Genomic DNA, 44,856 nt, shown 5'->3' on the forward strand with positions numbered 1-44,856 from the left:
GCGCCGACGTACGGCCGCACCTTGCCCGCATGGTTGAAGTGATACTGCAGCAGCAGCGTCGGCGGCAGCACGCCCACGCCGCCGAGATTGCCGAGGCTCGACGTCAGTTGATGCCGCGACGTGCCGAGGATCAGCTCGACGCCGAGGTAGTCGCGGATCATGTACGTGAAGTCGAGCTCGGGCACGATTGCGTTGTTCACGCCCGTGTTGATTGCGCCGAGCGTATCGCTCGCGCGCTCGTTCGGCTGGATGCTGATCGCGCGCAGCCGGACCAGTACGTCGCCCTGGTTGATGCCGTCGCCCGGCGACGCCGCGTGCGACAGCGACGGCATCGCGACGATGCCGCCCAAGACGGCGGCTGCGGTGACACAAGTTCGAATCGTTTTATGCATGGTACGGACCCCCAAAGAATGGTTACCATTCTCCCAATAGGGTCTTTTCGCCATCTTGATATTGGTCAAGCCAGCGTAAACGTGGGACGGTTTGCCGCAGGCTCGGTCGCACTGCCCGTCAGCAGCAGCTCGAGCAGATCGCGCACGCTGCGGATCGCACGGCCGAACGGCAACGCTTCGCGGCCGCGGAAGAACAGTCCGTTCGCGACGTCGCCGCGCAGTGCGGCCGCGAGCCGCGTATCGATGCAGAAGTGGCCGAATTTCTCGATGCCGTCGCGCAGCCCGCATACGCTCAGGCATTCGAGCGCGGTCGGACAGCGCTGCTTCAGCGCGCCGAGCTTGTCGCGAATGCGCGTCTCGTTGCGCAGGTAACGATCGAGCCACGGCGTCTTCACCGCGCGTGCCGGCAGCCCCGTCACGCTGACGAATTCGACGATGTCGTCGGGCGTCGCATCGGCGAGCACGCGCTTGAATTGCGGATGCGCATCGCCCTCTTCCGTCACCGCGAACGGCGTCCCGACCTGCACGCCGTTCGCGCCGGCCGCGAACGCCGCGCGCACCGTGTCGTGACTGTTGATCCCGCCGGCCACGATCAGCGGGATCGTGTCGCGGGCGAGACCGAGCGACGCCATCACCTGTGCGGTTTCGTCGAGCACGCGCGCGAAATCGAAACGGCCGTCATGCATGTCGTCGATCTGCGTGACGCCGAGGTGCCCGCCCGCGTGCGCCGGATGCTCGATCACGATCGCATCGGGCAGGCGCCCCTTCTTCATCCATTTCTTCAGCACCAGCGCGACCCCGCGGCTGTCCGACAGGATCGGAATCAGCGCGATGTCGCACCCTTGCGTGAGGTCGGGCAGATCGAGCGGCAGGCCCGCGCCCATCACGATCGCGTCCGCGCCCTCGTCGCACGCGACCCGCACGTAATCCGCATGCGCGCTCACCGCCTTCATCACGTTGACCGCGATCATCCCGCGCCCTTCGCCGTAGGTCTTCGCGAGACGGATCTCGCGCGCGAGCGCGTCGAGGTTCGCCGCTTCGAGCGTCGCGCGATCGGGTTGCGCGCGGCAACGCGCGAGCAGATCCGCATGATGGTGCCGCAGGTCGATGCTCGCGATCGTGCCGACCGCGCCTTCGCGCGCGACGCTGCCCGCCAGCCGGTGCGCGGAGATGCCGACGCCCATGCCGCCCTGCACGACGGGCAGCAAGGTGCGGCCGCGAATCGTCAGCGGCGGAAAGGAAGTGCGTACGGTCATCTGAAACCTCGTCGGAACATCGGAATCGCGATGATCGACGATCCGCCGCCGCGCACCTTGACGGCCGTCAATAAAAAACGGCACGCGAACGTGCCGTTTCCGGTTCGGGCCGCGAGCGGCGCTCAGGCCGGCTTCGCCGGCTTCAGTTGCATCGACTTGTATTCGAGATACTCTTCGAGCCCGTACACGCCGTTCTCGCGGCCGTGCCCCGACTGCTTGAAGCCGCCGAACGGCGCGGCGCCGTTCCACGTACCGCCGTTGATGTCCACCTGCCCCGTGCGGATGCGGCGCGCGACGCGCATCGCCCGTTCGTCGCTGCCGGCCCACACCGCGCCGCCGAGCCCGTACGGCGAATCGTTCGCGATCCGCACGGCCTCGTCTTCATCGCGATACGTGATGATCGACAGGACCGGCCCGAAGATCTCTTCCTGCGCGATCGTCGATTTCGGATCGACGCGGCCGAACACGGTCGGCTTCACGAAGAAGCCCTTCGCGAGCCCTTCCGGCAAACCGGTGCCGCCCGTCACGAGTTCCGCGCCTTCGTCGATCCCGCGCTGGATGTATGCCTGCACGCGCTGCTGCTGCGCGGCCGACGCCAGCGCGCCGAGGCGCGTCGTCTCCTGCCGCGGGTCGCCCGCGACGTACGTTTCGGCCGCGGCCTTCGCGATCTCGCGCGCTTCGTCGTAGCGGGCTTCCGGCACCAGCATCCGCGTATGCGCCGAGCAGGTCTGGCCGGCGTTCAGGTAGCACGCGTTGACCGTGCCCTTCACCGCCGTCGCGAAATCGGCATCGTCGAGGATCACCGACGCCGACTTGCCGCCCAGCTCCAGCGCGACGCGCTTGACGCCCGCGGCCGCCAGCTCGGCCACGCGCTTGCCCGCACGCGTCGAGCCGGTGAACGACACCATGTCGACGTCCGGATCGGTCGCCAGCACCTCGCCGACGACCGGGCCGTACCCGCACACGAGGTTGAACACGCCGGCCGGCAGCCCGGCCGCGTGGATCGCTTCGGCGAGCATGAACGCGTTGAGCGGCGCGACTTCGGATGGCTTCAGCACGACCGTGCAGCCGGCCGCGAGTGCCGGCGCGACCTTCAGCGTGATCTGGTTGAGCGGGTAGTTCCACGGCGTGATCGCCGCGACGACGCCGACCGGCTCGCGCACCACCAGCGAATTGCCGACCTGCGCCTCGAATTCGAACGATTCGGCGAGCTTCGCGTACGCCTTCCAGTTGTAGATCGGGCCGCCGACCTGGATCGCGCGCGACAGCTTGATCGGCATGCCGACTTCGCCGGTGATCGACTGCGCGAGTTCCTCGCTGCGCGCCTGCAGATGCTCGACGATCTTGCGCAGGTAACCCGCGCGCGTCGCGGCCGGCGTGGCCGCCCATGCGTCGAAGGCCGCGCGCGCCGCGCGGATCGCGTCCTGCGCGTCGGACGCGACGCCCTCGGGAATCCGGCCGATCACGGCTTCGGTGCCCGAATCGATCACGTCGATCGTGCCGGTGCCGGCCGGTTTGCGCCATGCGCCGTCGATGTAGAACTGGTCGTAGATTTTCATCGTGTTCCGCCTCCAGGGAAGCCGACATTCTAGCGAGCGTTCCGGTGACTGGTGTGACGAATGACAGCCGTTCGAAAGGACCGGGCGCCGTCGCGTCGGAGCGCCGTCACGCCGTCACGCCGGTGCTCCGCCGTCCGCTGTCCGCCGCTCGCCGCGCGTGGCCGGCAACGCATTCGTCGGGTCGCCGCCACGTCGGCATCCGCCAGGGTGCGCGGCCGGGCCTGCATCGTGCTATGTTTTTATTATCGGCATCGGCCCGTTGCGGCCGGCGCCGCCCGGAATCGACGCACTTCGTGAGCGCTGCCATGTCCGACGCATCCCATACCCTCGGCTCGCAAGACCGCCTGGAGCTGCTTTGCTGGCTCACCTGCGGCAACCTCGGCGCGTTTTACCTCAACGAATCATGGCCGGACGCCGCGTTCCAGGTCCAGGCCGCCCACCGCTGGCTCGACCGTCATCACCGCCAGGCCGACTGGCTCGCGGTCGCCCGGCTCGCGGCGCTCGCGCAGGACATCGCGAAGCGGCATGCGGGGTTCGTCGACGCGTCGTGGGCGCGCGACGCGGTCGAGGAAATCGTCGATACCGACGATCTCGACTATCGGGCCAAACTCGTGCAATGGGTGTACGAGGACTGCTGCAAGGCGCTCGCGGACAAGCGGCTGGCCGATTGAGCCGCACGAGGGCCGCCCGTGCGACGGGGCGCGGCATCGCCGAGCGCGACGCGCTTTTCGCCGCGACGAACGTCACGGCCGGAATGATCGCCGGGGTTCGGTGCGTGCGCACCGCCCCCGGCGCCGGCACGCGCGATGCGTGCCGATGCGTTTACAGCAGCGACTTGGCCTGCGTCAGCACCTTGTCGCAAACCTGCTTGGTCACCTGCTGCTTCAGGCCGCCGCCGCTCAGGTCGAGCTTGCTGCCGTTGCCTGCGTCGAGGATCCCGCTCGCGCCGCTCGTATAGCCGCTGTCGGACGACGCGTTGCCGCCGAGCTTGCCCATCAGCGCGTCCTTCACCGACGCCGCGCCGCCTGTTGCGCCGCCGAGATAGTTGTTCTGGATGCAGAACTGCAGCAGGCCCGCGACGTTGCCGGTGCTGCCCGGCATCAGCGACGCACCGCCGCCGCCCGTCAGCGCGCCACCGAGTCCGCCGAGGTTGCCCAGCGCCCCGCCCGCGCTGCCGCCCGAATCGCCGCCACCGCCGACCTGCTTCAGGACGTCGCCCAGTTGCGCATGCGCGACCGAAAACGGCGCGAGCAATCCGATCAGCGCGCCGGCAACGGTCGCGCGGTAAAGACGTGCATTCATGTAAAGCCTCCCGGTTGTGACTGCGTGAGTACCGCGATTCGCATCCAAGGATACTCAATCGACCGGGGCATGACAGCCTCCGGAGCCGCATGAAACGTCAGGCATCGTGATATCGCGGCGATTTGACAATGCTTGACGCGCGATTGCGCGCGGCCTCGCCGGCTCGACAGGCGTGCGACCGCCATTCCGTCTCGCCGGCCCGCGCGAAGCGTCATAGAATCGTCGTCGCCGACCGTTCGGCCGCTGCGACCCGACATCAACCTCGCACATGAAGGACACTCGCGTGGCGCTTGCCCATCGACTTCTGCCGATCGCCGGCGCATCGAGCGCGCTGATGGCCGGCGCCGGTACCGCCGGTACCGCATCCGCAGCCACGGCGGCCGCGGCCTGCGCGTCGCCTTCGTTCGACCGCTATCCGGCACCGGCCGCCGCCCGCGCGCCGCGCAAACCGGCCGCGTCGCCCCGGTTCGCCTGCGACGAAGCGCACCTGTATCGCACCGTCATCCATGACGAATTCGCGCAACCGGCCAATTTTGCCGGTCACGATCGCATCGCGATCCGGGATTGCGGAACGGATTGCCGAAATGTCGCGATCGTCGACGAGGACACTAGCGCGACGTACACGACGCCCGGCGTGAAGGCCGTCTCGGGCGTGATGGGCAACGACGAGGAGCGCGTCGACTTCCGTGCCGGCAGCAAGCCGTTGATCGTCGCCGGCTGCTTCGACGACGATTGCGGCGACGGCAACGCGAACGCGGCCCGGTTCTTCCACGAATGGACCGGCACCCGGCTGCGTCCGGTCGGCACGTGCCCGCTGGCCATCGACCCGGCTCGGTAAGCGGCCCCGGCGACCGATGACCTCCATTCACCTCAGTTTCGACGACGGCCCCGGCCCGTCTACGCCCGCGTTGCTCGACGTGCTGCGCGATGCATCGTGCACGGCGACCTTCTTCGTGCTCGGCAAGCACCTGGCGGGCGCGCTCGACGTCGCGACGAGAATCGCGCGCGAAGGCCATCGGCTCGGTAATCACACCCATTCGCATGCGCGGCCGGGAGCGCTCGCGGACGTCGCACTGATCGACGAAATCCACACGACCGATGCGCTGATTCGCGACGTCTACCGCCGCGCCGGCCTCGCCGCGCCGGACGCGATCCCGCTGCGTCTTCCGTACGGATTGCTGCCGCAGGACGAGCGCGCCGCCGTGCTCGCGCGCCTGCAACGCGAACACACCGGCTGGACCGCGATACTGGACGACTGGCAGCGGCCGGCGCCATCGCCGCAGGCGCTGTTCGACGCGATGTGCGCGCACGTCGACGCCTGCGCGGCGCAGCATTGCGACGTGCTGTTCTGCCTGCACGACGGATCGCGGCACGGCGACGCGCGGCCCAACACGGTCGAAGCCGTACGGCTGTTCCTGAACCGGCAGCGCTGACGCGACGGCCGGCTAATCCGTGGGCCGCGCCCCGTCGAGCAACTGACGCCAGCCGCCGAGGAATCCGATGCCCGGCCCCGGCATCCATAGGCCGCGCTGCGCGGCTTCGAGATGGATCAGCGTCTGGTCCGCGCAGAACAGCGCCATCAACGGCTCGCGGTTGTCGCGCAGCCATTCGGGCGCCGCCTCGGCCCGCGTCGCCGCATAAACCTGCAGGCAGGCCGCCCATCGCGCACGGTCGAATACGAAGCAGTCGTCCCGGCCCGCATCGCGCGACAGCGCGAACGACGCAAAGGCCGCCTCGAGCCATTGCGCCCCCTGCCCCACATCGTCGAAATCCAGCACGCCGTTCACCGCGTTGCCGACATATAGCAGGTTGCCCGCGTGATAGTCGCCGTGCAGCCAATGCGCCTGCCCCGTGAGCCACGACGACGCTGCGTCGAGATGCGCGCCGATCCGCCGGATCACCGTGTCGTAAGCGTCGCGCAGGTCGCTCGGCAGCGACGGCATCGCGCGCGCCGCCACACGCGCATGACGTGCGGACAACCACGCCAGCGGCGCCGCTTCGCTCGCGGGGATCGCGGCCAGTGCCGTATGCAGATGCGCGAGCGTGCGCATCGCATCGGTCGCCCCAGCGTGCGGGTCGTCCGGCAAGCCGGGACGGCCGTCGATATGCTCGAACAGATGCAGCCAGCTTCCGTCGCACGTCCGCACGCCTGTTTGCGCATCGACGGTCGGCCGTAGCCGAGGCAGCGCGGGTAGCTTCGACGCCATGCGCGCATCGGCGAGACGGCCGAGTATCGACGCCTCGCGCCGTAACTGCCCGACCGGCTTGCCGGCCCACGACACGCGCAGCACCGTGCGCCCCACATCGCATTCGACGAGATACGTTTTGTTAGTATGGCCCGACGCCAGCGCCCGCAGGCGCGCCGGCCCGATGTTCCAGTACCGCTGTAGCCACGGTTCCAGCGTTTTCACGTCACTCCTACTCGTTGCATTGACCATGTCAGAGCGTCCTTCGGCCCGCATGCGGGACATCAACGTCGAATGGCTGACGCGCGCCGCCGAATTCGGCCATCTGTTCCAGACCCGCTGGCTCGGCGAGCGCTTCTTCCATCTGCCCGGCGACATGCTCGCGCTGCAGGAACTGATCTGGCGCGAGCGCCCCGACTACATCGTCCAGACCGGCATCGCCGCGGGCGGCGGCGTGGTGTTCACCGCGTCGATGCTCGAGCTGGCGGGCAACCCGGGCCGCGTCGTCGCGATCGAACCGCGCCTGCGCGACGAGGTCAGGCAGCGCCTGCACGCGCACCGGCTCGCCCACCGCATGGTGCTGATCGAAGGCGAATCGTGCGCGGCCGACACGCTCGCCTCGGTGCGCGCGCAGATCGGCGACGGCGCACGCGTGATGGCGATCCTCGATCTCACGCATACGCATGCGCACGTGCTGCGCGAACTCGAATGCTATGCGCCGTTCGTGACGCCCGGCAGCTACGCGATCGTGATGGACACCATCATGGAATACCTGCCCGAGTCGATGTTCGACGGCAAGCCGTACGGCCGGGGCAACAACCCGGCCACGGCCACACGCGAATTTCTGGCCCGCGACGACCGGTTCGACGTCGATCACGACATCGAGGACCGCGTACTCATGACGCTGTCGCCAGGCGGCTTCCTGAAGCGAGTGCGCTGATCAGGCGGGCGGCCTGCGCGGAGCCGTCGCGCGCGGCATAGCTGTCGCGGATCCGCGCCGCCTGCTCGCGCAACGATCCCGGGCGCAACAGACGCTCGAGCGCGTCGACGATTTCCACGACGCCGGCCTGCTGCAGATCGAGCACGCAGCCCGCGCCGGCCCGCTCGACGAAGTACGCCGAATGGAACTGGTCGTTGCAGAACGGCGACAGCAGCATCGGCACGCCGCACGCGAGCGACTCCATCACCGAATTCGCGCCGCCGTGGCTGACGAACGCGTGCGTGTGTCGCAGCAGCGCCAGTTGCGGCGCGTAACGTACCGCGATCACGCGTTCGTCGCCGGCCGGCAGCAGATCCGAATCGACCAACTCGCCGACCGACAGCACCAGTTGCGCGGACGTCGCGCGCGTCGCCTCGATCACCTTCGCAAACAGCGCCGGATGGTAGTAAAGCTGGCTGCCGAGCGACATATAGACGAGCGGGCGATCCGCATCGACGCGTTCCCACGGGAACGCCGTCTCGTCGCCGCGCGGGCCCGACGGCATCGCGGGGCCGACCAGTTCGACGCCGGGCGGCGGCGCGCCGACCAGCGCGTCAGTCGTGAACGCGAGCGTCAGGTGCGGCGACAGCACGTCGCAACCGCGAAAGCGCGCGTCGAGGCCGTAGCGCGCGAACAGCCGCGTGCGTTCCGGTTCGAGCCATCGCACCGTGCGCAGCAGTTCGGAATCCAGATCGTCCGGCAGCACCGGATTCAGCGAATTGGACATCGAGACCCACGGCAGCCCTTCCTGTTCGGCGGCAATCGCCGCGGCATAGAGCAGCGGATCGATCACGACCACGTCGGGCTGCCATTCGCGCAGCACCGCGCGGATGCCGTCCACCTGCGCGGGCGCGAGGTCGATCAGCAGTGTGCGGATCCAGTGCCGCAGCCAGTCGGCGTCGCGAATGTTCGCGGCGAAACTCGCGCCGCGCGACAGGTCGTGGCGTTCGGGCGTCTCGCGCGGCCCGACGAACGCGAAGTCGCCAGCGCCGTCGAGCTGTTCGCTGATGTCGGCCGGCGCATAGAACGCGACGTCGCAACCGGCGGCACGCAGATGCTGGGCCGGGCCGATGCAGGGATTGACGTGGCCCTTCTCGGGCACCACGCAGAACAGGATGCGTTTCATGAGCGGCTCAGGTCGGGCGATGCGCAGCATCGGGATGAAGGCGATCGAGATGATCGAGAATCAGTGTCAGCGTCGTCCACAACACGCGCTCTGTATCCGTCTGCAAAGCGGGCACGGCCAAGCCGAGCGTGTCGGCCAACGCGTGCGTGCGGTCGCGATCGAGCAGCGTCGCGAGATCCATTGCCGGCGCGAGCCGTCCGCGCTTGGGGCCGTGCACGAGACGGTCCGGCAGGTTCAGGCGCGCACCGAGATCGCGCAGGCACTGCTTGTTCGGATCAGGCGCGACGCTCGTCAAATGCGCGACGACGGCGGGGTCGACGAACGGCGGATGCAGGTCGACCGACGCGGCGTCGAACAACGCGTGGCACAGCGGCAGATAGTTGGCCGACAGGTCGCGGCGCAATACCTGATCCGCGCCGTCGCCGGTAATCGCCACCTCGACGCCATCCGCCGCCATCGCATCGGCCAGCAGCAGCTTCGCGACCGGATGCAGGTTGAACATCGGCTCCTCGACCGCATGGGTCGTTCTCGGCAGCGCCGCGACGAAATCGGCCTCGTTCGCGCGTACGACCTTCACGTTCGCCTGCATCAGCGCGGCCAGTTCGAGCGCCGCATCGCGTTCGCAGTAATCGGGCATGTCGGTCGCGAGGACGTAGGCCGTCACATGCCCCAACGCGCCGAGTTCGCGCAGCAATGCGAGCAGCAGCGCCGAATCGAGCCCGCCGCTCAGCGCCAGTGCGACGCGCTTGCCGCTGTCGAGCGCGCGCTGCAGCGACGCGCGCAGCACGGTGTCGAGGTCGGCATGCTGCGGCCGCTCGGGCGCCGGCTGCACCGTCAGCCCTTGCGGCGACCGGATCAGTGCATGACCGGGCGGCACCGCGCGCACGTCGCGCAGCACGGTGCGGCCGACGAGGCGCTCGCCGCTCAGGTAGCCCGCGATGGCGGCCGCATCCGGCGCGCCGGCCGGTTGACCCGACGCCCGCAATACGGCGCGGATGCCGGACGCCGACACGCCGCTGCGCGGATGGTAGTGCAGACGATCGAAACCGAACGGGTCGCGCGTGCCGACGATCATGGATAACGAGCCTTCAAGGTGTTCACTTCAATGCGTTTGAGGATGCGATGCGGCGCCACCGGCGCGCTGCCGCCCTGACAATGCAGGCAGGCTTCGAGCGGCGTCTCGCGTTGCAGATAGGCCAGCATCGCGTCGAGCATGCCCGCATCGTCGCGCAACGGCAGGCCGTCGGCCTGGAAATCCTTCTCGCCCTTGTACAGCGTATGGAAATGCGCGGGACGCGTGCACGTGTAGAACATGCCGTCGCGAATCATATGGCAGCGCTCGCGGATCCAGCAATCGTGATAAAGACGCCGGGCTTCGTCGCGATCCGTGCCGGGCTGGGCGCGGTTCATCGTCGTGAACACGTCCTGCACCTTCCAGTTCAGGCGCACGTCGAAGCGCGCGGCCTGGTGCTCGACGTGCGCGACCAGATCGGCGGAGAGCGCCGGCTTCGGATAGCGCGAGATCGTCAGCGCATCCACCGCTCGCCAGAACGCGTCGGGCATCTCGCCGAGCTTCAGGCCGTTCGTCGTGACCGAGATCACGGGCGCGATGCCGGTGCCGCGCACGCGTTCGACCAGTTCGACGAGCGCCGGATGCAGCAACGGTTCGCCGCCGACCAGCTTGAACATCCGCGGGCGCAGCACCTTCGCGGCCTTGCGCAGATCGGCCTCGATCGATTCGGGGCGTGCATACCATTCGGGCAAAAGCGGCGACAGCGAACAGCATTCCGCGCAGGTCAGGTTGCAGTGATCGACGATATGCGCTTCCAGCGAGCGCGTCTGGACGCGCCCGTCCTCGACGCGGTAATCGCGATCCAGCGGCGGTGGAAACACGTGCTGTCGCTCGCCGGCGTGCGGCGGATTCGGGATCTTGTTCGGATTCGCACTCACATCAGCTTCCTGCTTCCACGCAACGGGAAAAGAAATCGACCAGATGGTCACGCGCGTCCACCATCGCCGACGCCATCGTCACTGCACCGTTCAGGTGCGACGCGAAGCGCGACGGATCGTCGAGCCAGCCTTGCACGATCCACAGCTTGAGCGCGTGCTGCAGGCAAGCGGCATCGACCGCCCATGCGATGTGTGCCAGATTCGGCGGCCGCACGCGCCGGTAGGCGCGCACGAACGCTTCCGCGAGGTGCGGCGCTTCCAGCGGCAAATGATTGAGGCATCGCACCAGCTCGTATTCGCGAGGCGCGCCGATCGACGCCTCCCAGTCGAGGATCAGCGGCGGCAGCGTGCCGGTGAACAGATAGTTGAACTGGTTGTAGTCGTTGTGGATCGGGTGCTGCGGATCGTCGGCGGGAAACGCATCGATGCTGCCCGGATAGTAGCGATCGAGCATGCGCAGCGCGAGATCGACATAGCGGCGCAGGTTCGCGGCGGCGGTGGCGTTCGCATCCGCTCGATCGAGTGCATCCAGCAGATTGCGGCGCACCGCGTCCGCATCGATCAAGGTCAACCGCGCGCGGATCGTATCGCGCGACGGCAGATGCAGTGATTCGAGGCTCAGGTGCAACGCGGCCAGACTCGCGCCGAGTGCGTCCCATTCGATTGGAGAGAACGTATCGTAGGTTTTGAATTGCCCGGCTTCCCAGCGCGTCAGCATCGCGTGCGAATGCTGCCCCGACCACAGCAATGCGCCGGACGTCGTGCGCTCGAGCGTCTGCACCTGGAAACGCGCATCGCCATGCGCTTGCAGATGCGCGAGGACAGCGGCTTCCTTGACCGCACGCGCATGGTGTTCGCATGCATAAAGCTTGACCGCCACGGCCGCTCCGCCGTCGGTCGGCAGATGCCACACCCGCTCGCTGACCTGCGTCGGCTCCCCCCCGCGACCGAGCCCATAGGCATCGCGAATCTCGTCGAAGGTGACGGCGAGCGAATCCATTCAGATGTGCTCGGCCGGCCCGTGCCGATACGGATGACCGGTCAGAAACGTGTTGTGTCCGACGTAGCGCAGCTTGTACATCGCCGGCCGGAACAACACCGACGGATCGTTGTTCTCGATGCCGAGCAGCGGATACAGGTCGTGCCGCACGAAGAACGCGTTGTTGCCCATGTCGTCGCAGCAGACGAGTTCATAGCCCTTCTGCCTGCCGAGACGAACGAGCGATTCGAGGCTCGCGCCGTAATAGGTCGAACCGTCCCATTCGTGGTCGGGATTGAAGCACATGACCCAGCGCTCGGGCGGCGTGTAGTACGGGTTGTATTCGATCACGACGATGCGCGGCCGGAACGATTGCAGGCCGCGCCACACCCAGTAATCGTTGCCGTCGATGTCGATCGACAGCAGATCGAAGTCGGTCGGTACGTTCGCATCGGCGAGCAGTGGGTCAACCGTGTCGGGCTGCACGCGATCGTGATGCAGACGAACGCGCTCCACGCCCGCGTAGTGCGCGGCAAGCTTGCCGAACCGGTATGCGCTGCCTTCCACGAGTACGCCGGACCAATCCTGCTCGCGCAGCAAGCGCGCGGTATTGCTGTTGCGCAGGCCGTCGCTCGCGCCGATATCGACGCAGAAGCGGTTGGTCGGCGCAATCCGCTCCATCAGACGCGACAGGATGCCCTCCTCGGTGCCCTGCGCGTAGAGGCTGGGCGCAAGGCCGGACAGGTCGAGCGGGAGAGGATGGTCCTGCATCGAGAGCGGCTCCGGGGCGAAATGGGGAATGATGGGCGGTGTCGGGTGGGTAATTTACCTGAAGTCGATTGAGCAGAGGAAACGGGAATGCGCGGCGTGGCAGGTTTTGCCGCAGCGGATATGAAAAAGCCCGCATCGACATTGCTGTCGATGCGGGCCTGTCGCGCTTCTGGCGGTTCGCCGGGTGCGGCGGCTCCTAACCTGGACCCACGGCCGGACGAAACCTCAGGACACTTACTCCTGCCCCTGACTCGCCAGGAACTCCTCGTAATTCCCGCCGAAGTCGAACAGCGTGCCGTCCGTACGCACTTCGATGATCCGGTTCGCCAGCCCGCTCACGAATTCGCGGTCGTGCGACACGAAAATCAGCGTGCCTTCGAACTGCTCGAGCGCGATCTGCAGCGACTCGATCGATTCCATGTCCATGTGGTTGGTCGGCTCGTCCATCAGCAGCACGTTGTGGCGGCCGAGCATCAGCTTGCCCCAGATCATGCGGCCCTTCTCGCCGCCCGACAGCACCTTCACCGACTTCTTGATGTCGTCCGACGAGAACAGCAGACGGCCCAGCGTGCCGCGCACCATCGTTTCGTCGTCGCCGTCCTTGCGGTACTGGTCGATCCAGTCCATCAGCGTGATGTCGTCCGGGAATTCCTCGTACGTGTCCTGCGGCATGTAGCCGACGTTCGCGTTCTCGGACCACTTCACCGTGCCGTGATCGAGCGGCAGCGCGCCGAGCAGCGAGCGCAGCAGCGTCGTCTTGCCCGCGCCGTTCTCGCCGATGATCGCGATGCGCTCGCCCGGCTGCACCGACAGGTTGAAGTTCTGGAAGATCGTGCGCTCGTACTTCTTCGTGATCTCTTCGGCGACCACCGCGACGTTGTGCAGCTTCTTCTCGAACTCGAAGCGGATGAACGGGTTCTGCCGCGACGACGGCTTGAATTCCTCGATCTTGATCTTGTCGATCTGCTTCGCGCGACTGGTGGCCTGCCGCGCCTTCGACTTGTTCGCCGAGAAGCGGCGCACGAAATCCTGCAGTTCGGCCACGCGCTCCTTCGCACGTGCGTTCGCCGCAGCCTGGCGCTCGCGCGCCTGCGCCGATGCGAGCATGTAGTCGTCGTAGTTGCCCGGCCAGACCTTCAGCGTGCCGTAGTCCATGTCGGCCATGTGCGTGCACACCGAGTTCAGGAAGTGACGATCGTGCGAGATGATGATCATCGTCGAGTTGTACTCGTTGAGCGTGTGCTCGAGCCAACGGATCGAGTTGATGTCAAGGTTGTTGGTCGGTTCGTCGAGCAGCAGCACGTCCGGCTTCGAGAACAGCGCCTGCGCGAGCAGCACGCGCAGCTTCCAGCCCGGCGCGACGTCGGCCATCGTGCCGTTGTGGAACTTCTCCTCGATGCCGATGCCGAGCAGCAGCGCGCCCGCGCGCGCCTCGGCGTCGTAGCCGCCGTATTCGGCGAACTTGCCTTCGAGCTCGGCCGCGTGCATGTAGTCGTCGTCGGTCGCTTCCGGGTTCGCGTAGATCGCGTCGCGCTCGGTCATCGCGGCCCACATCTCGGTGTGGCCCATCATCACGACGTCGAGCACGCGCACGTCTTCGTACGCGAACTGGTCCTGGCGCAGCTTGCCCAGGCGGACGTTCGGCTCCAGCGCGACGTTGCCGGCGCTCGGCTCGAGGTCGCCGCCGAGGATCTTCATGAAGGTCGACTTGCCACAGCCGTTCGCGCCGATCAGACCGTAGCGGTTGCCCTCGCCGAATTTGACCGAGATATTCTCGAACAAGGGCTTCGGCCCGAATTGCATCGTGATGTTGGCAGTAGAAAGCACGGCAGGTCCCGTTAAGAGAGAAATCGACGGAAAACCGTGTATTTTAGCAGGTGTCGGCGAAACTGCCGACCGCACCGCCCCGGCGGCCCTTTCCAGGCCCTCCGCCTCGCCGCCCGGCGGCCCATCCACACGACGGCACGCGCCTCACCGCCGTCTCACCGGAATCCCGCATGCTCGCCAGCCAGCTTCGCGAACGACTCGTAGGCGCATGGCGCCTCGTGTCCTACGAAATCCGCCCGTGCGACGGCAGCCCGTCCGCCTATCCGCTCGGCCGCGACGTGCGCGGCTGGATCCTCTATACGCCGGACGGCTACATGTCGGCCCAGCTCATGGCCGCCGGCCGGCCGCGCTACACAAACGGCGATCTTCAGGGCGGCACCGACGACGAATGCGCGGCCGCCGCGCGCGGCTATATCGCCTACTCCGGCCCCTTTCAGGTCGCCGACGACGGCACGCTGACCCACGAAATGGACGTCAGCCTGTTCCCGAACTGGATCGGCGACGTCCAGCAGCGGGCCGTCATGCTCGACGGCGATCGTCTGCAGCTCGGCACCGTCGCGCCGGTGCGGATCGACGGCCGCGAGGTCGACGCCGTGTTGCTGTGGGCGCGCGCGGGCCGCTGACGCGCGTCACTTGCCGGCCTTGCTGGCCGCCTTCTGCGCCGCCTGCGCCTTCATCTGCCCGAACAGTTCCGAGCACGGCACGTCGCGGTTGTTGCTCGGCGCGATCAGCGGAATCAGCGCCGCGAACGGATTGATCAGCCCGAGCCCGACCATCGCGCCGGCGCGCAGCGCGAGCGCGCCCGCATCGACGCCGACCTTCGGGTTCTTGAACGTGCCCTTCGCATACAACGGCGAGCGCAGCGAGAAGATCCGGAAACCCTTCGTGTGCGGATGGACCTTCAGGTCGAGCGATTCGTCGCGCAGGTTGATCGGGCCGTCGACGTTGATCAGCGCATCGTCGGTATCGAGCGCGAAGACCTTCGGGTCGAGCATGCCGTCGGTCGCCACGAAATCGATCGCCGCGCAATTGATGTTGACGTCGCGGTTGCCGAACAGCTTCTCGTAGACGACGTTCGCGACGTTCAACCCCGCCGCCTCCATCAGCAAGCGGCTGATGCGGCCGTTGGTGATCAGCGCCTTCACTTCGCCGTTCGACGTCGCCGCGAGCGCGGCCGGCGAATTGCCGGTTGCCGACAGCGACGCGTCGCCGTTGATTTCGCCGAACGCCGTCTGCATCACCTTCTGCGTCGGGAACAGCTGCTTGAGCTTCAGATGCCGTGCGACCAGCTTGAAGCGGCCCTTGAGCGGCGTGCGACTGCCGTCGAGATGCGCGTTCGTCTCGAGTGTGCCGCCCGCGACGCCGAACTGCAGCGGCTCGAACGACAGCACGCCGTCCTGCATCAGGATGTGCGTGTACAGATTGGTGATCGGCAACTGCGGGCTCTTGATCAGCTTGCGGCCGGTGAACTTCACGTCCGCATCGATCGCGCTCCAGCGTTCGGTGCGGAACGTCTCCACCGGCAGCACGCGATCGGGCGGCTGGCGCGTCGTGTCGCCGCGCTTCGCCTTGCTCGCGGCCGTATCCGCACCGATCACCGGCGCGAGATCGGAGAACTGCAGCAGGTTCGACACGAGTTCGCCCGACAGCTTCGGCCGCGGCGCGCGCTGCGCCCAGACGAGCGTGCCGCCGAGGTCGCTGCCGCCGACGCGGCCGTTGAAGTTCTCGTAGCGGAAGGTGCTCGCATGCGGCTTGAAGTTGCCGATCAAGCGCCCTTCGGTCGCATAAGGCGGCGTATCGGGCAGCGTGATGCCGGTGAGCTGATAAAGATGCGACATCGACGTGCCCTGCAGCCACAGCCGCAGGTCGAGCGCCGCGAGATGCGTCGGGTCGGTCAGCGTGCCGACGATCGCGAGCCGCGTATCGCCGGCCTTCACGTCGGCCTGCAGCGGGAACGGCCGCGACGCATCCTGGATCGCGAGCACGCCGCCGACCTTGCCGGTCCCGCTGATCGGCACGTTCTTGTAACGGCCGTCGACCTTCAGCCCGAAGGCATAGGTCGGGCCGGACGGCTTCGCGGGCGCCGCCGCCCCGCTGGCGCCGGACGCAGCAGCGGCCGCCGAAGCGGAAGGCGTGGCAGGCACGGACGCAGCGGGCAACCCCGACGAACCGGAAGCGGCCGACGCGCCCGAGGCCGCGGCCGCGCTCGCCCCCGACGCGGCTTGCGCATCGGCCTTCGCGCCCAGTTGCGCCGCGCCATGCTTGCCCACGCGCTGCGCCGACGCCGCACGCGACGTCTGCTCCTGTTCCTTCAGCACGTCGCCGAGCGGGATCGGCTGGCCGAGCGTATCGATCGCGACGGTCAGATCGGCCTTCGTGATCGCGTCGCGATACGTGACGGTGCCCTTCGCGAACCCGAAGCTGTCGAGCCGCACCTTCCACCGCGAAGGCTGCGACGACTGCTTGAACTGGAAGGTCCACGTATTGCTGCCGTCCGCGCGCCGCTCGAGATCGACGGCGGGATTCACGACGTCGATCGACGGGATGACGATTTCATGCGCAAGCAGCGGCAGGATCGCGAGATCGAAGTGCGCGGCATCGAGCGTGACGAACTTGGGCGCCTTCGCCCAGTCGGGATTGCCGATCTCGAGTTGCGTGGCGGAGAAGCTCGGCCAGGGCACCCATGCGCGCCAGCCGGTTTCGCCATCGGGGCGACGCCAGCCGACCTTGAGGTCGCCGTTGATCGCGAACGGGCGGCCGAGTGCGGCACTCACCTGTTCGTTGACCCACGGTTTCGCGCGGTTCCAGTCGAACGTGAAAAGAAAGACGCCGGCCGCCGCGATGAGCACCGCGACGATACCGACGACCCATGCAGCCGATTTGCCGATGGCTCGGGTTAGCGTCATGGCGGTTCCGTTGTTGTTCTGAAGTGTTGCCACACCATGCCGGGCCGCTTGCGTGGACGAACGGCGCACGACAGCTGCGGCTTTTCGATCGGTATTATGACGCACGACATGGCGGCCTTTCGGCGCCATTAACGCTTTTTTTCATTTGTGACATGACCTCCCCCACCGGCCTCATCGACGCGCAGCACATCACGCGGCGCGACGCCAGCAGCGGCAAGACGCTGCTCGCCCCCACCGATCTCAGCCTCGCCGCGGGATCGCGAATTGCTGTCACCGGACCCTCCGGATCGGGCAAGAGCGTGTTGCTGCGCGCCCTCGCGCTACTCGATCCGCTCGACGGCGGCCACCTCCTGTGGCGTGGCCGCCGGATCCGGCGCAGCGCGATTCCGCGCTACCGGCGCAGCGTCGCCTATGTCCGCCAGCGCCCCGCGCAAATGGACGGCACCGTCGAGTCGCAGTTGCGCTACCCGTACTCGCTCGCGATCTATCGCGACGTCGCGTTCGATCGCGCGCGCGCCGAAGCGCTCGCCGCGCAGGCCGGCCGCGGCGCCGGCTTTCTCGACAAACGCGCGAGCGACCTGTCCGGCGGCGAGGCGCAGATCGCCGCGCTGTTGCGCGTGCTGCAGCTCGATCCCGACGTGCTGCTGCTCGACGAGCCGACCTCCGCGCTCGATCCCGAATCGGCACGCGCGATCGAAGCGCTCGTCGGCGCGTGGTTCGACGCGGCGCCCGACGCACGCGCATACATGTGGATCTCGCACGATCCGGCCCAAGCCGCGCGGATCGGCACGACGCGGCTCGTGATGCAGGCCGGCGTATTGCACGCGGCCAACCCGACGGAGATCGCGCGATGAGCCCCGCCCTTCAGGACCTGAGTCTGGTGGACGTCGGCATCGCCGCCGCGCTTGTCGCCGTCAACGGCGCGATCTCGGCGGCGCTGTCGCTCGGCCTCGGCCGCAAGCTCGCGCTCGCGGCGGTGCGCACCGTCGTGCAGTTGCTCGCGATCGGCTACGTGCTCGGCTGGGTGTTCGGCCATCCGCACTGGTACGTCGTGCTGCCGCTCACCGCGCTGATGACGCTGATCGCCGGTTTCGCCGGCGCGGGGCGCGGCAAGCGCACGTACCGCGGCCAACGCATCGACAGCATCGCGTCGATCTGGTTCAGCAGCTGGTTCGTCGCGGCGGTCGGCCTGTTCGTCGTGATCCGCATCCATCCGTGGTTCGCGCCGCAATACGCGATCCCGATCCTCGGGATGATTCTCGGCAATACGCTGACGGGCGTCTCGCTCGGCGTCGAGCGGATGATGGAGGAACTCACCGCGCGCCGCGATCGCGTCGAAACCGCGCTCGCGCTGGGCGCGACGCGCTGGGAAGCCGCGCAGGACGCCGCCCGCCAGGCCGTGCGCGCGGGCATGCTGCCGACGCTGAACCAGATGGCGGTGGTCGGCGTCGTGAGCCTGCCGGGCATGATGACGGGCCAGGTGCTGGCCGGCCAATCGCCGCTGCAGGCCGTGCGCTACCAGATCGTGATCATGTTCCTGATCGCCGCGGCGTCCGCGCTCGGCACCGTCGGCGCGGTGCTGATGACCTATCGCCGGCTGTTCTCGGCCGATCACCGCTTTCTCGCGTCGCGGCTCGAAGAGCGCACGCACTGACGCGCGGCGGCAGCGCGCGCATGCGAAATTTTCACCGGGATGTCATGGCCGGACGGACAGGATGCGCGCGAGCATGACGTGACATCCGCGTGACGCCACGCGTCGCCGTTGCACGGTCGCGGCGCCGCGCCTCGGAGCCGGCAGCGGATGCATTGCAACGGCGGCACGGCGGAGCTGCTCGCGTGCCGCCCTGCTCGTTCCGCCCGTCGAACCGGTTGCGCGCGCACCGGACGAAACGCCGGCCCGCGCGCGCCGCTCAATGCTTGATCGACACCGTCACCTTGGTGCCGTCGCTCATCGTCACGGACTTCGACCCGCCATTGGTCGGAATCGACACCCACTTCACCTGGCTCACCGACGCGACGTCCGGGCACTGCAGCGACTTGCCGCCGGCCGTCACGCTGCGCGTGCCCTTTGGCGCGGCCGCCTGGAAGCTCAACTGCACGTTGGCGACACCCTTTGCGTCGACCGACGGCGCGAGCCGCACCTGGGTCTGCCGCACCATCGCGCCGTTCGCGTCGCGCGGCAGGTTGTCGGCGTTCGGGCAGCCGTCCGGCATCGCAACGGCACCGCTCGGCGGCACCGACTTCCAGTTGAAATCGTCCGTCTCGCCCGAGCGGATCTTGCGGGTCTCCTGCGTATTGCCGAAGGTCTTCGAGTCGACCTTGACGGTGTATTCGAGCTGTCCCGTACCGCCGCCCTTCAGACTGCCCTTGACCGGCGGCGCCGCGAATACGCTCGCGCTGACGCACGCCGCCGCGAACACGACCGACCACGATGCGGCAACCGACAAGCTGCGTTGGCTCATGCTGACCTCCTTGTAATGCGGCGGCACGCGCGTGCCGCGCGGTTTTCGATGCATGATGCGCTGCCAGTCTACCGCCAAGCGGGATGCAATGCGCCGCAAACGCATCGGGTGTTACCCCGCTTGCGTTCGCGGCGCCGCAACCTTACGCGTACCGCCGGCTCAGAACCCGCTCAATACGAGCTTGCCGATCGCGCGCCCGCCCTCGAGCATCCGGTGCGCGCGCCGCACGTTCTCGGCATTGATCGTGCCGAGCTGTTCGCCGAGCGTCGTGCGCAGCGTGCCGCCGTCGACGAGCCGCGCCACCTCGCTCAGGATCTTGTGCTGCTCGATCATGTCCGGCGTCTCGAACATCGCACGCGTGAACATGAATTCCCAGTGAAACGCGGCGCTCTTCGCCTTCAGCAATTCGACCGGCACCGGCTTCGCGTTCTCGACGATCGTGCAAATGCCGCCCTGCGGCCGGATGACTTCCGCGGCGGCCGGGAAATGATGGTCGGTGTCGTTGAAGATCAGCACGTAGTCGACGCTCGGATGGCCGACCTCGCGCAATTGCGCCGGCAGATCGCCGAAATGGTCGACCACCGCGTCCGCACCCAGCGCGCGCACCCATTCGGCCGACGCCGGCCGCGATGCGGTCGCGATCACGTGCAGCTTGCCGAGCGTCTTCGCGAGCTGGATCGCAATCGAGCCCACACCGCCCGCGCCGCCGATGATCAGCACCGACTTGCCCGCGTCCGCGCCCTGCGGCGACACGCGCAACCGGTCGAACAGCGCTTCCCACGCGGTCAGCGCGGTGAGCGGCAGCGCGGCCGCCGCCGCGAAGTCGAGCGTGCGCGGCTTCAGCGCGGCGATCCGCTCGTCGACCGCGTGAAATTCGCTGTTCGCGCCGGGCCGCGTGATGCTGCCCGCGTAGAACACTTCATCGCCGGGCCGGAACAGCGTGACGTCGGCGCCGACCGCGACGACCGTGCCGGCCGCATCCCAGCCGAGCACGCGCGGCGTCTCCTCGATCTGCGGCTTCGGCGCACGCACCTTGGTGTCGACCGGGTTCACGGAAATCGCCTCGACCTTCACGAGCAGATCGCGCGGGCCCGGCACGGGCTGCGGCAGTTCGACGTCGAGCAACGCTTGCGGGTCGTCGATCGGCAGATAACGGGTCAATCCAACGGCTTTCATCTCGATACTCCTTTCAGGGAATCCGGCAGGCTGCGGCGCAACCTCCATGCGTGCCATCGTAGGCAACCCGATCATTCGAGAAAACCGCTATATTTCCTGAAACATTTTCAGGAATTCCAGAATAATGACGTCTGCTCCCATTTCGGCGCCCGACAAGCCGCTCGACCTGCTCGACGTCGCGCTGTTCGTGCGCGCGGCACTGCTCGCGAACGTCAGCGCGGCCGGGCGCGAATTCGGCGTGTCGGCCGCGGTCGCGAGCGCACGCATCGCGCAGCTCGAACGCCAGCTCGGTGCGCGGCTGCTGCACCGCACCACGCGCCGCATCAGCCTCACGCAGGACGGCGAAGTCTTCATGGCGCGCGCCGATGCGCTGCTCGCGGCTGCCGATGCCGCGCGTGCGTCGGTCGGCCGCGGCCGCAGCGAGCCGTATGGGCGGCTGAAGGTGTCGATGTCGTCGTCGTTCGGCCGCCAGCACGTCGCGCCGGTGATTCCGGCGTTCCTGCGCCGCTATCCGTCCGTGTCGCTCGATCTGCGGCTGTCCGACGAGATCGTCGATCTGGTCGACGACGGCTACGACGTCGCGGTCCGCCTCGGCGCGCTGAAGGATTCGACGCTCGTCGCCCGCAAGCTCGCCGCCAACCGCCGCGTGCTGTGCTGCTCGCCCGCCTATCTCGCCGAACGCGGCACGCCGCGCCACCCGACCGACCTGACGCAGCACGAATGCGTGATCCTCGGCGACCAGCGCGACTGGTCGTTCGCGACGCCGCAAGGCCCGCTCACGGTGCGGGTCGGCGGCCGGCTCGCCGCGAGCAACGGCGAAGCGATCCGCGAAGCGCTCGTCGACGGCTTCGGGATCGCGATCAAGTCGACCTGGGACGTCGGCCCGCTGCTCGCGAACGGCGTGCTCGTCACCGTGCTCGACGATTACCCGTTCGCGGAAGACGTCGCGATCTGGGCCGTCTATCCGAGCCGCGCACACGTGCCGCTGAAAACGCTCGCGTTCATCGCATTCCTGGCCGAGCATTTCGGCGATCCGCCGTACTGGGATCGCGCGAGCGGACGATAGTCGGCGGCGTTCGGTTCGCGCTGCGGGCGTGCCGGTTCGAGTCCGGCCTCAGGATTCGTCCCTGCCGCGACCGCCCGTCCGGGCCAACCGGCTACAATGGCGCGTTCGCGACGCAACGGCCTGCAGCCGCACGGGGCCGCGTTCGCAGGCGGCCGCCCGCGGGCCGCGCACGTCATTCATTCGTCTTCCAACCACTCGTCATGACCCACAATCTCGTCATCCAGAGTCTTGCGCCGCTGTCGGACGCCCATCACAAACCGCTGCTCGCGCTGTCGCGCGGCACCCGCATCGTGCAGACCGACGATCACGCGTTGCGCGTCGAAAACGCGAGCCCGGCGCAGCGCCTCGACATCGACGCGTACTGCGGCACGCATGCACTCGACTTCGGGTTCGTCGAGGCCGGCCTCACGCTCGGCGATTTCGGGCTCGCGGTGATGGACATGGATTCGACGCTGATCACGATCGAATGCATCGACGAGATCGCCGATTTCTGCGGGCTGAAAACGCAGGTCGCGGAGATCACCGAAGCGTCGATGCGCGGCGAGATCCGCGATTTCAACGAAAGCCTCACGCGCCGCGTCGCGCTGCTGGCCGGGCTCGACGCGCACGCGCTCGAGCGCGTGTACGAAGAACGGCTGCAACTGTCGCCGGGCGCCGAGACGATGCTGGCCGGCGTGAAGGCCGCCGGCATGAAGACGCTGCTCGTGTCGGGCGGCTTCACGTTCTTCACCGAGCGGCTGAAGGCGCGCCTCGGCATCGACTACGCGCATGCGAACACGCTCGAGATCGTCGACGGCAAGCTCACCGGCAAGGTGCTCGGCGAGATCGTCAACGCCGACGTGAAGGCGCGCCTGCTGCGCGAGACGTGCGCGTCGCTCGGCCTCGAGCCGCGCCGCGCGATCGCGATGGGCGACGGCTCGAACGATCTGAAGATGATGGCCGAAGCCGGGCTGTCGGTCGCGTTCCACGCGAAGCCCGTCGTGCGCGATGCGGCAACGGTCGCGTTCGACCATGTCGGCCTCGACGGGCTGCTGCGACTGTTCTGATCCGGCCGCACCGTCAATGAGAAACGCCGGCGCGACAAGGCATCGCGCCGGCGTTTCGTTTTTGCGCCGGACGTTGCCGGCCGGCGATCAGCCGAGTGCGGCCTGCATCGCGCGCTCGATGTCCGCACGCAAATCGGTTTCGTCTTCCAGACCGACGTAGAAACGCACCAGCGTGCCGCGATGCGGCCAGTCCGGACGCATCGACGCGACGTCGTAAGGCATCGCGAGGCTGCACGCGCCGCCCCAGCTCCAGCCGATCGCGAACAGCTCAAGCGACTCGACGAAACGGTCGACCTGCTCCGCGCTGTAGCGTGCGTCGAACACCACCGAGAACAGCCCGCCCGCGCCGGTGAAATCGCGCATGAACGACGCGTGCCCCGGGCAGTCGGCGATCTGCGGATGCAGCACCGCCGCAATCTCCGGCCGCGCCTTCAGCCATTGCGCGAGCGCGAGCGCACTCTTGCCGTGCGCGTCGAAGCGCACCTGCATGCTCGGCAGGCTGCGCAGCACGAGCGAGCAATCGTCGACCGACACGCCGATCCCGCAGCGCATCCGCGCGAGCTTCAGCTTCGCGTGCAGCTCCGCGTTCGCGGTGATCGTCGCGCCCATCAGCACGTCGCTGCCGCCCGACTGGTACTTGGTCAGCGCCTGCACCGAAATGTCGACGCCGTGCTCGAACGGCTTGAACGCGAGGCCCGCGGAAAAGGTGTTGTCGATCGCGGTGACGATGCCGCGCGCCTTCGCGGCCGCCGTGATCGCCTGCACGTCGGGCACTTCCATCGTCACCGAGCCGGGCGCCTCGATCCAGATCAGCCGCGTGTTCGGCTGGATCAGCTCGGCGATGCCGGCGCCGATCAACGGGTCGTAAAAACGCGCGGTGATGCCGAAATCGTGCGCCAGCCACTTGCCGAAATCGGCGTTCGGGCCGTACACGTTGTGCGGAATCAGCACGTCGTCGCCCGCTTTCACGATCCCGAAGTAGACGTTCATGATCGCCGCGAGGCCCGACGGCTGCAGCAACGCGTGCGTGCCGCCCTCGATCTCGGCGAGCCGCTGCGCGAGCGCGAGCGACGTCGGCGTCGCGTGCAGCCCGTAGCGCCACTGGTTGTCGTCGTGCCAGACCAGCGCGCGCATCGTCGCGAGATCGGGGAACACGACCGTCGACGCGCGCGCGACCGGCGGCACGAACGAACGGAAGCCTTCCGGAATGACGTCGTCGGGTTGAACGATGCGGGTTTGCAGCGCGCGCTTGGGAGTGGATGCGGTCATGACTGGAGGCCGGGCACGAGGCCGTTCGGTTGCGGAATATGTCGCTAGAGTAGCCAAAATCGGCGCGCTTGGCCCGGTACAGTGCGCGCCGCGCACGCCGAGCCAGCGTGCGCTCAGTCGTCGGTGCGCAGATTGACGATGCCGCCCACCGTCTCGATTTCGTGCACGCGGCCGTCGCGCACCTGCAGCGCCGCGCGCTTGCCCGGCGCCAGACGCAGCACGACCGGTTGCGGATCCGATTCGTCCGAATTCATCCGGTCGGCCTTCAGGTCGCCCGCCGCGTCGAAACGGCCGATCCACACGCCGGTGATGTTCGTGCCGTCGTTCGACTCCTCGATCTCGAGCGTATCGCCGTCGCGGTCGCCCGCGAGCAGCACGACCTCGCCCGTGTCGGCGAACTGGTATTCGCCGTGCACGCCTTCCTCGTCCGTCTTGGGGCCGAGATGCACGACGATCGGCCGGTCGCCGAGCGTGCCTTCGTAGCGCGGCAGGCGGGCGAACTCGGGATTCGGTTTCAGCGGCCGCGCCGGCGCCGGTTCATCCTGCTGCACGCCGGGTGCAACCCCCTGCGCTTCGACCGCCGCCGGCATCGCGATGCCCGCTAACAGCGCACCCGCGACGACGAGCGCCCGTTGCCATTCCGAATATCGACCCACCTTGTGTTGCTCCTTGCTTCAGATTCGCCCGACCATCGCGGACCGTGCCAGGTCGAAACCCGGCCCTTGCGTCGCCGCGCAAGCCTGCGCTGCGACTGCGTCGTCGGCGTACGCGTTTCGCGTCAGCCCTGCATCAGGCTTTCCACCGCAGCGCGGTGCGGAATCGGCGCGACCGCGCCGTAACCGGTCGTCGACAGCGCCGCCGCCGCGTTCGCATAACGCGCGGCCGCGAACGGATCGTCGCCGGCGACGATCCGCGCGACGAACGCGCCGCCGAAACAGTCACCGGCGCCGGTCGCGTCGACGGCATCGACCGCGAAGCCCGGCACGACGCGCCGCTCATGCGGCGTCGCGACATACGCGCCTTCCTTGCCGAGCTTCAGCGCGACGACCTGCGGCCCGTGCTCGAGCATCGCGTCGACGATCGCGTCGCGATCGTTCGCGCCCGTGAGCGCCGTGACGTCGTCCCAGCTCGGCAGACAGATGTCCGTCTGGCGCAGCGCCTCGCGCATCACCGCGCGGGCACGCGGCAGCGGCCACAGCTTCAGGCGCAGGTTCGTGTCGAAGCTGACCTTCGCGCCGTGGCGACGCGCGTGGTCGATCGCCGCGAATGCCGCATCGCACGGGGCCGTGCCGATCGCAAGACTGATGCCCGACAAGTGCACGGCCTTCGCGGCCGCGAGCGCGTCGAGCGGCAGGTCGCCCACCGCATAGCGGCTCGCAGCCGAGCCCGCACGCAGATAGTCGAACTGGTGGCCATCGATGCCGTGCGTGACGAAATACACGCCGGTCGGCGCCGTGCGGTCGATGCGTACGTACGTCGTGTCGACCTGCTCCGCCGCCCACATGTCGGCCAGCAGGCGGCCGAACGGATCGTCGCCGATCGCCGACACGAAGCCCGTCGACGCGCCCTGGCGCGCCGCCGCGATGCAGAAGTTCGACGTGTCGCCGCCGAAGCCCTGCAGGAATTCAGGGCGCCCCGGCTGCGACTGGTTGAATTCGATCATCGCCTCGCCGAGCGCGAGGATCTCCGGAAATGCAGCGGCCATCGCTTACACCTCGCCCCACAGATCGTGGCCGTCGGCGCCCGTGATCTTCACGGACACGAAATCGCCGACCTTGTAGCGCTTCGATGCCTTCGCCGCCGGCTCGACATAGACGACACCGTCGATCTCCGGCGCATCGGCTGCCGTACGGCCGATGCCGCCTTCTTCGCCGACTTCGTCGATCAGCACCTTGAGCGTCTTGCCGATCTTGCGCTGCATGCGGTTCGCCGACACTTCCTCGGCCACTTCCATGAAGCGCGCGCGACGTTCCTCGCGGACCTCGTCCGGCAACGCGCCGTCCAGGTCGTTCGCGGTCGCGCCTTCGACCGGCGAATACGCGAAACAGCCGACGCGATCGAGTTCCGCTTCGCGGACGAAGTCGAGCAGCGTCTCGAACTGCGCTTCCGTCTCGCCGGGGAAGCCCGCGATGAACGTGCTGCGGATCGTCAGGTCCGGGCAGATCTCGCGCCACTTCTGCACGCGCTCGAGCACCTTCTCGGCGTTCGCCGGACGCTTCATGCGCTTCAGCACTTCCGGGTGCGCGTGCTGGAACGGCACGTCGAGATACGGCAGCACGTGGCCCTTGAACGGACCTTCGGCCATCAGCGGAATCACTTCGTCGACGCTCGGATACGGATACACGTAGTGCAGCCGCACCCACGCGCCGTACTGCGCGGCGAGTTCGCCGAGCGCGGCGACCAGGTCGGTCATGCGCGTCTTGATCGGCTTGCCGTTCCAGAAGCCCGTGCGGTACTTCACGTCGACGCCGTATGCGCTCGTGTCCTGCGAGATCACGAGCAGTTCCTTCACGCCCGACTTGAACAGGTTCTCGGCTTCCAGCATCACTTCGGCGACCGGGCGCGACACGAGGTCGCCGCGCATCGACGGGATGATGCAGAACGTGCAACGGTGGTTGCAGCCTTCGGAGATCTTCAGGTATGCGTAGTGACGCGGCGTGAGCTTGATGCCGGCCGCGGGCACGAGGTCGACGAACGGGTCGTGCGGCTTCGGCAGGTGCGAATGCACGGCCTGCATCACTTCGCCCACCGCGTGCGGGCCGGTGACGGCGAGCACCTTCGGGTGGACTTCCTCGATCAGGTTCGAGCCGCTGGCACTCGACTTCGCGCCGAGGCAGCCGGTGACGATCACCTTGCCGTTCTCGGTCAGCGCTTCGCCGATCGCGTCGAGGCTTTCCTGCACCGCTTCGTCGATGAAGCCGCAGGTGTTCACGACGACGAGGTCGGCGCCGTCGTAGGTGCCGGAGATTTCATAACCTTCGGCGCGCAGTTGCGTGATGATTTGTTCGGAATCGACGAGCGCTTTTGGGCACCCGAGGGATACCATACCTATACGCGGCGCCGGGGAGTGAGCCGGTGATTTCTGTTGGGACATCTGGAGTGTGGGGCGTGGCAGCAAAAGCGAGAGTTTACAGCTATTTACGGTTCAGCGACCCAAAACAAGCGGCCGGCGGTAGCGTTGATCGGCAGCTCGAGTACGCCGCCCGCTGGGCGGCCGACAACGAGATGGAGCTTGATGCGTCCCTATCACTGAGGGATGAAGGGCTGTCGGCGTACCACCAGCGCCATGTGCGGCAAGGCGCGCTGGGGTATTTCTGCGGGCGGTCGAGGACGGGCAGGTGCCCGCCGGCTCGGTACTGATCGTCGAAGGTCTGGATCGCTTGAGCCGCGCCGAGCCGCTGCAGGCGCAGGCGCAGCTCGCACAGATCGTGAACGCCGGCATTACGGTCGTGACGGCTAGCGACGGCCGCGAGTACAACCGCGAGCGCCTCAAGGCGCAGCCGATGGATCTCGTTTACAGCCTGCTGGTGATGATCCGCGCGCACGAGGAATCGGACACGAAGAGCAAGCGCGTGAAGGCGGCGATCCGCCGGCAATGTCAGGGCTGGATCGCCGGCACGTGGCGCGCGCCGATCCGAGTCGGCAAGGATCCGCACTGGGTGAGGGAAACCGAGGCCGGCGGGTTCGAACTGGCCGACGACCGGGCGGCCGCGGTACGCCTCGTCATCGAAATGTTCAAGCAGGGTCACGGCGCAGTCAGGATCGTGCGGGAGCTCGCCGACCGCGGGCTCAAGATAACGGACAGCGGCCGCTCTGCATCGAGCCACATCTACCGACTGCTGGCGAACCGGATGCTGATCGGCGAGAAGTCGGTCGAGGTCGACGGGGAAACGTTCCGGCTCGAAGGCTACTATCCCGCCCTGCTCACGGATGCCGAGTTCGCCGATCTGCGATACCTGGCCGAGCAACGCGGGCGCCGCAAGGGCAAGGGAGAAATCCCCGGGGTCGTGACGGGGCTCGGGATCACCTACTGCGGATACTGCGGTGCCGCGATCGTCGCGCAGAACATCATGGGCCGCCGGCGGGCTGCCGACGGACGCCCATACCCCGGCCACCGCCGGCTGCACTGCGTCACGTACAGCCAGAGCGCCGGGTGCAAGGTCAGTGGAAGTTGCAGCGTCGTGCCGGTCGAACGGGCCCTGATGCTGTATTGCTCAGACCAGATCAATCTGACGCGCTTGCTGGAGGGCGACTCTGGAACGGTGTCGCTCGCGGCGCAGCTGGCCAGCGCGCGGCAGCGCGTTGCCGAGTTCGAGGCTCAGGTTCAACGTGTCACGGACGCGTTGCTATTCGATGACGGCGAGGCGCCTGCCGCAGTGTTGCGCCGCGTGCGCGAGCTCGAAAATCAGCTTGCGACCGAGCGACGGGACGTCGACTCGCTCGAGCATCAGCTCACCGCATCGGCGTCGAATGTCGCGCCGGCCGCTGCAGATGCGTGGCGCGAACTGATACGCGGGGTGGAATATCTCGATTACAATGCGCGCCTAACCGCACGCCAGCTCGTCGCCGACACATTCTCAAGAATCGTGATTTACCAATCGGGATTCCAACCCGATTCCGGGGAAGACACCATCGGGCTGATTCTCATTGCAAAGCGTGGTAGTACACGCATGCTCCATGTCGATCGAAAGACTGGCGAGTGGCGAGCCGCGCAGGAGCACGATCTTGCGGAAGACACCCTCCCACTTTGCCAAGACAATAACCGACCATGACTCTTGACGACCTTGCATCGCCTGTATGGTGGACGACGGCGGTAATCGGCTCAGTCGCAATTAAAATTGTCGCCGACTACGTACGGACAGGTATCACGAAACTCGCGCTGAAAGGTTACGCCGCATGGTCAAGCAGGTCTGCCTTGGCAAAGGCTGATTACGATAAGCGGATCGAAGAACTACGTGAGAGTTCAGTCCTTCGGGAACTCTATTTCCAACGCGAAGTGCGGGCACGTCACCGAGCCAGCTTCTTTATGACCGGAGCGCTGTTTTCAGGCCTGCTGGTCACGTTGATCCGAATGCAGTACAAGCTCGCTGCGCTCCCTTCAGCACCTTCTCCTTATGTCATTATTCACATGGATGCGAAGTACATGATCCCCATTTTTATGATTGGGGGGATGTATTTGTTCGCGCTGTCAGCATCGGCATACGCCCGAGCCGGTTTTATCGGCGCGATGCTTGAAGAGGCAATTACGCCGACCGAAACGGCCACGCATCAAGGCCTCAAGCAGCAATAGTTTCAGGTCCGTGATGCATGTCAGGAGAGCACTTCATTTGGACGGATTCAACCGCGCTTCTGCCAACATTTCGTCTGCAGGATAGAGCTGCAGCATCGCGCGCGCGGCCTCGACGTTCGACGTCGTTAACCACTCTTCCCAATCGTCGGGTCGCAAAATCACGACCGACCGCTTTTCGTCGGCCGGCCTGTGCATGCGCGACATCAGCGGGTGGCCGTCTGCGTTGACGGTTAGCATCGCCATCGCATGAACGTCCGAACCGTCCGGGCGACGCAGCGTTTGCCAGATACCGGCGACGCACAGCGTCGGGCGGTCGATTACACCGATGCGCTGCCACACGCATGGCCCGAGCACCCATTTGCCATCGTTGCCTTGATAGGCATCCGGATACGACGGCTCGACGACGTACTTGGCCGGGATCAGGCAGCGCCCCCATCTCGCCACGTTGGAGCGAATAGCCGCGGCTTCCCCACGTTATCATCACGCACGTTCATCAGCGTGCGCATGATGTCCGGCTTCTTGCCGGCCGCCTTCGCCGCCTCAATCCGCTCCTTCTGGATCGAGCGCGGCACAAAGCCGAAGTTGGCGATCAGCGGCTTGAACTGCCCGTCGACGTAGCCGACGATCGGCGCGTCGTAGTCCTGATAGATCTCGGGCTTCCACGGCGTCCAGCGGTACAGATCGCGAAAGTTATTGATCTTCAGCTCGCTCAGGCCCGGATCTTCGCCCGGTGCGACGTAGTTCGTGCACATAGACCGTCCCCAATTTTCATTCTTGACGGGACCATCTTACCCCGCGATACACTGTGTTTTTATACAGTGGCTTCGACGTGATCAAGCCGCAGTGGGCGTACATCTGGGAGTTTCGGTTTCTCGACGAGAACGAGTGGAAACGCACGCCCTGCGAATTGACGGAACGCGAGCTTGAATGGTGGCTCGAGACGGTATTTGACCGAATCGAGATGGCTCAGACGAGGCCCCTCGAGCGCACCAAAGTCGACCGAAATCGCGTGCCGCGGAGGGATAGGCGCATCAGGCTGAAGCCGAAGATGCCAGAGTTCGATGCCCCGAGTGATGCCGAACTTAGAGCCCTGTGGCGGGAATACACTGACCTACAGGTGCGATGGCTGATCCTCGAAATCGTCGCCCTTCGGAAATCGCTGGACTACATCCAAGAGTGGTTCGATTACGTCGACAAGAACATCCCGGATCGCGGGCAGCCCAGTGGCTGGAATGGAGACTTTCAGAAGCTGCGCCATCTCCTTCGAAAGGAACGGGCGCGCGCTGGGATGATTTGAGGCGGCTGTGGCATCCTGAAGCCACTCGCACGGGAGGCGACTATGCGCACAATTGCGGAAGAATTCAGCGATTCCGACGACGACTGGTTCGGCTTCGCCTCGGCGCAAGACCGGAAGGACGGCCATTCTCTGCGGGCATACCTGCTGCGCTACGCGGACCGCATTCCGGAGCACCACGTCGTCGTCAACGTCGAGTTCGTCCTCCGCTCGGAGTATCCACCTCGCGGCGTTCGTCCGCCGTACCTAAGCGTCACCCACTTCGATCCGGGGCACTCGACCGACTTACCGCTCATGTGAAAGCGAAACATCGAGGATCTCAATTTCGATTCCACGACCACGTATGTCGAATGCGGATACGACATTTTCGACTCATTCAGCGACGTCACGATGGACCTGACGGCGCGCGGGTTCTACATCAAGCCAATCGAAATTCGAGGAGCTAGCAATTGCGGCCCGGACAGCCTGGATGATGGCCCCGAGAACTGATCAAGCAAACGCGGTGCGCCGAAATACCTCAGACATCAATCTCTAGAGATCGGTTAGACTTGCTGTTCATAAAAGCACAGTACGGGGCGCGAATTGAATCAACACGTCATAAGCCGGTTAATCGGTATTCACAAAATGCTAGTTGGAGCGTATGAATCCAACATTAGCTTGTCTTCCAACACTAAAGGACTTGAGCGCCAGACCTTTATCGATAGCTTTCTGTCTCAGGTATTGCCGTCGCATTTTCGCTTCGGAACTGGTGACGCAACTGATCAAGCGGGGAACAGAAGCGGTCAATTGGACGTAGTCATCGAATACCCGTTCGTGCCAAGCTTGCCGATTGTTGGATCGGAAAGGACTCGCCTCTACTTGGCCGAAGGGATTTCTGCTGTCATCGAAGTAAAGTCAGATTTATCGAGTCAATGGAGTGAGGTTGAAGCAACTGCGAGCAAGCTCTCAGCCCTCAAACGACAGTTTGGCAGTGGTATCGCATTCGGCCCAACAGCCCCGCCGTACATACCGTTTTTCGTCGTTGGATTCAAAGGATGGAAATCACTCGACACGATGAAGTCGAAGTTGAGGTCCGGGGTTATCGACGGAATCCTTGCCGTCGACTCGTTGATGTTCTGCAGCACGGACAATTTTCACGGCATTAGCACCCCGGGCAATCCAGCGGCCCTTTGGGCGTTAATCTATTGCCTGCACTACGCTGGCAGTATGGGCGGATCCCTCGCGGTCGAAGCACCGCTCCAATACGTGCTGGGGCAATGACTCTTGGCTAGGCGTCGGAACTAACATCCTGGTTGCCTGACGCACCGCACACACCCACCCCTGCACCGCCTTCAGTTTGTCGATTTCGCGTTGGTCGTCGCCGGCGACCCCGAAAACGCGTTCTGCAACCGCTGGGTCGAGGTCTGCGAGGGCGGCGGAACCATCGCCCACGCCGGAGGCGCCGGTAGCTCCGGGCAGACCATCGGAACTGGCTGCAGTGCAGTTCCGGACGGCGACGCGCAGCCGGTCAGTGTCAGCAGCAAGAGCAGCGCGCAGGCTGCGACTTTCGGTTTCATGGTCGGTTCGCTCCTTCGTGAGTCGTGCGTCGACGGCCGCCACCTGCGAGGCGGCCGCATCGTGGGCGGCGATCGCGCGCTGTTCTGCGGCGAGTGCCGCATGCGAGATCGAGGTAAGGTCTTCTGCATGCCGCTGCGCGTCCGACGCGCGCGCGACCTGCTCGTCGGCAAGCTTGCGCACGCCGATTAGGTGATCGAGACCGGCGCCGGCCGCCGCTCCAAGAAGCGCAGCCAGCAGGTACGGCCATACGACTTTCAGGACGATCATTTCGGCTCCTTCGCATGCAGTCGCTTCAGCTCGTCCGGCGAGTAGACGAACCCCGGCAGCAGGAACGCCTGCACGCTCCAGACCGGATCGCTTTCCTCATGCCGGCCGTGATCCTTGCCCCGGTGATGGAGCGCGCACAGCAGCAGTTGGTTGTAGGTCGAGTCGACGAACGTCTCCGGCCGGGCCGGATCGAACGCCTCCCAGTCGAAACCCTGGGTCAGCCGGATCACATCCCAGACCGGGTGCTGGCGCGGGATCGGCACGGTGCGCTGCAGCTTGTGGCTGAACATCGTGTCGACCTGGTTGAGCGCAACGCCGCGGATCCACTTCCAGTCGATCGCGTGCGAGAACGCCCACTCGAAGAACCGGTGGTGCGACTCGACAGCCTGGTCATCGCCGCAGACCGCGCAGACGTAGCCGCCGGCCGCCTTCATCGCGCGCTTGCTCGCGCGGAACGTCGACGACTCGGTGCGCGGCTCGTGATCGGGATAGAAGACGTCCTCGGCGAGCGTGCGCCGCGTTTCGTGAGTATTCGTCGTCATAGGCCGCGCTCACAGAGGGCGCGCTCTTCCGCGCGCCGTTTCACCAGGCCCGGCAGCACGCGGCCGCCGGCCGTCACCCACTGCGGCCGGCCGCTGTCGGCCTCATTGATCGCGCGGCACGCGCCCTTCCAGTCGCCGGCGTTGAAGCGCTTCGCCGTCGTGCTGCCGCAGTACGCGCCGGCGCCGACGTTGTAGGCGAAGCTCGTGGCTCGACACGACACGGGAGTATTACGAGCGCGTCAAGAGTGATCCGGCGCTTGCGCGCGTCGTCTACTCCGCCCCGCAGTTGGCCGCGCAGGCAGTCGGCCGCGCATTGTACGAACGCCTACAAGCGCTGATGCCCGAGTGGTACCCGGACGCATGGGAAGACCTGCTGCTGAAGTATCAACGCGCCTATACGGGAGTCGCTCACGCTCCCGCGCAGGCGCCCGCTCGGGACGGGCTGACGGAAGACCTTCTCCAGCGCTGCCGTGAACTGCTCGAACTGAAAGAGAACGGCGAGTCGGAGCAACGGGCTTTGCGGGCGCTCGCGGATACGTATCGTCCCGACATCGCTGGCCACGACCGGCGCGCGATGGCGGTCTCGCAAACTCATATCGAAGCCATGCGTGCCCTTCTCGCTTCCACCCAGCAGCCGAGCAGCGAACCGGCGTCCGCCGGCGTCATCGCGGCTGCACTCGCGCTGATCGAAGCCGACCGTGCGCAGACGCTCACCACGGACCATATCGACGCGCTCGACAACGCGATCAAGATTCAGCGCAGCACGCTCAAACTGCCGCCGCCGAGCGGCGAGGTGACGGACGAAGCAATCGCGGCAGTCGACGAGGTATTGAAGGGGAACGCCGTGTTCTTCGGGCGCGAGAAGTTGCGCCGGATCGTCGAAGCCGCCGGCGCCCAAGGAGGCCGACAGAAATGAGCAAGTACCACAAACTCGACACGCTGATCGTCGCATCGATCGAAGATACCCCGAAGAAATTCTCAGCCGTCAACACCGGTGCAGTGCGTGAAGAAAGCGAGCGACTCGCGCGCGAAGAATGTCGGCCGACCACGTTCGGTGATGTCGTCGGCTGGCGCATCGTTGACCGGCGCCTTCAGGCGGTCCGCAAGAGCGGGAAGATCCGCTCGACGTCGAAAGGATGGGTGCGAGCATGAAGATCACTAAGGACATGCTCAAGGAGATGGAGCCGATCGTGTCGCAGTGAATTCGCGAGCGTGGCACCTGCATGGACGGCGCGAGCTATACGGCTGCGTTGGAACTGGCAGCATACGTTGCCGCCAATAGCACTACGCCCAACGGGAATGCGTGGATCAGCGTCGACGAGAAGCTACCGATCTGTAACCGAAAGGCAGGATCGCTGGGCGTCGAAGTGCTGATTTACCCCGCGATGGAGACTGGCGAGCGCATTGCATTCTTCGGTAGACAGATTAGCCAGAAGCCAACGTTCTATCGCTACGGTGCTCCAGTTCACGACGTCACCCATTGGATGCCACTACCTGACGAACCCACCCGTTCATAAGAGTTCAGCTCACGATGAGCGATGAATCTGCGCGTAGATCTCGCGCATGCCGCGGTGGGTACAGGGGCGACCTGGTGCGGCATTCTCGATCGCAATGTTGATGTCGTGCATCGAGAGGTTGGGATGGCGCAGTCGATCGTACAAGTCGTCAATGTGATCGGCATGGAGGAACTTCTGGCTCTTTTCGTTGAACCAGATTCGCGCCTTACCGTCCCTCATCTCGTCGACACGCAGGCATTTTGCCCGCGCAATTTCGAATACGAGCGTTCGGAACTCCGCCCTAGTCATATTGGATCTCCCGCTCATGCGTCCCGGGTCAACCGCTCTTCGGAAAACCGCTTCGCATAGGCGACCGCTTCAGGCTCTGTGTCGAATTCGCCAAGTTTCCGAAATGCAGCCTCGCGGCTGAATCCCACCTTCGTCACTTTGACCTGCGCGGCGAACTTGCCGTCGTCGGTCGGGCGTGGCGTGCAGTTCATTTCGTAGCCGCGCATCAGGAAAACAGACCGCATTCAGGGTTTCCTGCGGAAATCGAATGTACCGACGACGATGACGCCGCTCGCCGGAATGCCTAGTTTGACGGCAGCCGCCTGGTAGATCTGGTCTTTCCCGCGCTCGAACGCGGCCAGCCGATCCGAAGCGGTCCCGGGCGGATCACCAAAGTGATCATCCAGCGCCTCTCGCGAAATGCAGAAGCGCTGAACGATGCCGTCAATGGTCAGCGAGAAGTGAACGTCGCCGCCTTTTTCAAACGGTTCGGTACCTGGTGTCGGTTCGTACGCCACTGCCATCTCCTCTATTCGTCTTTCATGCACTTCAGCGGTTTGCCTTGGGATGCGAATTCGACGAAGCACATGTCGTGGCTCCATCGGTCCCAGACCATGGCGTTGTTGATCGGCGTGTACCGCAGCATCCACGCGGCGACCACGATCGCGAACACAACGACGATGAGCGCGCAGGTGCCGAGCGAGACCTTCCCCATATTACCCCCGAGTTGTTTTCTTTCGAGGATCGTAGCATGTCGACGTCGAAACCCAACCTGTGGACGACCGCCGAGGCGCGCCTGCTCGGCCGCCTCTATCCGTCCCCCATCACATCAGAGGCGCTCTACGCAGCGTTTCCGAGACGCTCACAGAATTCGGTCCAGACCTTTGCTCGTCGGGTGCTGAAGGTCAAGCGACCGGAGCGCGACCGGAAGGTATGCGCGACGCCCGCGTGGGACCGCATGCGCGCCATTCTCGAGCAGGAGCAGTTCTCGGTTCGCGAGCTGGTAAAGCGCTGCGGCGTCTCACAGCAGCGCGTCAGCGAACTGCTGACCATTCACCGCGCCGAAGTGCATATCGTCGACTGGATTCCGCCCGTCGGGCGCGCTCAATGGCGGCCGGTCTGGGCAGTCGGTACCGAGCCCGATGTGCCCCGCCCGCCGGCTATCAAAACCGGAGCGACGCGCAGTGCCATGAAGCGCAATCCGTTCCTCACCGCGGCGGGACTCGTGACGATCCCGGTCGGCGAGCGCGGCCGCGTCTTTCAGCAGCCCATGGAGATCGACGACGAGGAGCTTGCAGCATGAGCACGCGAACCGTCATCGAGATCAACCACGACTTCCTGCTTCGACTGCTGGTCGATCCTCTCGCCCTAGCCGCGACACTGCGCTCGGCCTGCTGCGACCACCAAGCCGAGCTGAACGACGACAACGGCCGCGGCCGGTCGCTCGACCTCGGTGGCGGCATTCGTATCGTCTATCGCCGGCACCACAGCGAAGAAGCGCGACTTACCACCAAATACGTGGACATCCAGATATGAGCGGGCTTTTATACCTTCAGGACAGCCGTTCATTCGTCGGCAATGACGTGCTGTGGTGGGCGCGTAACGGAAGCGGCTACACAACCGACCTGAGAAACGCCACGTCTATACACAGGACGAAGCGCAGGCACGCCACAACGCGCGCGCGACTGACATCCCGTGGCCGAAGGATTACATCGATTCGAAGTGGCGGCCGGCAGTCGACGCGCAGCACATCAAGCGCGATGAGGCGCTCGCTGGCACCGGAATCACGCTGACCAAGCCTCCTAAGCAGCACGCGGACCGCGTGAACTGCGTCGGATGCGGCCGGTTCCTGCGAGACGCTGACCGATATTCTCTCGACTGCCCACACTGCGGCGCGGACAACAGACCATGAGCGAGAACACAAAAATCGAGTGGTGCGACCACACGTTCAATCCGTGGGAAGGCTGCCAGAAGGTCGGCCCGGGCTGCGATCACTGCTACGCCGAGACGCGCAACGCGCGCTTCGGCGGTGGCACCGCCGTGAACTGGGGACCCGGCGCCCCGCGCCGCCGCACGTCGGCCGCGAACTGGCGGAAGCCGCTGCAGTGGAATCGCGACGGCACGTTCTATGCGATCCACGGCCGGCACCAGCGCGTGTTCTGCGCGTCGCTCGCCGACGTGTTCGACAACGCTGTCGATCCGGCGTGGCGAGCTGACCTGTTCCGGCTGATCGCCAATACCGCGAACCTCGACTGGCTGATTCTGACGAAGCGCATCGGCAACGTGCAGACGATGCTGCAGCATATCGGCGTCGACCGGCTGCCGGATAACGTCTGGCTCGGCGCGACGATCGTCAACCAGGCCGAGGCAGACCGCGACATCCCGAAGCTGCTCGCGGTGCCGGCGCGCGTGCGCTTCCTGTCGATGGAGCCGCTGCTCGGTCCGGTGGATCTGACGTGCGTCATGCGATCTTTGCCCGACAGCGATTGGTCGTACTGCGACGACGTGCTGCGCGGCTTCCGCGCCCACAAGTGTGGCGGCCATATATCGCCAGAGAACCGGGTCGACTGGGTGATCGGCGGCGGCGAAAGCGGCCCCGGAGCTCGTCCTATGCATCCCGACTGGGCCCGCTCGCTGCGCGACCAATGCGCGGACGCTGGCGTGCCGTTCTTGTTCAAGCAGCACGGTGAATGGGCGCCGGGCTGCGGTGACTTCGGTGCCGGCCGCTTCGAAACTGCGGCGATCGCGCTCGACGGCCGGGTCGTCGCTGGCGGCTACCGCGTCGAAGACTATCCCCGCGGCGCCGCGAGCGGCGACGGCTGGTCGATGGTTCACCGCGCAGGCAAGCGCGCGCCGGCCGGCTGCTCGATGGCCGCACGCACGACGAATTCCCTGGAGCACCACGATGACCGTCTACGTCGACGACATGTACCGACACCCGGTCGGCAAGTTCGGCCGCATGAAGATGTCGCATCTCATCGCCGATACAACCGAAGAGCTGCTTTCCATGGTCTGCGAAATCGGCGTCAACCCGAAGTGGATCCAACACGCTGGCACACGCGACGAGCACTTCGACATCTCGATCAGCAAGCGCGCAGCCGCGATCGCCGCGGGTGCAGTACCAATCACCTATCGCGAATGCGGGGCGATGAACAAGCGGCGCCGCGTGACTGGCGCGCTCGGCTCGCCTGGCGGCGCGGTCGAGTGGCTCGAGCAATTCATCGCTGCCAGACGCGAATCGCGCGGCAGCACACCGGCGGCCGCAGCCAGCCTCGCGCACGACGATTTTCCGGAGCCACGATGAAATCCGAATTCAAAATCCAGCGGCCCGACGACGTGCCGATGACGCTCACCATGACGATGACGCTCGGAGAGTGGAAGAAGCTGCGGGAACAGCTCACGACCACGTACCCGTCGTGGAAGCTATCGACCAATATCGGCGAAATGGTGCGCCTCGCGACGACCACGTTCGCCGAAACGAAGGGGCTAGACCTGTGATTGACCACCCTATTTTGTTCAGCGGCCCGATGGTACGAGCCATCCTCGAAGGCCGGAAGACGCAGACACACCGCGTCATCAAGCTACCGCACAACAATCCGCTCGGCGCTTGGGAACCGACAACAGCCGGCGGCGGATCCGTGAAGTATGCAGGCGGAACGCCAGCGCCTGAACTGGCTGCGATCTGGCACACACACACCGGCGATTGCTACGTCTGCCCTCACGGCGACGTCGGCGACCGGCTGTGGGTGCGCGAGACGCACGAAGTGCGTCGCATCGGTACCGAGACGTTCGCGGGCGACCGCCCGACGCGACGCTATGCCGGAATCGCGTACCAGGCCGACGATGGCCGCGCCGAGGTCGACATCGACCTCGACACGTTCCAGGCTCTCGACGCCAAGGAATCGCGCGGCTGGTCACCGTCCATCCACATGCCGCGCTGGGCCTCTCGCATCACGCTCGAGATCACCAGCGTGCGCGCCGAGCGCCTGCAGAGCATCAGCGAGTCGGACGCGCGCGACGAAGGTGTGACGATCGAGGACCATCACATGCGCAGGTACTGCGCCGGCGCCTTCCGGCCACCGAGTATCCGCGCTTTTCACGATCTCTGGGACAGCCTCAACGCCGCACGCGGCTGTGGCTGGGACACGAACCCATGGGTATGGGTCGTCGAATTTAAACGAGTGGGAGGTACGTCGGAATGACGAAGAAACAATCGAAACACGAATGCCCGACTGCCGACACGCAGATTGCAGCAGCGATCGCGAGCACGATCAGCGCCGTCAGCTTTCAAGGGCTCAGCATCGTGACTCCGGATGGTCAGCCTGCGACGCTCGCAGTCCTCGACCAAAACGGCAAGATCATCGAGGCCGGACCGGCCGTGACGCGTGCAGTGCGGGAGATCGCAATCCGATCGTATCGAAACTTCCTGATCGGGAGCGGTCATCTTCGCGTATTGACGAAACCTGCTTCGCTATAACGAACGGCGCTACGGCGCCGTTTGCACCTTTGTAGCAGTCGGAGCTAGTTCGGTTTCAACTTGTTGAGAAGCCTTCAGAATCTTCGCTGCTCGCCCCAGATTGGCTTCATCTTGCGCCGTTCCTTCGACAGTCGCCCGCAGTTCAGCAAGCAACCTATTCTCCAGTTCTCCAAGCAAGTTGTTCGCCGCGATAACGCCATGTTGATCGAGGTACTGCGAGTATTCCGGTAGAGCCTGCTTCACAAGATCGATTACCGAATCAGTCTTCATCAAATTCTGCTTTATCCCTGATTGCAGTGCCTTACTCTGCATGACAGCGAACATCACAACCGATTGGTACGCACTGAAGAATGCCCATGCGAGGGGCGTTACAAACGGTCTAGCTTTGTTCGAGGCCGCAACGGCGGGCCTCAGTGCCTCTGGATCACAGTCGAATGTTGCCAGCAACTTACGAAGGCCAGCATCGTTCGCTGCAGCTTCTGCTAGAGGTTCGAACTTAAAAATCGACATCCAGTTCGCGGTGGCTCGCGCCGGAGATAACGCGCAGAACCCATCCCAGATTTGCTCTACTGCTTCGAGCTGTCTCTTATCAAGTGCACTCTGCCGCGCCGACAGAGCGGAAAGCGCACCAGTGCGTAGCAGTTCCATCTGTCTTTCTTTCGCCCGAAGATCGGCCTGAAGTTGTGCCTCCTTCTCGCGAAACTCGCTTTGAACAGCCGCTAGGCGCACATCGAAATCATGCTGAACACTTCTGGTCAGGTACGCTCCAACCCTTTCCTTGTAGTGCCATAGTACAAAGCTCCATGCGCCAGTCACGACCGTTGCTGGAATCCAATCACCCAGGTTCATTTGTGTTGCTCCCCGACGCTAGCGGTTTTGTCGATCAATGATCGCACATGCAACAGCTACAGCGGACACAAGGCCCAGCGAAGCGAGTTGCACCCAAATAGAAAACGGCGCCTTGCGGTGCCGTTTTCATATTACAGGTCGAGAAACATACGAACTGCGTACCTGATCGCTTCCATCTCTTCGTCGGTCGCACGCTCGCCCTTGAACTGAAACTCGCGTGCCTTGAACGACAGGTTGACGATCTGATCGACGAGCGCCACACCCGGCCGCGCGAGGCTAGAAATCGGAATCTCCGATTCCCATCCCCGTACGGTCGACGTGATTGGCAAGCCGACGAACCGTCCCGTTAGCTCATTTATATCGACTGGAGTGATGACCACCACCGCACGATATCCGTCCTGCTCGTTGCCTTTGCTCGGCCCGATATAGAGCCGAATCACGTCCCCTGCTTCCGGAACTCCGTTGAGCATTTTCTTCGATCCTTTTTGGTTCTGCGTCAGGAGTGCTCGTCCGGTCCTCCGAACTCACTGCCTTGCGGATCGCCGAAATCGACAATCGGATGCGGCTCCAGTTTCCCTTCGCGCAACTGCTGCAAATAGCGCTCGCGGGAAAACCTCTTGATGCCAGTGTGCGCATGGATCTGCACCTTGCCATCAACCACATGAATATCGACTTCCTGTCCCTCAGCGAAATGTGCCTCTTGCGCAACGCTCGCCGGGATTCGAACCGCAAGACTATTCCCCCAACGCTTGAGGGTTTGAACAGTCATCACGCGCTCCTTTTCTACCTGCCTAACTACGTATCTCGAATAATCCTATCTTTCCACCGTGCTACCGCACTTCGTATCGACGCGTATAAACATTGTACGCGACCGGCTCACATGTGTCAACGTCGTTGATACATGTACGGAGGTGGGAACGAAACAATTTATATTTGATATCTCTCGGGCACCCGAGGGACACGAACCCTACTTTGGGGGATTGGGACATCTGGAATGTGGGGGCGTGGCAGCAAAAGCGTGAGTTTACAGCGATTTAGGGGCGGCGAGCCAAAATGAGCGACCGGCGGGCAACGTCGATCGGCAGTTCGAGCATGCAGCGCGATGGACAGCCGACGAAGCCGGGGCGCTTGATGCGTCCCTTTCACTCCGGGCCGACCGGTCGTCTGCTTACCATCGGCGGCACGTCGGACAGGGGCGCGCGCGCAGTCCTACAAGAATCGCCCCGAATTAGCGCAGCCGCTATGCGAAAATGCGGCATCCGCTCTCTCCAATCGACCCAACGGGCCCCGCATGACCACCCACATCACAATCGAATTCACCGAGCACGCCGCAGAAGCCATCGGCGAGCAGACCAGCACCAGCTTTTCCTACGACCAAGGCGCACACGTGCCGCAACCCGGCGATTTCGTCGAACTCGATAACTCGCGCCAGACATTTCTCGTGATCGGTCGCGTGTTTTCACTTAAAGCGAACTACAGTGCCGTCAAGCTCGTGCTCGACCTTCCTCCGTCGGACGACGATCAGGATTTCGGTTCGGCACACTGAGCAACGACGGAACGCGTCGCGGTCACCCGCACCGATGACCCTGCGGCGCCAGTCCCCGGCGCCGCAGCACCCAGCCCGTCGATTCGGATGGCAAGCCGTGCCCGAACTCGAAACGCCGCGCGTCAGTGCGCATCCGCATCCGGAAACACCGGCGCCTTCAGACACCGATCGAACCACGCGGCATCGCCGCCCTCTCCGAGCGGCCACAATTCGGCGTCGAGCTGCGGCAGGCCCACCACCGGCGCCGGCGTACGGTTCTCGCCACCGGACGCCGCAGCCCGCACCCATCCCGCCTGTGCGCTGCCGCTGTCGCATGCATGCGTGCCTTGCGCTTCGCAGAACGCCACCGGATGCACCTTCCCGCCGTCGGTCGCGCTCACCAGGCGGTACTGATAGACCGCGCCGGTCGCCCAGTCCTCGCTTTGGCTGCACACCCGCGCATGATGTTGCACATGAATCGCGCCGAAACACGCATAAGAAACATGCGCGCCGCTCGCATCGTCGGGAATGAAATCGCAGTTGGCATCGAAGCCGGCCAGCGGGCCGCCGCTGTATTTCGCGAGCCACTGCCGCTCGGCCAGTGCGCGCGCGATCAGCCCTTCATCCGATCGGTCGGCCAGCACGGCGGTGCGCCGATCGAAGGCCTTGCGCACTTCGTCGACGGCCAGCCGATGGCCGTCGTAATCGGTATCAAGTCGTTTGTTGCGCGCGGCGAGCCAGCGGCGCTGGCTGCGCATCAGCATGTCGCGGACGGCGGCGTCCGGCGCGGCCTGTAGCACGCCCGCATAGGCCGCATTCATCCGCGCATCGGCCGCGCGCAGCGCGGGGCTCGCGCAAATGCGCTTCTCGATCGGCTGGACGGCTTTCGCGCAATCCATCGCAAAGCCCGGCACGGCCAGGCCGACACCCATCATGAACATCGCAGCAAGACCAGCCAGCCTGCCGGTCGATGCCGTTCGAATCCCTCGCATGCTCTCTCTCAGTCGGTTTGTTTTTCTCGGCCGCCCGCATCGATGCGGCATCTGACCTCTCGCCATGCGCGGGAACCGCCAGCGCATTTCGCGCATCGCCGTGCAGCGCCGCTTATGGTACGCCAGGCAAGCGTCCGCGCGGGCACGAACGCGCACCGTCACGCGCGGTGCGACCTGGCTTTCATTCGTATGGACGGGATCTCGATCGACTGGACGACGACGATGTCCGTGCCTGCCCGGCACGGGCATTCGGTGCCGACGATCCCGGACGACCGTCGGCCATCTTTTCCGGCAAGCGGCAGCCACGCTTCGTCCTGGCCGAATGCGCGATAGCGACCGACCGCCCCGGCCGGCCTGCCGCGATTCCGTTACTTCTTTTCGGGCTCCGATGCGCCGGGCTGCTTGAACGGGAACGTGCTGAACATCGACTTCGCCTGGTTCTGCATCTGCTCCTGCATCTGCACGAACATGTTCTTCGACTGCTCGATGTAGCTCGTCATCATCCCTTGCATCATCGGCGCCTGCATGTTCATGAACTGCGACCAGACTTCCGGATTCATCGCGTTGCCTTCGTAGAGGTTCTTCGATTGATCCGCGAGCTTGTTCTGGATGTCGATGAATGCCTGGATGTTCTTTTCCAGGTACGTGCCCATCATGCCCTGCATCGCATGACCGTAGAAACGGATGATCTGCGACAGCATCGACGACGAGAACATCGGCACGCCACCGCTCTCCTCCTCGAGGATGATCTGCAGGAGGATGCTGCGCGTCAGGTCTTCGTTGGATTTCGCGTCGACGACCTTGAAATCCTCCTGCTCGAGCACGAGCTGCTTCACGTCGGTGAGCGTAATGTACGTGCTTGTCTCGGTATCGTAGAGCCGGCGGTTCGGGTACTTCTTGATGAGCCGTTCGGCCGTCTTCTTTGTAGTAGTCATGTAACGCCTTTGAGTGCAGCGTAGCGCAAGTGACGAATCCCCGCCTCCCGGGTCCGGGAGGCGGGGGCCTTCGGAAAACGCCCGGCTGCGCGGCCATCCGGCCCGCGCAGCCCGGGCGCTCAGCCCATGTGCAGGCCGCCGTTCAGCGAGAAGTCGGCGCCCGTCGCGAAGCCCGAATCGTTCGATGCGAGCCACGCGACGATCGAGCCGATTTCCTCCGGCGCGCCGAGACGCCGCACCGGAATCGTCGCGACGATCTTCTCGAGCACGTCCGGACGGATCGCCTTCACCATGTCGGTGCCGATGTAGCCGGGCGACACGGTATTGACCGTCACGCCCTTCGTCGCGACTTCCTGCGCGAGCGCCATCGTGAAGCCGTGAATGCCGGCCTTCGCGGTCGAATAGTTGGTCTGGCCGAACTGCCCCTTCTGGCCGTTCACCGACGAAATGTTGATGATGCGGCCCCAGCCACGTTCGACCATTCCGTCGATCACCTGCTTCGTCACGTTGAACAGGCTCGTCAGGTTGGTGTCGATCACGGCGGTCCAGTCTTCATGCGTCATCTTGCGGAACACGACGTCGCGCGTGATGCCCGCGTTGTTGACCAGCACGTCGATCTCGCCGACTTCCGCCTTGACCTTGTCGAACGCTTCCTTGGTCGAGTCCCAGTCGCCGACGTTGCCTTCCGACGCGATGAAGTCGTACCCGAGCGCCTTCTGGTCCTCGAGCCATTTCACCCGGCGCGGCGAGTTCGGGCCACACCCTGCGACCACCTTGAAGCCGTCTTTCGACAGGCGCTGGCAGATGCTGGTGCCGATGCCGCCCATCCCGCCCGTTACGTACGCAATTCGCTGAGACATAAATCTCACTCCATTTTTGGTTTCGAGAGCTGCCGAAGGCCCCCTCTGACTTCACGTAACGCCGGCCGAAGCTGCAATCGGCCGGCGCACGGATCCGGTTCGCCTGTGGCGAACGGCCGGTTACGAACCGCCGATCACGGTTGGCCGATCACGGACGCTCGACCGCGAGCGCGACGCCCATCCCGCCGCCGATGCACAGCGACGCCAGCCCGCGCTTCGCATCGCGCTCGAA

General features: G+C 65.4%; 53 protein-coding genes and 4 pseudogenes (1 of these 57 cut by a window edge). 25 read left to right on the plus strand and 32 right to left on the minus strand.

The window, feature by feature from the left end; translation table 11 throughout:
- From WT24_RS30270 to WT24_RS30280, 3 genes are all read right to left on the minus strand, one after another.
- On the minus strand, window positions 1–392 hold the 5' portion of the coding sequence (locus WT24_RS30270; protein WP_060036896.1) for an OmpW family protein. 250 nt of this gene lie to the left of the window's left edge; 392 of the gene's 642 nt are visible here — the first part of the coding sequence; it begins with the start codon at window positions 390–392; its stop codon lies beyond the left edge, outside the window.
- Between the two features lie 65 nt (window positions 393–457).
- Entirely contained in the window at window positions 458–1,648 is a 1,191-nt protein-coding gene (locus tag WT24_RS30275) for a nitronate monooxygenase family protein (RefSeq protein ID WP_060036898.1), read from the minus strand.
- 122 nt (window positions 1,649–1,770) lie between these two features.
- The gene (locus tag WT24_RS30280; protein ID WP_034207398.1) at window positions 1,771–3,207 is read right to left on the minus strand and encodes an aldehyde dehydrogenase family protein; all 1,437 of its coding nucleotides are present in this window, start codon (window positions 3,205–3,207) and stop codon (window positions 1,771–1,773) included.
- A 305-nt stretch (window positions 3,208–3,512) separates the two neighbouring features.
- Here WT24_RS30280 and WT24_RS30285 point away from each other — a divergent pair, with 305 nt between their 5' ends.
- On the plus strand, window positions 3,513–3,878 hold the full coding sequence (locus tag WT24_RS30285) for a hypothetical protein (protein WP_027784520.1): 366 nt from the start codon (window positions 3,513–3,515) through the stop codon (window positions 3,876–3,878).
- Window positions 3,879–4,029: 151 nt separating this feature from the next.
- Here the strand turns inward: WT24_RS30285 and WT24_RS30290 are convergent, their stop codons facing one another.
- Entirely contained in the window at window positions 4,030–4,509 is a 480-nt protein-coding gene (locus tag WT24_RS30290; protein WP_060036899.1) for a DUF2501 domain-containing protein, read from the minus strand.
- A gap of 283 nt (window positions 4,510–4,792) precedes the next feature.
- Between WT24_RS30290 and WT24_RS30295 the strand changes: the two genes are divergently transcribed.
- Entirely contained in the window at window positions 4,793–5,347 is a 555-nt protein-coding gene (locus WT24_RS30295; RefSeq protein WP_179949413.1) for a hypothetical protein, read from the plus strand.
- Between the two features lie 16 nt (window positions 5,348–5,363).
- Window positions 5,364–5,942 carry a polysaccharide deacetylase family protein gene (locus tag WT24_RS30300; RefSeq protein ID WP_060036901.1) on the plus strand — a complete coding sequence of 193 codons (579 nt, stop codon included), beginning with the start codon at window positions 5,364–5,366 and terminating at the stop codon, window positions 5,940–5,942.
- A 12-nt stretch (window positions 5,943–5,954) separates the two neighbouring features.
- On the opposite strand, the gene WT24_RS30305 is transcribed toward WT24_RS30300, so the two are convergent.
- The gene (locus tag WT24_RS30305) at window positions 5,955–6,920 is read right to left on the minus strand and encodes a phosphotransferase (RefSeq protein WP_060036903.1); all 966 of its coding nucleotides are present in this window, start codon (window positions 6,918–6,920) and stop codon (window positions 5,955–5,957) included.
- Window positions 6,921–6,945: 25 nt separating this feature from the next.
- Here WT24_RS30305 and WT24_RS30310 point away from each other — a divergent pair, with 25 nt between their 5' ends.
- A complete protein-coding gene (locus tag WT24_RS30310; protein ID WP_060036905.1) occupies window positions 6,946–7,635 on the plus strand; it encodes a cephalosporin hydroxylase family protein in 690 nt (229 codons plus the stop codon).
- Here WT24_RS30310 and WT24_RS30315 read toward each other — a convergent pair.
- From WT24_RS30315 to WT24_RS30340, 6 genes are all read right to left on the minus strand, one after another.
- Entirely contained in the window at window positions 7,592–8,800 is a 1,209-nt protein-coding gene (locus tag WT24_RS30315) for a glycosyltransferase (RefSeq protein ID WP_059498837.1), read from the minus strand. The two genes, WT24_RS30310 and WT24_RS30315, sit on opposite strands and share 44 nt — an antisense overlap.
- A gap of 7 nt (window positions 8,801–8,807) precedes the next feature.
- Window positions 8,808–9,875, minus strand: a complete 1,068-nt coding sequence (locus tag WT24_RS30320; protein ID WP_060036907.1) for an asparagine synthase-related protein — start codon at window positions 9,873–9,875, stop codon at window positions 8,808–8,810.
- On the minus strand, window positions 9,872–10,750 hold the full coding sequence (locus tag WT24_RS30325; RefSeq protein WP_060036909.1) for a 4Fe-4S cluster-binding domain-containing protein: 879 nt from the start codon (window positions 10,748–10,750) through the stop codon (window positions 9,872–9,874). The genes WT24_RS30320 and WT24_RS30325 overlap by 4 nt, the downstream gene beginning before the upstream one ends.
- Window position 10,751: 1 nt before the next feature.
- Window positions 10,752–11,750, minus strand: coding sequence for a phosphotransferase enzyme family protein (locus WT24_RS30330; protein ID WP_060036911.1), 999 nt, complete (start codon window positions 11,748–11,750; stop codon window positions 10,752–10,754).
- Window positions 11,751–12,500: an FkbM family methyltransferase gene (locus WT24_RS30335; RefSeq protein WP_059498833.1), complete on the minus strand. Its 750-nt coding sequence runs from the start codon at window positions 12,498–12,500 to the stop codon at window positions 11,751–11,753.
- Window positions 12,501–12,734: 234 nt separating this feature from the next.
- Window positions 12,735–14,327: an ABC-F family ATPase gene (locus WT24_RS30340; protein ID WP_060036913.1), complete on the minus strand. Its 1,593-nt coding sequence runs from the start codon at window positions 14,325–14,327 to the stop codon at window positions 12,735–12,737.
- 170 nt (window positions 14,328–14,497) lie between these two features.
- On the opposite strand from WT24_RS30340, the gene WT24_RS30345 reads away from it, so the two are divergent.
- Window positions 14,498–14,950 carry a lipocalin-like domain-containing protein gene (locus WT24_RS30345; protein WP_059795616.1) on the plus strand — a complete coding sequence of 151 codons (453 nt, stop codon included), beginning with the start codon at window positions 14,498–14,500 and terminating at the stop codon, window positions 14,948–14,950.
- A gap of 6 nt (window positions 14,951–14,956) precedes the next feature.
- Here WT24_RS30345 and WT24_RS30350 read toward each other — a convergent pair whose 3' ends face one another.
- Complete coding sequence (locus WT24_RS30350) at window positions 14,957–17,233, minus strand: AsmA family protein (protein ID WP_060036914.1); 2,277 nt, start codon at window positions 17,231–17,233, stop codon at window positions 14,957–14,959.
- A gap of 152 nt (window positions 17,234–17,385) precedes the next feature.
- Between WT24_RS30350 and WT24_RS30355 the strand changes: the two genes are divergently transcribed.
- Together WT24_RS30355 and fetB are read left to right on the plus strand one after the other, a co-directional pair.
- Window positions 17,386–18,087, plus strand: a complete 702-nt coding sequence (locus WT24_RS30355; RefSeq protein ID WP_059498829.1) for an ATP-binding cassette domain-containing protein — start codon at window positions 17,386–17,388, stop codon at window positions 18,085–18,087.
- Window positions 18,084–18,887 carry an iron export ABC transporter permease subunit FetB gene (gene fetB / locus WT24_RS30360; protein WP_027784553.1) on the plus strand — a complete coding sequence of 268 codons (804 nt, stop codon included), beginning with the start codon at window positions 18,084–18,086 and terminating at the stop codon, window positions 18,885–18,887. The genes WT24_RS30355 and fetB overlap by 4 nt, the downstream gene beginning before the upstream one ends.
- 256 nt (window positions 18,888–19,143) lie before the next feature.
- On the opposite strand, the gene WT24_RS30365 is transcribed toward fetB, so the two are convergent.
- Window positions 19,144–19,695 (minus strand): DUF6013 family protein, encoded by a 552-nt coding sequence (locus WT24_RS30365; protein ID WP_059499079.1) that lies wholly within the window; start codon window positions 19,693–19,695, stop codon window positions 19,144–19,146.
- Window positions 19,696–19,854: 159 nt separating this feature from the next.
- Window positions 19,855–20,871, minus strand: a complete 1,017-nt coding sequence (locus WT24_RS30370; protein WP_059498828.1) for a zinc-binding alcohol dehydrogenase family protein — start codon at window positions 20,869–20,871, stop codon at window positions 19,855–19,857.
- Window positions 20,872–20,995: 124 nt separating this feature from the next.
- Here WT24_RS30370 and WT24_RS30375 point away from each other — a divergent pair, with 124 nt between their 5' ends.
- Together WT24_RS30375 and serB are read left to right on the plus strand one after the other, a co-directional pair.
- Window positions 20,996–21,937 (plus strand): LysR family transcriptional regulator, encoded by a 942-nt coding sequence (locus WT24_RS30375; RefSeq protein ID WP_060036915.1) that lies wholly within the window; start codon window positions 20,996–20,998, stop codon window positions 21,935–21,937.
- 200 nt (window positions 21,938–22,137) lie between these two features.
- Complete coding sequence (serB, locus tag WT24_RS30380; RefSeq protein WP_059498826.1) at window positions 22,138–22,983, plus strand: phosphoserine phosphatase SerB; 846 nt, start codon at window positions 22,138–22,140, stop codon at window positions 22,981–22,983.
- Between the two features lie 87 nt (window positions 22,984–23,070).
- On the opposite strand, the gene WT24_RS30385 is transcribed toward serB, so the two are convergent.
- From WT24_RS30385 to rimO, 4 genes are all read right to left on the minus strand, one after another.
- On the minus strand, window positions 23,071–24,252 hold the full coding sequence (locus WT24_RS30385) for a cystathionine beta-lyase (protein WP_059498825.1): 1,182 nt from the start codon (window positions 24,250–24,252) through the stop codon (window positions 23,071–23,073).
- A gap of 113 nt (window positions 24,253–24,365) precedes the next feature.
- On the minus strand, window positions 24,366–24,908 hold the full coding sequence (locus tag WT24_RS30390; RefSeq protein WP_060036917.1) for a hypothetical protein: 543 nt from the start codon (window positions 24,906–24,908) through the stop codon (window positions 24,366–24,368).
- A 122-nt stretch (window positions 24,909–25,030) separates the two neighbouring features.
- Window positions 25,031–25,957, minus strand: a complete 927-nt coding sequence (locus WT24_RS30395; RefSeq protein WP_059498823.1) for a sugar kinase — start codon at window positions 25,955–25,957, stop codon at window positions 25,031–25,033.
- Between the two features lie 3 nt (window positions 25,958–25,960).
- Window positions 25,961–27,346 (minus strand): 30S ribosomal protein S12 methylthiotransferase RimO, encoded by a 1,386-nt coding sequence (rimO, locus tag WT24_RS30400; protein ID WP_060036919.1) that lies wholly within the window; start codon window positions 27,344–27,346, stop codon window positions 25,961–25,963.
- 244 nt (window positions 27,347–27,590) lie between these two features.
- Here rimO and WT24_RS30405 point away from each other — a divergent pair, with 244 nt between their 5' ends.
- Both WT24_RS30405 and WT24_RS30410 read left to right on the plus strand, forming a co-directional pair.
- The gene (locus tag WT24_RS30405) at window positions 27,591–29,024 is read left to right on the plus strand and encodes a recombinase family protein (protein WP_306453371.1); all 1,434 of its coding nucleotides are present in this window, start codon (window positions 27,591–27,593) and stop codon (window positions 29,022–29,024) included.
- Complete coding sequence (locus tag WT24_RS30410) at window positions 29,021–29,542, plus strand: hypothetical protein (protein WP_060036921.1); 522 nt, start codon at window positions 29,021–29,023, stop codon at window positions 29,540–29,542. Before WT24_RS30405 ends, WT24_RS30410 begins: the two co-directional genes overlap by 4 nt.
- A gap of 33 nt (window positions 29,543–29,575) precedes the next feature.
- On the opposite strand, the pseudogene WT24_RS30415 reads toward WT24_RS30410, so the two are convergent.
- Window positions 29,576–30,294: pseudogene (locus WT24_RS30415) on the minus strand (SOS response-associated peptidase family protein).
- A 77-nt stretch (window positions 30,295–30,371) separates the two neighbouring features.
- Here WT24_RS30415 and WT24_RS30420 point away from each other — a divergent pair.
- The 3 genes from WT24_RS30420 to WT24_RS35875 all read left to right on the plus strand — a co-directional run bounded on the left by WT24_RS30420 (window position 30,372) and on the right by WT24_RS35875 (window position 32,096).
- The gene (locus WT24_RS30420) at window positions 30,372–30,839 is read left to right on the plus strand and encodes a hypothetical protein (RefSeq protein ID WP_306453372.1); all 468 of its coding nucleotides are present in this window, start codon (window positions 30,372–30,374) and stop codon (window positions 30,837–30,839) included.
- A 42-nt stretch (window positions 30,840–30,881) separates the two neighbouring features.
- Window positions 30,882–31,136 (plus strand): hypothetical protein, encoded by a 255-nt coding sequence (locus tag WT24_RS30425; RefSeq protein ID WP_060036925.1) that lies wholly within the window; start codon window positions 30,882–30,884, stop codon window positions 31,134–31,136.
- Window positions 31,137–31,460: 324 nt separating this feature from the next.
- The gene (locus WT24_RS35875; RefSeq protein ID WP_373557252.1) at window positions 31,461–32,096 is read left to right on the plus strand and encodes a DUF6602 domain-containing protein; all 636 of its coding nucleotides are present in this window, start codon (window positions 31,461–31,463) and stop codon (window positions 32,094–32,096) included.
- A gap of 30 nt (window positions 32,097–32,126) precedes the next feature.
- Here WT24_RS35875 and WT24_RS33945 read toward each other — a convergent pair.
- From WT24_RS33945 to WT24_RS30445, 3 genes and pseudogenes are all read right to left on the minus strand, one after another.
- Window positions 32,127–32,660 (minus strand): annotated as a pseudogene (locus WT24_RS33945) (lysis system i-spanin subunit Rz); the annotation flags it as partial.
- Window positions 32,657–33,202 carry a hypothetical protein gene (locus WT24_RS30440; RefSeq protein WP_060036929.1) on the minus strand — a complete coding sequence of 182 codons (546 nt, stop codon included), beginning with the start codon at window positions 33,200–33,202 and terminating at the stop codon, window positions 32,657–32,659. The pseudogene WT24_RS33945 and the gene WT24_RS30440, both read right to left, overlap by 4 nt.
- Window positions 33,199–33,411 (minus strand): annotated as a pseudogene (locus WT24_RS30445) (glycoside hydrolase family protein); the annotation flags it as partial. The pseudogene WT24_RS30445 and the gene WT24_RS30440, both read right to left, overlap by 4 nt.
- 128 nt (window positions 33,412–33,539) lie before the next feature.
- Between WT24_RS30445 and WT24_RS34755 the strand changes: the two are divergent.
- From WT24_RS34755 to WT24_RS35880, 3 genes are all read left to right on the plus strand, one after another.
- Window positions 33,540–34,118 (plus strand): hypothetical protein, encoded by a 579-nt coding sequence (locus WT24_RS34755; protein WP_156441886.1) that lies wholly within the window; start codon window positions 33,540–33,542, stop codon window positions 34,116–34,118.
- Window positions 34,115–34,354, plus strand: a complete 240-nt coding sequence (locus tag WT24_RS30460) for a hypothetical protein (RefSeq protein WP_060036935.1) — start codon at window positions 34,115–34,117, stop codon at window positions 34,352–34,354. Before WT24_RS34755 ends, WT24_RS30460 begins: the two co-directional genes overlap by 4 nt.
- A 71-nt stretch (window positions 34,355–34,425) precedes the next feature.
- Window positions 34,426–34,719, plus strand: coding sequence for a DUF551 domain-containing protein (locus WT24_RS35880; RefSeq protein ID WP_179949411.1), 294 nt, complete (start codon window positions 34,426–34,428; stop codon window positions 34,717–34,719).
- A gap of 9 nt (window positions 34,720–34,728) precedes the next feature.
- On the opposite strand, the gene WT24_RS30465 is transcribed toward WT24_RS35880, so the two are convergent.
- Genes WT24_RS30465 through WT24_RS35045 form a run of 4 tightly spaced genes read right to left on the minus strand, consistent with a single transcriptional unit; the run spans window position 34,729 to window position 35,701 of the window.
- Complete coding sequence (locus tag WT24_RS30465) at window positions 34,729–35,007, minus strand: hypothetical protein (protein ID WP_060036937.1); 279 nt, start codon at window positions 35,005–35,007, stop codon at window positions 34,729–34,731.
- A 14-nt stretch (window positions 35,008–35,021) separates the two neighbouring features.
- Window positions 35,022–35,231, minus strand: a complete 210-nt coding sequence (locus WT24_RS30470) for a hypothetical protein (RefSeq protein WP_060036939.1) — start codon at window positions 35,229–35,231, stop codon at window positions 35,022–35,024.
- Window positions 35,232–35,504, minus strand: coding sequence for a DUF1488 family protein (locus WT24_RS30475; RefSeq protein WP_179949412.1), 273 nt, complete (start codon window positions 35,502–35,504; stop codon window positions 35,232–35,234).
- 11 nt (window positions 35,505–35,515) lie between these two features.
- The gene (locus tag WT24_RS35045; protein ID WP_060036943.1) at window positions 35,516–35,701 is read right to left on the minus strand and encodes a hypothetical protein; all 186 of its coding nucleotides are present in this window, start codon (window positions 35,699–35,701) and stop codon (window positions 35,516–35,518) included.
- Between the two features lie 36 nt (window positions 35,702–35,737).
- Here WT24_RS35045 and WT24_RS30485 point away from each other — a divergent pair, with 36 nt between their 5' ends.
- From WT24_RS30485 to WT24_RS30515, 7 genes and pseudogenes are all read left to right on the plus strand, one after another.
- Window positions 35,738–36,289 carry a hypothetical protein gene (locus WT24_RS30485; RefSeq protein WP_060036945.1) on the plus strand — a complete coding sequence of 184 codons (552 nt, stop codon included), beginning with the start codon at window positions 35,738–35,740 and terminating at the stop codon, window positions 36,287–36,289.
- The gene (locus tag WT24_RS30490) at window positions 36,286–36,522 is read left to right on the plus strand and encodes a hypothetical protein (protein ID WP_060036947.1); all 237 of its coding nucleotides are present in this window, start codon (window positions 36,286–36,288) and stop codon (window positions 36,520–36,522) included. The genes WT24_RS30485 and WT24_RS30490 overlap by 4 nt, the downstream gene beginning before the upstream one ends.
- A gap of 372 nt (window positions 36,523–36,894) precedes the next feature.
- Window positions 36,895–37,895, plus strand: a pseudogene (locus WT24_RS30495) (phage Gp37/Gp68 family protein).
- A 56-nt stretch (window positions 37,896–37,951) separates the two neighbouring features.
- Window positions 37,952–38,290: a DUF4031 domain-containing protein gene (locus WT24_RS30500; RefSeq protein ID WP_257127583.1), complete on the plus strand. Its 339-nt coding sequence runs from the start codon at window positions 37,952–37,954 to the stop codon at window positions 38,288–38,290.
- Window positions 38,287–38,484, plus strand: coding sequence for a hypothetical protein (locus WT24_RS35885; protein ID WP_060036952.1), 198 nt, complete (start codon window positions 38,287–38,289; stop codon window positions 38,482–38,484). The genes WT24_RS30500 and WT24_RS35885 overlap by 4 nt, the downstream gene beginning before the upstream one ends.
- Window positions 38,481–39,188, plus strand: coding sequence for a hypothetical protein (locus WT24_RS30510; protein WP_060036953.1), 708 nt, complete (start codon window positions 38,481–38,483; stop codon window positions 39,186–39,188). Before WT24_RS35885 ends, WT24_RS30510 begins: the two co-directional genes overlap by 4 nt.
- Window positions 39,185–39,463, plus strand: coding sequence for a hypothetical protein (locus WT24_RS30515; RefSeq protein WP_060036955.1), 279 nt, complete (start codon window positions 39,185–39,187; stop codon window positions 39,461–39,463). The genes WT24_RS30510 and WT24_RS30515 overlap by 4 nt, the downstream gene beginning before the upstream one ends.
- A 9-nt stretch (window positions 39,464–39,472) precedes the next feature.
- On the opposite strand, the gene WT24_RS34760 is transcribed toward WT24_RS30515, so the two are convergent.
- From WT24_RS34760 to WT24_RS30525, 3 genes are all read right to left on the minus strand, one after another.
- Window positions 39,473–40,312 (minus strand): hypothetical protein, encoded by an 840-nt coding sequence (locus tag WT24_RS34760; protein WP_156441888.1) that lies wholly within the window; start codon window positions 40,310–40,312, stop codon window positions 39,473–39,475.
- Between the two features lie 131 nt (window positions 40,313–40,443).
- Entirely contained in the window at window positions 40,444–40,782 is a 339-nt protein-coding gene (locus tag WT24_RS30520; protein ID WP_060036957.1) for a type II toxin-antitoxin system PemK/MazF family toxin, read from the minus strand.
- Between the two features lie 26 nt (window positions 40,783–40,808).
- A complete protein-coding gene (locus tag WT24_RS30525) occupies window positions 40,809–41,081 on the minus strand; it encodes an AbrB/MazE/SpoVT family DNA-binding domain-containing protein (protein ID WP_060036963.1) in 273 nt (90 codons plus the stop codon).
- Window positions 41,082–41,603: 522 nt separating this feature from the next.
- On the opposite strand from WT24_RS30525, the gene WT24_RS30530 reads away from it, so the two are divergent.
- Window positions 41,604–41,858, plus strand: coding sequence for a hypothetical protein (locus WT24_RS30530; RefSeq protein ID WP_059498821.1), 255 nt, complete (start codon window positions 41,604–41,606; stop codon window positions 41,856–41,858).
- A 122-nt stretch (window positions 41,859–41,980) separates the two neighbouring features.
- Here the strand turns inward: WT24_RS30530 and WT24_RS30535 are convergent, their stop codons facing one another.
- The 3 genes from WT24_RS30535 to WT24_RS30545 form a co-directional block, all read right to left on the minus strand.
- Window positions 41,981–43,078, minus strand: coding sequence for a lysozyme inhibitor LprI family protein (locus tag WT24_RS30535; RefSeq protein ID WP_257127581.1), 1,098 nt, complete (start codon window positions 43,076–43,078; stop codon window positions 41,981–41,983).
- Between the two features lie 119 nt (window positions 43,079–43,197).
- The gene (phaR, locus tag WT24_RS30540) at window positions 43,198–43,764 is read right to left on the minus strand and encodes a polyhydroxyalkanoate synthesis repressor PhaR (RefSeq protein WP_006485265.1); all 567 of its coding nucleotides are present in this window, start codon (window positions 43,762–43,764) and stop codon (window positions 43,198–43,200) included.
- A 119-nt stretch (window positions 43,765–43,883) separates the two neighbouring features.
- Window positions 43,884–44,624, minus strand: coding sequence for a 3-ketoacyl-ACP reductase (locus WT24_RS30545; protein ID WP_034207422.1), 741 nt, complete (start codon window positions 44,622–44,624; stop codon window positions 43,884–43,886).
- Window positions 44,625–44,856 lie beyond the last annotated feature (232 nt).

The organism is Burkholderia sp. MSMB1078WGS (assembly GCF_001528895.1).
In the GTDB taxonomy this organism is placed as follows: Bacteria; Pseudomonadota; Gammaproteobacteria; order Burkholderiales; family Burkholderiaceae; genus Burkholderia.

What these genes read in the sequence shown, in the direction of transcription:
- WT24_RS34755 (WP_156441886.1), top strand. Translation starts at nt 33,540, where the DNA reads ATGCCCGAGTGGTACCCGGACGCATGGGAAGACCTGCTGCTGAAGTAT.
- WT24_RS30310 (WP_060036905.1), top strand. Translation starts at nt 6,946, where the DNA reads ATGTCAGAGCGTCCTTCGGCCCGCATGCGGGACATCAACGTCGAATGG.
- WT24_RS30315 (WP_059498837.1), bottom strand. Translation starts at nt 8,800, where the DNA reads ATGAAACGCATCCTGTTCTGCGTGGTGCCCGAGAAGGGCCACGTCAAT.
- WT24_RS30465 (WP_060036937.1), bottom strand. Translation starts at nt 35,007, where the DNA reads ATGACTAGGGCGGAGTTCCGAACGCTCGTATTCGAAATTGCGCGGGCA.
- phaR (WP_006485265.1), bottom strand. Translation starts at nt 43,764, where the DNA reads ATGACTACTACAAAGAAGACGGCCGAACGGCTCATCAAGAAGTACCCG.
- serB (WP_059498826.1), top strand. Translation starts at nt 22,138, where the DNA reads ATGACCCACAATCTCGTCATCCAGAGTCTTGCGCCGCTGTCGGACGCC.
- WT24_RS30530 (WP_059498821.1), top strand. Translation starts at nt 41,604, where the DNA reads ATGACCACCCACATCACAATCGAATTCACCGAGCACGCCGCAGAAGCC.
- WT24_RS30490 (WP_060036947.1), top strand. Translation starts at nt 36,286, where the DNA reads ATGAGCACGCGAACCGTCATCGAGATCAACCACGACTTCCTGCTTCGA.
- WT24_RS30425 (WP_060036925.1), top strand. Translation starts at nt 30,882, where the DNA reads ATGCGCACAATTGCGGAAGAATTCAGCGATTCCGACGACGACTGGTTC.
- WT24_RS30485 (WP_060036945.1), top strand. Translation starts at nt 35,738, where the DNA reads ATGTCGACGTCGAAACCCAACCTGTGGACGACCGCCGAGGCGCGCCTG.
- WT24_RS30300 (WP_060036901.1), top strand. Translation starts at nt 5,364, where the DNA reads ATGACCTCCATTCACCTCAGTTTCGACGACGGCCCCGGCCCGTCTACG.
- WT24_RS35875 (WP_373557252.1), top strand. Translation starts at nt 31,461, where the DNA reads ATGCTAGTTGGAGCGTATGAATCCAACATTAGCTTGTCTTCCAACACT.
- rimO (WP_060036919.1), bottom strand. Translation starts at nt 27,346, where the DNA reads ATGTCCCAACAGAAATCACCGGCTCACTCCCCGGCGCCGCGTATAGGT.
- WT24_RS30375 (WP_060036915.1), top strand. Translation starts at nt 20,996, where the DNA reads ATGACGTCTGCTCCCATTTCGGCGCCCGACAAGCCGCTCGACCTGCTC.
- WT24_RS30345 (WP_059795616.1), top strand. Translation starts at nt 14,498, where the DNA reads ATGCTCGCCAGCCAGCTTCGCGAACGACTCGTAGGCGCATGGCGCCTC.
- WT24_RS30285 (WP_027784520.1), top strand. Translation starts at nt 3,513, where the DNA reads ATGTCCGACGCATCCCATACCCTCGGCTCGCAAGACCGCCTGGAGCTG.
- WT24_RS30395 (WP_059498823.1), bottom strand. Translation starts at nt 25,957, where the DNA reads ATGGCCGCTGCATTTCCGGAGATCCTCGCGCTCGGCGAGGCGATGATC.
- WT24_RS30520 (WP_060036957.1), bottom strand. Translation starts at nt 40,782, where the DNA reads ATGCTCAACGGAGTTCCGGAAGCAGGGGACGTGATTCGGCTCTATATC.
- WT24_RS30515 (WP_060036955.1), top strand. Translation starts at nt 39,185, where the DNA reads ATGACGAAGAAACAATCGAAACACGAATGCCCGACTGCCGACACGCAG.
- WT24_RS30290 (WP_060036899.1), bottom strand. Translation starts at nt 4,509, where the DNA reads ATGAATGCACGTCTTTACCGCGCGACCGTTGCCGGCGCGCTGATCGGA.
- WT24_RS30500 (WP_257127583.1), top strand. Translation starts at nt 37,952, where the DNA reads ATGTCGCATCTCATCGCCGATACAACCGAAGAGCTGCTTTCCATGGTC.
- fetB (WP_027784553.1), top strand. Translation starts at nt 18,084, where the DNA reads ATGAGCCCCGCCCTTCAGGACCTGAGTCTGGTGGACGTCGGCATCGCC.
- WT24_RS30535 (WP_257127581.1), bottom strand. Translation starts at nt 43,078, where the DNA reads ATGCCCGTGCCGGGCAGGCACGGACATCGTCGTCGTCCAGTCGATCGA.
- WT24_RS34760 (WP_156441888.1), bottom strand. Translation starts at nt 40,312, where the DNA reads ATGAACCTGGGTGATTGGATTCCAGCAACGGTCGTGACTGGCGCATGG.
- WT24_RS30275 (WP_060036898.1), bottom strand. Translation starts at nt 1,648, where the DNA reads ATGACCGTACGCACTTCCTTTCCGCCGCTGACGATTCGCGGCCGCACC.
- WT24_RS30355 (WP_059498829.1), top strand. Translation starts at nt 17,386, where the DNA reads ATGACCTCCCCCACCGGCCTCATCGACGCGCAGCACATCACGCGGCGC.
- WT24_RS30280 (WP_034207398.1), bottom strand. Translation starts at nt 3,207, where the DNA reads ATGAAAATCTACGACCAGTTCTACATCGACGGCGCATGGCGCAAACCG.
- WT24_RS30545 (WP_034207422.1), bottom strand. Translation starts at nt 44,624, where the DNA reads ATGTCTCAGCGAATTGCGTACGTAACGGGCGGGATGGGCGGCATCGGC.
- WT24_RS30370 (WP_059498828.1), bottom strand. Translation starts at nt 20,871, where the DNA reads ATGAAAGCCGTTGGATTGACCCGTTATCTGCCGATCGACGACCCGCAA.
- WT24_RS30350 (WP_060036914.1), bottom strand. Translation starts at nt 17,233, where the DNA reads ATGACGCTAACCCGAGCCATCGGCAAATCGGCTGCATGGGTCGTCGGT.
- WT24_RS35045 (WP_060036943.1), bottom strand. Translation starts at nt 35,701, where the DNA reads ATGGGGAAGGTCTCGCTCGGCACCTGCGCGCTCATCGTCGTTGTGTTC.
- WT24_RS35880 (WP_179949411.1), top strand. Translation starts at nt 34,426, where the DNA reads ATGGACGGCGCGAGCTATACGGCTGCGTTGGAACTGGCAGCATACGTT.
- WT24_RS30385 (WP_059498825.1), bottom strand. Translation starts at nt 24,252, where the DNA reads ATGACCGCATCCACTCCCAAGCGCGCGCTGCAAACCCGCATCGTTCAA.
- WT24_RS30470 (WP_060036939.1), bottom strand. Translation starts at nt 35,231, where the DNA reads ATGCGGTCTGTTTTCCTGATGCGCGGCTACGAAATGAACTGCACGCCA.
- WT24_RS30335 (WP_059498833.1), bottom strand. Translation starts at nt 12,500, where the DNA reads ATGCAGGACCATCCTCTCCCGCTCGACCTGTCCGGCCTTGCGCCCAGC.
- WT24_RS30440 (WP_060036929.1), bottom strand. Translation starts at nt 33,202, where the DNA reads ATGACGACGAATACTCACGAAACGCGGCGCACGCTCGCCGAGGACGTC.
- WT24_RS30365 (WP_059499079.1), bottom strand. Translation starts at nt 19,695, where the DNA reads ATGAGCCAACGCAGCTTGTCGGTTGCCGCATCGTGGTCGGTCGTGTTC.
- WT24_RS30330 (WP_060036911.1), bottom strand. Translation starts at nt 11,750, where the DNA reads ATGGATTCGCTCGCCGTCACCTTCGACGAGATTCGCGATGCCTATGGG.
- WT24_RS30460 (WP_060036935.1), top strand. Translation starts at nt 34,115, where the DNA reads ATGAGCAAGTACCACAAACTCGACACGCTGATCGTCGCATCGATCGAA.
- WT24_RS30320 (WP_060036907.1), bottom strand. Translation starts at nt 9,875, where the DNA reads ATGATCGTCGGCACGCGCGACCCGTTCGGTTTCGATCGTCTGCACTAC.
- WT24_RS30410 (WP_060036921.1), top strand. Translation starts at nt 29,021, where the DNA reads ATGACTCTTGACGACCTTGCATCGCCTGTATGGTGGACGACGGCGGTA.
- WT24_RS30525 (WP_060036963.1), bottom strand. Translation starts at nt 41,081, where the DNA reads ATGACTGTTCAAACCCTCAAGCGTTGGGGGAATAGTCTTGCGGTTCGA.
- WT24_RS35885 (WP_060036952.1), top strand. Translation starts at nt 38,287, where the DNA reads ATGAAATCCGAATTCAAAATCCAGCGGCCCGACGACGTGCCGATGACG.